The organism is Methylobacterium iners (assembly GCF_022179305.1).
Classification (GTDB): domain Bacteria; phylum Pseudomonadota; class Alphaproteobacteria; order Rhizobiales; family Beijerinckiaceae; genus Methylobacterium; species Methylobacterium iners.
On sequence record NZ_BPQP01000061.1, the window covers coordinates 1 to 57,671 of the forward strand.

The 57,671-nt window shown below is 69.8% G+C and carries 46 protein-coding genes; 18 read left to right on the forward strand and 28 right to left on the reverse strand.

Going from position 1 to position 57,671, the window contains the following annotated elements; translation table 11 throughout:
• The coding region (locus tag MFF55_RS18260) for a DUF2252 family protein (protein ID WP_238245536.1) at positions 1 to 515 on the forward strand (515 nt) is incomplete at its 5' end.
• A 162-nt stretch (positions 516 to 677) separates the two neighbouring features.
• Here MFF55_RS18260 and MFF55_RS18265 read toward each other — a convergent pair.
• The 6 genes from MFF55_RS18265 to MFF55_RS18290 form a co-directional block, all read right to left on the reverse strand.
• Positions 678 to 2,108: a pre-peptidase C-terminal domain-containing protein gene (locus tag MFF55_RS18265; RefSeq protein ID WP_306421460.1), complete on the reverse strand. Its 1,431-nt coding sequence runs from the start codon at positions 2,106 to 2,108 to the stop codon at positions 678 to 680.
• Positions 2,032 to 2,631, reverse strand: coding sequence for a PPC domain-containing protein (locus MFF55_RS18270; protein ID WP_238245538.1), 600 nt, complete (start codon positions 2,629 to 2,631; stop codon positions 2,032 to 2,034). Before MFF55_RS18270 ends, MFF55_RS18265 begins: the two co-directional genes overlap by 77 nt.
• 712 nt (positions 2,632 to 3,343) lie before the next feature.
• Positions 3,344 to 5,131: an MFS transporter gene (locus MFF55_RS18275; RefSeq protein ID WP_238245539.1), complete on the reverse strand. Its 1,788-nt coding sequence runs from the start codon at positions 5,129 to 5,131 to the stop codon at positions 3,344 to 3,346.
• A gap of 121 nt (positions 5,132 to 5,252) precedes the next feature.
• Positions 5,253 to 7,202, reverse strand: coding sequence for an acetate--CoA ligase (gene acs / locus MFF55_RS18280; protein WP_238245540.1), 1,950 nt, complete (start codon positions 7,200 to 7,202; stop codon positions 5,253 to 5,255).
• 181 nt (positions 7,203 to 7,383) lie between these two features.
• Positions 7,384 to 8,697: an ABC transporter substrate-binding protein gene (locus MFF55_RS18285; protein WP_238245541.1), complete on the reverse strand. Its 1,314-nt coding sequence runs from the start codon at positions 8,695 to 8,697 to the stop codon at positions 7,384 to 7,386.
• Between the two features lie 91 nt (positions 8,698 to 8,788).
• Complete coding sequence (locus MFF55_RS18290) at positions 8,789 to 11,500, reverse strand: ATP-binding protein (RefSeq protein WP_238245542.1); 2,712 nt, start codon at positions 11,498 to 11,500, stop codon at positions 8,789 to 8,791.
• A gap of 203 nt (positions 11,501 to 11,703) precedes the next feature.
• Here MFF55_RS18290 and MFF55_RS18295 point away from each other — a divergent pair, with 203 nt between their 5' ends.
• Positions 11,704 to 12,195 (forward strand): phasin, encoded by a 492-nt coding sequence (locus tag MFF55_RS18295; protein ID WP_238245543.1) that lies wholly within the window; start codon positions 11,704 to 11,706, stop codon positions 12,193 to 12,195.
• A 179-nt stretch (positions 12,196 to 12,374) separates the two neighbouring features.
• A complete protein-coding gene (locus MFF55_RS18300) occupies positions 12,375 to 12,689 on the forward strand; it encodes a hypothetical protein (protein ID WP_238245544.1) in 315 nt (104 codons plus the stop codon).
• 88 nt (positions 12,690 to 12,777) lie between these two features.
• Here the strand turns inward: MFF55_RS18300 and MFF55_RS18305 are convergent, their stop codons facing one another.
• The 4 genes from MFF55_RS18305 to MFF55_RS18320 all read right to left on the reverse strand — a co-directional run bounded on the left by MFF55_RS18305 (position 12,778) and on the right by MFF55_RS18320 (position 16,287).
• The gene (locus tag MFF55_RS18305; RefSeq protein WP_238245545.1) at positions 12,778 to 13,425 is read right to left on the reverse strand and encodes a L,D-transpeptidase; all 648 of its coding nucleotides are present in this window, start codon (positions 13,423 to 13,425) and stop codon (positions 12,778 to 12,780) included.
• A gap of 127 nt (positions 13,426 to 13,552) precedes the next feature.
• Positions 13,553 to 14,359, reverse strand: a complete 807-nt coding sequence (locus tag MFF55_RS18310; RefSeq protein ID WP_238245583.1) for a transglutaminase-like domain-containing protein — start codon at positions 14,357 to 14,359, stop codon at positions 13,553 to 13,555.
• A 68-nt stretch (positions 14,360 to 14,427) separates the two neighbouring features.
• The gene (locus MFF55_RS18315) at positions 14,428 to 14,982 is read right to left on the reverse strand and encodes a response regulator (protein WP_238245546.1); all 555 of its coding nucleotides are present in this window, start codon (positions 14,980 to 14,982) and stop codon (positions 14,428 to 14,430) included.
• 156 nt (positions 14,983 to 15,138) lie between these two features.
• Entirely contained in the window at positions 15,139 to 16,287 is a 1,149-nt protein-coding gene (locus tag MFF55_RS18320; protein WP_238245547.1) for a transglycosylase SLT domain-containing protein, read from the reverse strand.
• A gap of 272 nt (positions 16,288 to 16,559) precedes the next feature.
• Here MFF55_RS18320 and MFF55_RS18325 point away from each other — a divergent pair, with 272 nt between their 5' ends.
• Positions 16,560 to 17,468, forward strand: a complete 909-nt coding sequence (locus MFF55_RS18325; RefSeq protein WP_238245548.1) for an outer membrane protein — start codon at positions 16,560 to 16,562, stop codon at positions 17,466 to 17,468.
• 83 nt (positions 17,469 to 17,551) lie between these two features.
• A complete protein-coding gene (locus MFF55_RS18330) occupies positions 17,552 to 17,827 on the forward strand; it encodes a hypothetical protein (protein WP_238245549.1) in 276 nt (91 codons plus the stop codon).
• Between the two features lie 5 nt (positions 17,828 to 17,832).
• Here MFF55_RS18330 and MFF55_RS18335 read toward each other — a convergent pair whose 3' ends face one another.
• Entirely contained in the window at positions 17,833 to 18,381 is a 549-nt protein-coding gene (locus MFF55_RS18335) for an HNH endonuclease (protein ID WP_238245550.1), read from the reverse strand.
• A 410-nt stretch (positions 18,382 to 18,791) separates the two neighbouring features.
• Between MFF55_RS18335 and MFF55_RS18340 the strand changes: the two genes are divergently transcribed.
• A complete protein-coding gene (locus MFF55_RS18340) occupies positions 18,792 to 21,413 on the forward strand; it encodes a DUF3772 domain-containing protein (protein ID WP_238245551.1) in 2,622 nt (873 codons plus the stop codon).
• Between the two features lie 113 nt (positions 21,414 to 21,526).
• Positions 21,527 to 22,021 (forward strand): CAP domain-containing protein, encoded by a 495-nt coding sequence (locus MFF55_RS18345; RefSeq protein WP_373874832.1) that lies wholly within the window; start codon positions 21,527 to 21,529, stop codon positions 22,019 to 22,021.
• Between the two features lie 10 nt (positions 22,022 to 22,031).
• On the opposite strand, the gene MFF55_RS18350 is transcribed toward MFF55_RS18345, so the two are convergent.
• Positions 22,032 to 22,862, reverse strand: a complete 831-nt coding sequence (locus tag MFF55_RS18350; protein WP_238245552.1) for an OmpA/MotB family protein — start codon at positions 22,860 to 22,862, stop codon at positions 22,032 to 22,034.
• A 15-nt stretch (positions 22,863 to 22,877) separates the two neighbouring features.
• Positions 22,878 to 23,651 carry a motility protein A gene (locus tag MFF55_RS18355; protein WP_238245553.1) on the reverse strand — a complete coding sequence of 258 codons (774 nt, stop codon included), beginning with the start codon at positions 23,649 to 23,651 and terminating at the stop codon, positions 22,878 to 22,880.
• A gap of 279 nt (positions 23,652 to 23,930) precedes the next feature.
• Between MFF55_RS18355 and MFF55_RS18360 the strand changes: the two genes are divergently transcribed.
• Entirely contained in the window at positions 23,931 to 25,712 is a 1,782-nt protein-coding gene (locus MFF55_RS18360) for a glucan ABC transporter ATP-binding protein/ permease (protein WP_238245554.1), read from the forward strand.
• A gap of 362 nt (positions 25,713 to 26,074) precedes the next feature.
• On the opposite strand, the gene MFF55_RS18365 is transcribed toward MFF55_RS18360, so the two are convergent.
• A complete protein-coding gene (locus MFF55_RS18365) occupies positions 26,075 to 26,959 on the reverse strand; it encodes a YihY/virulence factor BrkB family protein (protein WP_238245555.1) in 885 nt (294 codons plus the stop codon).
• Positions 26,960 to 27,141: 182 nt separating this feature from the next.
• On the opposite strand from MFF55_RS18365, the gene MFF55_RS18370 reads away from it, so the two are divergent.
• The gene (locus MFF55_RS18370; RefSeq protein WP_238245556.1) at positions 27,142 to 28,020 is read left to right on the forward strand and encodes a DMT family transporter; all 879 of its coding nucleotides are present in this window, start codon (positions 27,142 to 27,144) and stop codon (positions 28,018 to 28,020) included.
• 112 nt (positions 28,021 to 28,132) lie between these two features.
• Positions 28,133 to 29,815 (forward strand): acyl-CoA dehydrogenase family protein, encoded by a 1,683-nt coding sequence (locus tag MFF55_RS18375; protein WP_238245557.1) that lies wholly within the window; start codon positions 28,133 to 28,135, stop codon positions 29,813 to 29,815.
• A 120-nt stretch (positions 29,816 to 29,935) separates the two neighbouring features.
• Here the strand turns inward: MFF55_RS18375 and glgA are convergent, their stop codons facing one another.
• Positions 29,936 to 31,477, reverse strand: coding sequence for a glycogen synthase GlgA (gene glgA / locus MFF55_RS18380; RefSeq protein WP_238245585.1), 1,542 nt, complete (start codon positions 31,475 to 31,477; stop codon positions 29,936 to 29,938).
• Between the two features lie 457 nt (positions 31,478 to 31,934).
• Entirely contained in the window at positions 31,935 to 33,527 is a 1,593-nt protein-coding gene (locus MFF55_RS18385; RefSeq protein WP_238245558.1) for an alpha-amylase family glycosyl hydrolase, read from the reverse strand.
• Positions 33,528 to 33,979: 452 nt separating this feature from the next.
• Between MFF55_RS18385 and MFF55_RS18390 the strand changes: the two genes are divergently transcribed.
• Positions 33,980 to 36,526, forward strand: a complete 2,547-nt coding sequence (locus MFF55_RS18390; protein ID WP_238245559.1) for a glycogen/starch/alpha-glucan phosphorylase — start codon at positions 33,980 to 33,982, stop codon at positions 36,524 to 36,526.
• Between the two features lie 83 nt (positions 36,527 to 36,609).
• Here the strand turns inward: MFF55_RS18390 and MFF55_RS18395 are convergent, their stop codons facing one another.
• From MFF55_RS18395 to MFF55_RS18410, 4 genes are all read right to left on the reverse strand, one after another.
• Positions 36,610 to 37,533, reverse strand: coding sequence for a ferredoxin reductase domain-containing protein (locus MFF55_RS18395; RefSeq protein ID WP_238245560.1), 924 nt, complete (start codon positions 37,531 to 37,533; stop codon positions 36,610 to 36,612).
• A 61-nt stretch (positions 37,534 to 37,594) separates the two neighbouring features.
• On the reverse strand, positions 37,595 to 37,975 hold the full coding sequence (locus tag MFF55_RS18400) for a hypothetical protein (RefSeq protein WP_238245561.1): 381 nt from the start codon (positions 37,973 to 37,975) through the stop codon (positions 37,595 to 37,597).
• Positions 37,976 to 38,342: 367 nt separating this feature from the next.
• Positions 38,343 to 40,937, reverse strand: coding sequence for a leucine--tRNA ligase (gene leuS, locus MFF55_RS18405; protein WP_238245562.1), 2,595 nt, complete (start codon positions 40,935 to 40,937; stop codon positions 38,343 to 38,345).
• A 347-nt stretch (positions 40,938 to 41,284) separates the two neighbouring features.
• Positions 41,285 to 42,340: a DUF1963 domain-containing protein gene (locus MFF55_RS18410; RefSeq protein WP_238245563.1), complete on the reverse strand. Its 1,056-nt coding sequence runs from the start codon at positions 42,338 to 42,340 to the stop codon at positions 41,285 to 41,287.
• A gap of 111 nt (positions 42,341 to 42,451) precedes the next feature.
• On the opposite strand from MFF55_RS18410, the gene MFF55_RS18415 reads away from it, so the two are divergent.
• On the forward strand, positions 42,452 to 43,171 hold the full coding sequence (locus MFF55_RS18415) for a YggS family pyridoxal phosphate-dependent enzyme (RefSeq protein WP_238245564.1): 720 nt from the start codon (positions 42,452 to 42,454) through the stop codon (positions 43,169 to 43,171).
• A 465-nt stretch (positions 43,172 to 43,636) separates the two neighbouring features.
• A complete protein-coding gene (locus tag MFF55_RS18420) occupies positions 43,637 to 43,858 on the forward strand; it encodes a hypothetical protein (RefSeq protein WP_238245565.1) in 222 nt (73 codons plus the stop codon).
• Positions 43,859 to 43,864: 6 nt separating this feature from the next.
• Here the strand turns inward: MFF55_RS18420 and MFF55_RS18425 are convergent, their stop codons facing one another.
• From MFF55_RS18425 to MFF55_RS18440, 4 genes are all read right to left on the reverse strand, one after another.
• Positions 43,865 to 44,755 (reverse strand): ABC transporter permease, encoded by an 891-nt coding sequence (locus tag MFF55_RS18425; RefSeq protein ID WP_238245566.1) that lies wholly within the window; start codon positions 44,753 to 44,755, stop codon positions 43,865 to 43,867.
• Between the two features lies 1 nt (position 44,756).
• A complete protein-coding gene (locus MFF55_RS18430; protein WP_238245567.1) occupies positions 44,757 to 45,701 on the reverse strand; it encodes an ABC transporter permease in 945 nt (314 codons plus the stop codon).
• A 139-nt stretch (positions 45,702 to 45,840) separates the two neighbouring features.
• Entirely contained in the window at positions 45,841 to 47,115 is a 1,275-nt protein-coding gene (locus MFF55_RS18435; protein ID WP_238245568.1) for an ABC transporter substrate-binding protein, read from the reverse strand.
• A gap of 34 nt (positions 47,116 to 47,149) precedes the next feature.
• Positions 47,150 to 48,145, reverse strand: a complete 996-nt coding sequence (locus tag MFF55_RS18440; RefSeq protein ID WP_238245569.1) for an ABC transporter ATP-binding protein — start codon at positions 48,143 to 48,145, stop codon at positions 47,150 to 47,152.
• A gap of 412 nt (positions 48,146 to 48,557) precedes the next feature.
• On the opposite strand from MFF55_RS18440, the gene MFF55_RS18445 reads away from it, so the two are divergent.
• The 5 genes from MFF55_RS18445 to MFF55_RS18465 all read left to right on the forward strand — a co-directional run bounded on the left by MFF55_RS18445 (position 48,558) and on the right by MFF55_RS18465 (position 53,942).
• Positions 48,558 to 49,250, forward strand: coding sequence for a Crp/Fnr family transcriptional regulator (locus tag MFF55_RS18445; protein ID WP_238245570.1), 693 nt, complete (start codon positions 48,558 to 48,560; stop codon positions 49,248 to 49,250).
• A gap of 303 nt (positions 49,251 to 49,553) precedes the next feature.
• Complete coding sequence (locus MFF55_RS18450; protein WP_238245571.1) at positions 49,554 to 50,684, forward strand: HD-GYP domain-containing protein; 1,131 nt, start codon at positions 49,554 to 49,556, stop codon at positions 50,682 to 50,684.
• A gap of 123 nt (positions 50,685 to 50,807) precedes the next feature.
• On the forward strand, positions 50,808 to 51,914 hold the full coding sequence (locus MFF55_RS18455; protein WP_373874833.1) for an ABC transporter ATP-binding protein: 1,107 nt from the start codon (positions 50,808 to 50,810) through the stop codon (positions 51,912 to 51,914).
• Positions 51,915 to 52,266: 352 nt separating this feature from the next.
• Positions 52,267 to 53,169: an ABC transporter permease gene (locus MFF55_RS18460; protein ID WP_238245572.1), complete on the forward strand. Its 903-nt coding sequence runs from the start codon at positions 52,267 to 52,269 to the stop codon at positions 53,167 to 53,169.
• On the forward strand, positions 53,166 to 53,942 hold the full coding sequence (locus MFF55_RS18465) for an ABC transporter permease (protein ID WP_238245573.1): 777 nt from the start codon (positions 53,166 to 53,168) through the stop codon (positions 53,940 to 53,942). Before MFF55_RS18460 ends, MFF55_RS18465 begins: the two co-directional genes overlap by 4 nt.
• A 33-nt stretch (positions 53,943 to 53,975) precedes the next feature.
• On the opposite strand, the gene MFF55_RS18470 is transcribed toward MFF55_RS18465, so the two are convergent.
• The 4 genes from MFF55_RS18470 to MFF55_RS18485 all read right to left on the reverse strand — a co-directional run bounded on the left by MFF55_RS18470 (position 53,976) and on the right by MFF55_RS18485 (position 57,608).
• A complete protein-coding gene (locus MFF55_RS18470) occupies positions 53,976 to 55,637 on the reverse strand; it encodes a saccharopine dehydrogenase family protein (RefSeq protein ID WP_238245574.1) in 1,662 nt (553 codons plus the stop codon).
• Positions 55,634 to 56,074: a thiol-disulfide oxidoreductase DCC family protein gene (locus MFF55_RS18475; protein ID WP_238245587.1), complete on the reverse strand. Its 441-nt coding sequence runs from the start codon at positions 56,072 to 56,074 to the stop codon at positions 55,634 to 55,636. The genes MFF55_RS18470 and MFF55_RS18475 overlap by 4 nt, the downstream gene beginning before the upstream one ends.
• A 173-nt stretch (positions 56,075 to 56,247) precedes the next feature.
• On the reverse strand, positions 56,248 to 56,967 hold the full coding sequence (locus MFF55_RS18480) for a DUF4166 domain-containing protein (protein ID WP_238245575.1): 720 nt from the start codon (positions 56,965 to 56,967) through the stop codon (positions 56,248 to 56,250).
• 80 nt (positions 56,968 to 57,047) lie between these two features.
• Positions 57,048 to 57,608, reverse strand: coding sequence for a GbsR/MarR family transcriptional regulator (locus MFF55_RS18485; RefSeq protein ID WP_238245576.1), 561 nt, complete (start codon positions 57,606 to 57,608; stop codon positions 57,048 to 57,050).
• Between the last annotated feature and the right edge of the window lie 63 nt (positions 57,609 to 57,671).

The following is a 57,671-nucleotide window of genomic DNA, read 5'->3' on the forward strand; positions in this document are numbered from 1 at the left end:
TGCGCGACGTCGCCTTCAAGGTGGTGGGCATCGGCTCGGTCGGCCGCGTCTGCGCCGTCGGCCTCTACGCGGATGCCGACGGGGCGCCGCTCTTCCTCCAGATCAAGGAGGCGCGCGAGTCCGTCATGGCTCCCCTCGTCCTGCCTGGACACAGGATCTCGGCCTCGGGCGGCGAGCGGGTGGTCGAGGGCCAGAGGATCATGCAGGCGGCGAGCGACCTCTTTCTTGGCACCGCTCGGTCGCCGGCGAGCGGCCGCGCCTACTACGTGCGGCAGCTGAAGAACCACAAGCTCTCCGACGTGGCCGAGATGATGTCGCGGGACGGGCCCAAGCGCTACGCCGCCCTGTGCGGGCGCACCCTCGCCCGCGCCCATGCGCGCTCCGGGGATGCGGCCATGATCGCAGGCTATCTCGGAACGGGGGACGGGTTCGACCGCGCGGTCGCGGAATTCGCGCTGGCCTATGCGGCGCAGACGCAAGCTGACCATGCGGCGCTCCTGGAGCGGGACGCCTGATGCCGCTTCCGGTCGATTGGACCGGTTGGCTCGCGCGGCTCTCCTCCCCCTTGTGGGGAGGAGTTGGAGGTGGGGGTGGTTCCGCCTGGTGAGCGGCAGGGTCACCCAGCCACCCCCACCCTCGATCCCTCCCCACAAGGGGGAGGGAAGCGCGTCGCGGCCTTACATCACGCCCCAGATCGGGTCGTCCTGTACGAGCGCGAGCGTATTGCTCCGGCCCGGCAGCGCGTAGGGATCGGCTTCCGCCAGGTTGACGCCGTAGCCGAGGTCCTGGAGCGAGGCGATCGTCATCCGGCTCATCTCGAGGCCGCCGCTGGCGAAGCCCGTCATCAGCTCGCTGCGGAAGATGTCCTCCTCCCAATGGCCGCCGGCGGTGCCGGGCCCGCCATCGTTCTCGAGCGGGATGAAGGTCTCGTTCCCTCCGGTCAGGACCCGGTACTCGGCGAGCGCAGCGGCCCCGTCGTACTGGTTGGTGCCCGCGGTGAGGCCGGCACGCTCCCAGAGCGTCCCGAGGCCGAGGACATGGCCCATCTCGTGAAGGATGACGCCGAGCAAGCTGCCGTTCCCGGCGAGCGCGGCGACGTCGGCCGAGTCGAACTGCATGATCCCATGCGTCGGCAAGCCGCCGGCCGAGGCCGGACGGAGCTCGTCGGGGCCGGCCTGACCCAGGGTGCCGCCGCTCCCGTCGATGCTCGTGACGCTCGCATCGATCAGCAGATCGTCGATCGTGCCGAACCGGGACGACGTGAAGTTCGGCAGGTCGGCGGTGATCACCTCTTCCCAGCGCGCCGCGGCCTGATCGAACAGGCTCTGGTAGGCGGCATCGCCCGTGTAGCGGATCTGGATGTCGAAGGCCCCGGCGGTGGGCGGCGGCGGGGCGGTGACGTTCGCCGCGCTGAGCGAATAGGTCCCCGTTCCCGTCGCGGAGGCGCCGTCGGCTTCCAGGTAGTAGGTCCCGCTGGTCGAGGCGGTGAAGCTGATCTGCGAATTCAGCGTGCCGCCGAAATCGTTGTTCGCCGCCAGCTGCGTGCCGGCGCCGTTCAGCAGCCGAAGCGCCGGATCGGCGAGGCGGCCGCCGGCGCCGGGCGTCAGGCCGAAGGTGTAGCTCTGGCCGGCGACCAGCGAGATCGCGAAGAGGTCGGTGTCGCCGCCGGTCTCGATCCGGCCGCTCGCCGCCGCGCCGACGTTGAGCGTCCCGAGCGGGGCGGTCGTGTCGGCCAGGCTGTCGCGGAAATCGTCGGTCGGGGCCGGCGGCGCGCTGCTCCGCGCCGACAGGGTGTAGTTGCCCGTTCCGCTCTGATAGCCCTTGGCTTCGAGATAGACGGTCCCGGTCGTGGTCGCCGTGTAGGTGATCTGGGAATTGCGCCCGCCGCCGAAATCGTCGTTGACAGCGATCTGGCCGCCGTTGCCGTTGAGCAGGCGCAGGACCGGATCGGCCAGCCCGCCGCTCGTCGCGGCGTTCAGGTTGATCGTGTAGGTCTGGCCGGCGGTCACGGCGAGGGCGAACAGGTCGGCATCACCCCCTGCCTCGATCCGACCGCCGGTCGACGCACCTGCCGTCAGGGTGCCGAACGGCGCGGTGGTGTCCGTCAGGCTGTCGCGGAAGTCGTCCGCCGGGGTGGTCGGCGCGGTCGGGTTCCGCGCCGTCGCCGACAGCGTGTAGGCGCCCGTGCCCGACTGGTAGCCCGCCGCCGTCAGGTAGAAAGGTGCCCGACGTCGCCGCCGTGTAGGTGATCTGGGAATTGCGCGAGCCGCCGAAATCGTCGTTGCTCGCGAGGGTCGTGCCGTTCGCGTTCTGCAGGCTCAGCACGGGATCGGCGAGCCCCGCGGTCGCGGCGCGGTTGAGCCCGAAGGTGTAGGTCTGGCCCGCGGCGAGCGTGATGGCGAACACGTCCCGGTCGCCGGCCGTCTCGATGCTGCCGGTGACCCGTCCGCCCGGAGCGAGCGTGCCGAAGGGCGCCGTCGTGTCCGGCAGGGCGTCGCGGTAATCGTCCGCGACCGCGCGGGCGGTGCCGGGACGCGAGACGTTGAAGGAGTGGGTGAGGAAAGAAACTTCCTCGCCACGCCCGTAATAACCCGGACGAAATGCCAGAGTATCGTCGAAAATGCGACCCATATTTTCCCCCTGACAGCAATGTATCGACTGATGTTGGGTGATCACGAAAGTGCGATCGCCCAACATCGCTGCGCTGGTTTGCGGGAGAACCTGTAACGCGCGTGTCTATGCAAGACAATACATTCGTCGTTTTAGAAATTTCTAATGAAAACGCCGGTCATAGCCTCCAATTCTCTGAAATAGTTCGCAAGTCAGAGAATTGTATTTGGATGCTGCGTGGAGCGCCGGCGCGTCTAGCCTCCGTGGCGAGGATGTATTCGAAAGACGAAGGCTCGACCGCGAGCGTTCGGGTCGAATGCCGTCGACTTACGGCGTTCAGCAACACGCGATCCGCAACCTGGTCGCGCAGGATGTGCCGACGGGGACGCGACGAGGACGCGATCGCGTTTCCGCTTCTCGGGGACGACGAAGACTCGAGTTCGCGGCGTCCGGTCTGATCTCGCGCACGAGCCACAGGCCCCCATCCTTGCGGAATCCTCGCCTCGTCTGACGTCCGGCCCTCCCGTTCATGGGAGCGGGCGATGTCTGGCAAGGGAATCTGCGGGACGACTCTCGCGGGCGATCCCGGAATCCTGCGCGGCTCCGGGCCATGCCGCCCCCCGTCATCCACGCCGTTTGCGCGATGCGGAAAGCCGCCGATCCTCCCGCTCTGAACGCTAAGGGCCCCGCCTTTCGGCGGGGCCCTCCTCGTCGTCCGTCTCGAACCTTCGGCTCAGCGCGCGGGCGCGTCGTCGTAGGTGAAGATGTCGCGATCCTTCGTCTCGGGGACGAAGATCGCCCCGATCACCGCCGTCGCGAGCGCGATGACGATCGGGTACCAGAGGCCGAAATAGATGTCGCCGGTCTGGGCCACCATCGCGAAGGCGGTGGCGGGCAGGAGGCCGCCGAACCAGCCATTGCCGATGTGGTAGGGCAGCGACATCGAGGTGTAGCGGATACGGGTGGGGAAGAGCTCCACCAGCGCCGCCGCGATCGGCCCGTAGACCATCGTCACGTAGAGGACGAGGATCGTCAGGATGCCGATGATCGTCAGCTTCTGCGCGGAGAAGATGTCGATCACCTTGGCGAAGTTCGACAGGCCGTCCTTGGGATCGATCGCGATCTTCACGATCCCCGGGTCGGTCGCCGCCGGGTAGCCCGACGCGGTGAGCGCCGCGCTGACATCCTTGGCGAAGGTCGGCTCGCCGGCGGCGAAGTCCTTGCCGGCGATGTTGACGATCGCCTTGCTGCCCGCCGGCGCGTCCTCCGTGCGGTAGTTCACGGCGCTCCGTGCGAGCAGCGCCTTGGCGATGTCGCAGGTGTTGGTGAACTTGGCGGTTCCGACCGGATTGAACTGGAAGGAGCAATCCGCCGGGTCGGCCTTGACCACCACCTGCGTGTTCTGCTGGGCCGCGTAGAGGGCGGGGTTGGCCGCCGCGGTCAGCGCCTTGAACAGCGGGAAGAAGGTGAGCGCCGCGATGACGCATCCGCCGAGGATGATCGGCTTGCGGCCGATCCGGTCGGAGAGCGAGCCGAAGAACAGGAACCCGCCGGTGCCGAGGATGAGCGACCAGGCGATGAGCACGTTCGCCGTGAACTGGTCGACCTTCAGGATCGTCTGGAGGAAGAACAGCGCGTAGAACTGGCCCGTGTACCAGACGACGGCCTGGCCGGCGACGAGGCCGAGCAGGGCGAAGAGCGCCCACTTGGCGTTGCGCCACTGGCCGAAGGCCTCCGAGAGCGGCGCCTTCGAGCCGGTGCCCTCTTCCTTCATCTTCTTGAAGGCCGGGCTCTCCTGCATCTGCAGCCGGATCCAGACCGAGATGCCGAGCAGCACGATCGAGACCAGGAACGGAATGCGCCAGCCCCAGGAGGCGAAGGGCGTCAGGGTCGAGGTCGTGCCGTCGGCGGCGGTGACGACGACGGGCGCGTAGTTCGCGTTCACGTAGATCTGCGTGAACAGGATCACCATGAGCGAGAGCAGCAGGCCCAGCGTCGCGGTGGTCTGGATGAAGGCGGTGTAGAAGCCGCGCCGTCCCCGGGGGGCGTGCTCGGCCACGTAGACCGCGGCGCCGCCGTACTCGCCGCCGAGCGCGAGGCCCTGCAGCATGCGTAGCGCGAGGAGGGCGACCGGTGCGACCCAGCCGACGCCGTACTCGTTCATCGTCGCGTAGGAGGGCAGCAGGCCGACGACGAAGGTCGACACGCCCATGATCAAGATCGTCACGAGGAAGGTGTATTTCCGGCCGACCATGTCGCCGAGCCGGCCGAACACCAGGGCGCCGAAGGGGCGCACCAGGAAGCCGGCGGCGAAGGCGAGGAGCGCGAAGACGTTGCGCGTGGCTTCCGGATAGGCCGAGAAGAACTGCGCGCCGATGATCGCGGCGAGCGAGCCGTAGAGATAGAAGTCGTACCATTCGAAGACGGTGCCGAGGGAGGAGGCCAGGATGACCTTCTTCTCTCCGGCGCTCATCGGCCGCGCCGCCTCGTCGGCGATCGGCACTGTGGTTCCTACGGCCATCTGGGCGTTCCTCCGTTCGTGGGCGATCCTCTCTGGACGGATCGCTGAAGCTTCGTGTGGGGTGAAGTCGGGTCCGCGCCGCGCTTTCGGCGGCTTCGGAGCGTGAAGCGGTGGGCCCGGATCAATGCGTCCGGTTCTGCCGATTCTCGATCAGGTCATCGACGACCGCGGGCTCCGCGAGCGTTGAGGTGTCGCCCAGCGACGAGAACTCGTCCTCGGCGATCTTGCGCAGGATGCGGCGCATGATCTTGCCCGAGCGGGTCTTGGGCAGGCCCGGCGCGAACTGGATCAGGTCGGGCGAGGCGATCGGCCCGATATCCTTGCGGACCCAGGTCACGAGCTCCTTGCGCAGCTCGTCCGAGCCCTGCTCGCCCTCCATCAGGGTGACGTAGGCGTAGATGCCCTGGCCCTTGAGGTTGTGGGGGTAGCCGACGACCGCCGCTTCCGAGACCTTCGGATGCGCGACGAGCGAGGATTCGACCTCGGCCGTGCCCATGCGGTGGCCCGAGACGTTGATGACGTCGTCGACCCGGCCCGTGATCCAGTAATAGCCGTCGGCATCGCGCCGGCAGCCGTCGCCGGTGAAGTAGAGGTTCGGATAGGTCGAGAAGTAGGTCTGCTCGAAGCGCTCGTGGTCGCCGTAGACCGTGCGCATCTGGCCGGGCCAGGAATCCTTGATGCAGAGGTTGCCCTCGCAGGGACCCTCGAGCGTCTTGCCCTCGGCATCGACGATGAGGGGCTGCACGCCGAAGAACGGCCGGGTCGCCGAGCCGGGCTTGAGCCTGGTCGCGCCGGGCAGCGGGGTGATCAGGATGCCGCCGGTCTCGGTCTGCCACCAGGTGTCGACGATGGGGCAGCGCGAGTCGCCCACGACCCGGTAGTACCAGTCCCAGGCCTCCGGGTTGATCGGCTCGCCGACGGAGCCGAGCACGCGGAGCGATGCGCGCGAGGTCTTCTTCACCGGCCCCTCGCCGCCGCCCATCAGCGAGCGGATGGCGGTGGGCGCGGTGTAGAAGATGTTGACCTTGTGCTTGTCGACGACGTCCCAGAACCGCGAGTTCGTGGGATAGGTCGGGATGCCCTCGAACATCAGGGTCGTGGCGCCGTTGGCGAGCGGACCGTAGACGATGTAGCTGTGGCCCGTGACCCAGCCTACATCGGCCGTGCACCAATAGACCTCGCCCTCGCGGTAATCGAAGACGTATTGGTGGGTCATCGAGGCGTAGACGAGGTAGCCGCCGGTGGTGTGGACGACGCCCTTCGGCTGGCCGGTCGAGCCCGAGGTGTAGAGGATGAAGAGCGGGTGCTCCGCCTCGACGGGCTCGGCCGGGCACTCGTCGGTGACCTGGGCCGCGGCCTCGTCGTAATAGACGTCGCGGCCGGGCTCCATCGCCACGGCCGAGCCGGTGCGGCGCACGACGACGACATGGTCGACGGCCTGACTGCCGAGCCGGCCGATGGCCGCGTCCACATTGGCCTTGAGCGGGACCTTGCGGCCGCCGCGCAGACCCTCGTCGGCGGTGATCACGAGCCGCGAGCCGCAGCCCTCGATGCGACCGGCGAGTGAGTCCGGCGAGAAGCCGCCGAACACGATCGAATGGATCGCGCCGAGCCGGGCGCAGGCCAGCATCGCGTAGGCAGCTTCCGGAATCATCGGCAGGTAGAGCGTGACCCGGTCGCCCTTGGCGACGCCGCGGTTGCGCAGGACGTTGGCCCAGCGGCAGACCTCCGAGTGGAGCTGCCTGTAGGTGATGTGCTTGGATTCGTTGGGGTCGTCGCCTTCCCAGATGATCGCGACCTGATCGCCGCGCGTCGCGAGGTGGCGGTCGATGCAATTGTGGGCGACGTTGGTGCGCCCGTCCTCGAACCATTTGATCGAGACCTGGCCCGGCGCGAAGCTGGTGTTCTTCACCGTCGTGTATGGTGTCGACCAGTCGATCCGCCTGCCCTGCTCGCCCCAGAAAGCCGCCGGATCAGCAACGGAAGCGTCATACATCGCGCGGTACTTGGCGTCGTCGACATGAGCGCCCTCGCTCCACGCGGCAGGCACTTCGACCACCTTCTCGTCCATGGCGTTTTCCCTGTTGGTGTCCGATCGTATCGCGGCGTTGCGCGCAGCCGGGACTTCCCAGAAACGTTCTTAGTCGCAGGCAGATACGCTGGGCAAGCGGGATTTGAACCAGATTTTCGACGGTCAATAGATTTATTTGAAACCAGGCGTCGCCGGCTACGGAAGACCTTGCCCGCCCTCCTCAGGTCGGCGGCTGGTCGCAGGGTTCGGCCCGCGCCGGCCATCCCGGATTGGCGCCAAGGAACTCGGCCACGACCTGGTCCAGGCGGGCGTCGACCGCCTCGCTCATCTGCGGGATGGGGCCCGCGGCGGGGAGCCATTTCGCCCCGTCCCAGACCTGCACGAAGCCCGGCGGGTGCCCGCCATGATCCATGCAGGTGAAGGCCACGGCGCGGGCGAAGCCCGAGAGGCCGAGCTCCTTCCAGCGCACGTCGTCGATGGAAAGGGTCTCGAGGCCGCGCCGCAGATCCTCACCCTTCAGCGCGCCCGGCGCCCCGCGCCGCTGCGCGTTCCGGATCGCCTCAGCCAGGAGAACGGCGTTGTAGATGCCGCGATTGTAGTGGGTCTCGCCGGATCCGGTCTTGGGAGTTCTCGAGAGACCGCGGTCGACGACGTGGAGGTCGATCTCGTCGAAGGCCGGGAAGGCGTCGCCGAAGGCGTGGCGGCTGATCTCCTTGAAGCCCCGTCCCGCCGACCCCGCCTTGCGCAGCACCGCCTCGTCGGGCCAGCGCAGGGCGATCAGCCGGTCGGCGGGAAAGCCGACCTTGAGCGCCCGCTCGACGGAGATCCCGGCCTGGACGCCCTGGCCGAGCAGGATGAGGTGGTTCGGGGGCTGGCGCCCGATGCGCTCCCAGACCTCGTCGTCGCGCTCGGTCTCCTCCAGGGCGAAGAGGGGCGTGGCGAAGCCGTAGCGCGCTGCCAGATCGCGCAGGGTGGCCAGCGCCGCGGGATCGGCACCCGTGCTGTAGGCGAGCCCGATCGAGAGGTCCTTGAGCTCCCCGAGCCCGCCCGCCTTCTCGGCGAGGTAGCTCACCGTGATGGTGAGGCCGCCCAGCACCCAGGCGGAGGGGTTGAACACCCAGGGCATCACGTCGCCGCGCGTGCCGATGGGGAAGCCGTCGGCGAGCGAGAGCAGGGGAATGCGGTCCCGCGCCGAGGGCTCGACCAGGGCCCGGGTCAGGGCCCGGTCGGGCGGGCTGACGAGCACCGCCCCGGCCTTGCGCGCCGCCTCGTAGCAGGCGAGCCCGCGCTCTAGGTCCGAGGCCACCTCGCATTCCTCGACCTGCACCCGCGTGCCGCCGATGCCGCCGTCGCGCTGGTTCAGCATCTCGAGGTAATCGCGCATGCCGTTGGCGACGCGGGCGCCGACGGCGGAGGACGGCCCCGTGCGGTTGGTCAGGAGCGAGAGCACGATCGGCTCGGCCGCCACCGCGCTTCCGGCGTGCAGGAGCGCGACGCAGAGCGCCGCGAGGCGCAGCGCGCGGATCGACATCATGCCTCCCTCCTCCCGGCTGCCCCGATCATGCCAGATCGTCGGAGCCGGGACGAGGGGAGGCTCGACCGAAGGGCTGCGGCCCTGGGGACAGTCAGGCGCGCAGGGCCTGGGGTGCCGGGAACAGCATCTCGACGAGGGTGCCCTCGGCCTTGCGGCTGCTGATCCGGAAGCGGCCCTGATTGGCCTCGACCAGGGCCTTGGTCAGCGGCAGGCCCAAGCCCGTGCCGCTCTCCGGAGAGGAGACCTGGGCATCGATCCGACGGAAGGGTTCGAGGGCGGTCTCGACCTCCTCCGGGGTCATGCCGGCACCGGTGTCGCGCACCCGCAGGGCGATCTCGCCGCGATCGGCGAGCGTCGTCGCCACGATGACCTGGCCGCCGGGCTCCGTGAGCCGCAGCGCGTTCGCGATCACGTTGAGCACGGCCTGGTGCACGGAGCGCTCGTCGGCGACGAAGTGCCCGACGTCGTTGGAGAAGCTCGTGCGGATGAGGATGCGCTGGCGCGCCGCCTGCGGCTGCATCAGCGCGACGCAGCGCGACACGATCTCGTTCAGGGAGATCTCCGTGCGGGCGAGGTCGAGATGGCCGGCCTCGATCCGGGCGAGGTCGAGAAGGTCGTTGACGAGGTTGAGCACGTGCTCGCCGGAGCTGCGGATGTCGCGCAGGTAGCTCCGGTAGCGCTCGTTGCCGAGCTCCCCGAACTGGCCCATCAGCATCACGTCGGCGAAGCCCAGGATGCTGCTGACGGGCGTGCGGACCTCGTGGCTGACCCAGGCCAGGAACTCGGATTTCCGGGCGCTCGCCGTCATCGCGGCCCGTCGCGCCTCCGCGACCTCCTCGCCGGCGCGCTCGGGCGATTCGGCGGGGGTGAGCCGGGCGAGCAGCGTCGGGTCGCCGTCCCGGAGAGGCGACACTTGGAGACGCAGGGCCACGGGGCCGTTGCGGCCGCGGCCGATTACCGGATCGGACGGCGCGGCGCCGGGCACCGCGTGAAGGATCGCGAGGACCGCGACCGCGCTCTCGGGCGCGAACAGGTCCATGACGCTGCCGCCCACGACCTCGCGGGGATCGAGGCCGAAGGTCGAGGCCGCGCTGCGGTTGACGCCGAGGATGCGGCCGTTCCCGTCGAGGGTGACGATGCCCTCGTCCAGCGCGTCGAGCACCGCGAGCGCGTCGGCCGCACGCCGGTCGGCGAATTCCTGCGCTACCCGGGCGGCGGCCAGCTGCTCGGCCGGCTCGGTCCAGGTCGCCTCCCGCACGAGCAGCAGCCGCGCCGGCGCGCCCTGCCAGTCGAGCCCGGCACATTGCAAATCGACGTTGAGGCTCGCGCCCTCGCGGGTCGTCATCACGGCGAGCGCGTCGTCCGAGGGCCGCTCGTGAGGCACGAGCCCGTTGAAGAGCCGCGCGAGCCCGCCCGCATCCTCGAGGGCCGGGAGGTCCGCGAACCGCGCGAGATCGAGCAGGCTGCGATTGGCGAACAGCGCCGTCCCGTCCCGATAGATCAGCAATCCCGTGGGCAGCCGGTCGAGGGTGGCGGCGAGCGCGGCATCCGGGTCAGCGGCCGCATCGACCGGCCGCGTCGCGGCGGGGAAGGGCATCACCGCCCCCGCTTGCGGCTCGCGCGTCGCCCGCTCCTCCGGGACCTCGTCGCCGGCGAAGCGCACGCCGAGCGCCCGCGCGATCTCCCGGAAGGCCGCGTGCTCGTTGCCGGAGAGGCGGGTCTCCTCCGGCGGGCCCATGGCCGCGGGCGCGCGCTCGGGCGCATCCTCCGGCATGAAGTCCGCCCTCGGAGCGTCCTGGCTCGGCCTGTCCGCGCTCGACTCCCCCTCGTCCGGGACGTCCTCCGCCGCCTCGGCGACGACCGGGACCGCGTCTCGCTCCCCGTCGCCGGGAGAAGCGGGATCCTCACCCTCTGGCGGGATCGCCTCGGCCTCGACGGGATCGGCCCGCTCGTCCCGCGGGGCGACCGCCGGCAGGACCGACTCTTCGGCGAAGGTCGAGGGGCGCACGAGCCCGAAACCCCCGTAGCCGGTGAAATCGCGCTCGGCCCGGGACAGGGGCGCCCCGGACAGTTCGAGATCGAAGAACCCGGCGTTCCCCGGGCGACGAAGGGTGAGGGGAATGGCGCGGAAGGTCCGCCGCTCGGCGAGCGCCGCGAGCAGCCCACCCGCATCGATCAGCGTGCCGCCCGCCGAGAGCGCCGCCCAGGATTGGCCGGCGAGAATTGCCTGCATGGCGGGCCCGGCCGGTCCGGAGACCTGATCGAGGCGCCCGTCTCCATCGGTCCGCCAGACGAAGCGCGGCACCGGCCCTGCCGGCAGCTCCGGCGCCTCGACGGCTTCCTCCCGTGCCGGCGGCGCCTCGACGGCCGCAGGCTCGGCAAGGGGCGGAAGCCGCCGCAGCCTGGGTGCGGCGCCCGTCAGGGCCAGCACGATCGCGACGCTGCCATCCTCCAGGCGCGTCCTCGCGAGGAGGCAAGTCGTCGGCGGGCCGAGGCGGCGGGGATCGAACTGAAGGCGAACGAGGGTCGAAGGCGCGTCGGTCCCTCCCGACCGCCCGAGCTGCGCCTCGAGCCGAAGCGCGGGCTGCAGACGCCCATCGGGCCCGGCCACGATGCGCAGGAGGTCGCGCGCGGCCCCAGACCCGCCGAGCACGCGGCGGGCCTCCGCGTCGAGCACCAACACGACCGGCGCCGGTCCCCGCAGGATCGGGCCGAACCGCGCATCCCCGTCGAGGCGCCGGCAAACCGCGTCGAGCGTCGCCTCACCCCCGACGAACCCGTTTTCAGCCCCGCTTTCCGACATTCCAATCCATTTCACCCGATGAATCGGCGGGATCACGGCCTCGTATAGGCCAAAAGCGCTGCCCGATGTGGACACTTGACATCGCTGCCACACGTTTACCGCTTGTTAAGCCTAATGCCGCGGCAGACAGTGGCATAGAGCGGATGGCGTGTTATTGTGCACCGCACAACGCGGCATCAACAAGCAAGTCAGAGGAGACGGCGATGAGCAGCACCCCGACCTACGAAGTCCCTGCAGAGATGCGTGATTTTGCCGAGAAGAGCGTCGACCAGGCGCGCAAGGCCTTCGATTCGTTCCTCGGCGCGGCCCGCCGGACCGCCGACACCGTCCAGGGATCGGCCGAGGCGGCCCGCACCAACGCCCAGGACGTTTCCACCCGCGGCTTCGAGTTCGCCGAGCAGAACGTGAACGCGGCCTTCGATCTCGCCCAGAAGCTCGTCCGCTCGCGCGACGTGCAGGAGGCGATGCAGCACCAGGCCGAGTTCGTGCGCAATCAGTTCGCCGCGATCCAGGCCCAGGCCAAGGAGTTCGGCGGCCTCGCGCAGAACGCGATCCAGCAGGGCGCCGAGAAGGCCAAGACTGCCATGCAGGAGAACGCCGAGCACGCCCGCAAGGCGATGGAGCAGGGCAACGAAGCCATCCGCCAGAGCCAGGCCGACGCCGAGCAGGCAGCCCGGAACGCCACCAATTCCTGAGCTGCGCGCCTCACGCGCAGGCCAGATCCGTGACGATCGAAGGCCCGTCCCGCCTGACGCGGGGCGGGCCTTCGCGCATGCCGCCCGCCTTGTTTCGGGCTTGCCCGTCTCCTAACGGTGGCGCCCCGCTCCGGGCTTGGTGCCGGGCAGCGGAGGATGTCCGAGGAAGACGAACCGCCATGCGACCTGCCTATCGAGCCGGCCTCGCGGCCCTGATCCTGTTCGGCGCCATCGGGGCGCAGGGCGCCGCAGCGCAATATGACGACGAGGACTACGATCGCCCGCCGCCCCGCGGCTACGACGAGCGCCGCGGGCCGCCGCGTGGCCGGTCGGTCGGGCTCAACTGCGACGCCGTGCAATCCGGGCTCGCGGGCCTGCAGCCTTTCTCCTGCCCGCTTCCCGGGCCGAGGCCGCTCGGCACCCGATGCTACTGCGACATGCCGATCGCACCGTTCAACGGGCCGCAGACGGCGGTGGGCCGGGTCGTTCCCTAGGCCCGACGGCAGGTACCGCGCGTCGAGAAACACGAAGGGCCGCGCCATCCGGGATGGCGCGGCCCTCGGCCGTCGCGGGGGAAGGCGTTTAGTTGAGGACCACGACCTTGGCCCCGACCTTCACGCGGTCGTAGAGGTCGGTCACGTCCTCGTTGGTCATGCGGATGCAGCCGGAGGACACCGCCTGGCCGATCGTGTCCGGCTCGTTCGAGCCGTGGATGCGGTACTCGGTGTTGCCGATGTAGAGGGCGCGGGCGCCCAGCGGGTTCTCGACGCCGCCGGCCATGTAGCGCGGCAGGTCGGGCCGGCGGGCGAGCATGGCGGCGGGCGGCGTCCAGGACGGCCATTCGCGCTTGGCGGTGATGGGCTTGGTGCCCGACCAGGTGAAGCCGGGACGGCCGACGCCGACGCCGTAGCGGATCGCCTCGCCGCCCGGCAGCACGTAGTAGAGGCGCCGCTCTTCCGTCGAGACCACGATGGTGCCGGGCTTGTAGCCGGCGTTGAAGGAGACGATCTCGCGCGGGATCGGCGCGACCTGCGGCGCGGCCTGGCTGCCGTAGGCTTGGCTGCCGCCATAGGTCTGGCCGCCATAGGGCTGGTAGATCGGGCGGTCGTCGCCCTGATCGGCGTAGTAGTCCTCGGCGTCGGTCGCGCCCCAAGGATTGGCCTTCACGGGGGTGTTGAGGAGGACGCAAGCACCGAGAATGCCCGCGAGGGCGGTCGCCAAGGTCTTCATGGTGGAACCTTCAATCTCTGCCGTAACCTTTGCTATACAAGCGTAGGCATAGGCGGCTGGTTCCACGCTCGATCGCAGATTTCGCGCTCCCTCGCACATGCGGAAGCGCACGCGATCCCACCCCCGGTCAGGCGACCTCGTCGGTGTGCACCTCGAAGCGGGCGAGGTGGGCGTAGCCGAAATTCGTGGTGATCGCGACGTCGGTGGCATCGCGGCCCCGCGCCATCAGGATGCGCCCGATGCGCGGCGTGTTGTGGCGGGCATCGAAGGTGTACCAGCCGCCCTCCAGGTAGACCTCGAACCAGGCGGAGAAATCCATCGGATCGGGGGAGCGCGGCACGCCGATATCGCCGAGATAGCCCGTGCAGTAGCGCGCCGGGATGTTCATGCAGCGGCAGAACGCGACCGCGAGATGCGCGAAGTCGCGGCAGACGCCGTGGCGCTGCGTGAAGCCGTCCCAGGCCGTGCGGGTCGCATCGGCGCTCATGTAATCGAAGCGGATGCGCTCGTGGACGTAGTCGACGATTGCCTGGACGCGGCCCCAGCCCATCTCCGTCCCGCCGAACAGCGACCACGCGGTCTCGGAGAGCTTGTCGGTGTCGCAGTAGCGGCTGCCCAGCAGGTAGAGGAGGGTCTCGTCGGGCAGATCCTGCACCGGGATCTGCCGGGCCTCGGGAGCATAGGGGTCGGGCGCGCCGGAGTCCTGGATCGTGAAGTCGGCCGAGATCGTGAGCAGGCCGGGCGGCGTCACGATGCGCGTGCAGATGTTGTCGTAGCCGTCCCGGTAATCGACCGCCGGGATCCAGGGATCGAACCGGATCGTCTGCGGCGTGAGCAGGTCCGGCATCCGCGCAGGATGCAGGCTGAGCGCCAGGATCATGGGCGTCGGCGCAACCGATTCGAAGGCGATCTCGAAGCCCGTCCTGATCTTCATCGCGCTCACCTGATCCTCGATGGGAATGAGGCGATGCAAGACGCAAGCCCGCGAACGGAACACCGCTGTCAGGGACTGACGGGTTGGCCTTCGCCGGCCGCCAGCGCGGCCTCGGTCAGGACGTCGAGCGGCCGCCAGGGCTTCGGGATGAAGACGGCCTGGGCCGGCAGGGCGTCGGGACGCACGGGACGGTGGCCGGAGGTGACGACGAGCCGGGCCTGCGGCCAGAGCAGGGCGACCGCCTTCGCGAGTTGCAGCCCATCCATCTCGCCCGCGAGCCGGATGTCGGCGAAGACGAGGGCCACGTCGCCGCCCCTCTCGCGGAGCACCTCCAGGGCGGCCTCGGCGCTGTCGCAGCCGATCGGGGAGAGATCGGTCTCCTCCAGCAGCGCCTCGGCGACCGCCCGGGTCGCGGCCTCGTCCTCGACGACGAGGGCGAGCTTGCCCGATTTGCGCGGAGTCGCGTCTTCCGATTGCTTCACCTGGCGCACGAGGGCGGCGAGGTGCTCCGGCACGCCCTCCGCGATCAGGTCGTCGTAGAACGAGGCGAGCGCCTGGCCGATCTGGCCGAGGGAGAGCTCCGGCGCCAGCGAATCATCCGCCGTCTGCGCGCCCCGCCTCATCGGCTGACGAGAGGATGACGTACCCTTCGGATCCCGCAAATCCAGCCTCCGACCTGCCTGTCCGGTCCGGCGCCCCCGCGGCGCCGCCGTCAGTTAAAGTCGTCACCGGCTCAGCGGTTGCCGAATTCATCTATCAGACGTTGCGACCGCCCCGGCTCACTCGGCCGCGTCGGCATAGGCGAGGACGCCGGCGACGGAACGGACGTCGCGGTAGCGCGCACCGCGCGTGCTCATCATCGCCTCGAACTTCTCGTGGACCTGGGCCACCGAGAGGCTGACGGCCTTCTTGCGGCCCCGCTGCGCCGCGAAGAAGATGGTGCGGTTGGCGCGCGCCGGCCCCGGCAGCATCTGCGCGGCGGCGGTCTTGGGCTTGTCGGCGACCTTGGCCAGGAAGTCCTCGGCATCCTCGACGCCGAGGAAGTGGGCGAGATAGACCTCGCCGAGCGATAGCTCGCGGCCGATCCTGAGGGCGATCCGGGCGGCGTCCCGCTTCAGCATCTCGCCGGCCATGAGGGCGGAGAGGTAAGGGTCGCGGCGCAACTCGAGGATGCGCGTGCGCTCGGCCGGATCCGCGACGGTGGGCTTGCCGTTCTCGCCGGCGACGACGAGGGCCGCGTCCGCGGCGAGGCCGAATTTCGGGCCGAAATCGCGCATCACGCCGAGCCAGGTCCGCTCGATGAACTGGTACAGGCCCGTGGCCGAGGAGGTCTGCGCCTGGACCTCCGTCTTGAAGCTCGATTCCTTGTCGGCCACCGCCATCAGCAGGACGGGATCGGTCTGCACGGCCTGGGCGGCGCGCACGATCTTTTGGACGAGGTGTCGGCGGATCTTCATCGGCCCGAATTCGAGGATGTCGTTCGGGTCGCCGACCGCGCTCTCGGTGAGAAGGAAATCGTAGGAGACCCGGTCGACGGCGTTCGAGCCGAGCTCGGTGTCGAGGTCGTGGATCGGCGCGAAGGCGGCGGAGGCCGTCAGCACCGTCGGCGCCGAATCGAGGAGGGCGGGCGGCATCGTCTGGACCCGCGGCCGCGGCATCGCCAGCTCGGCCCCGCGGGAGGACGTCATGGCCTGGGCCGACGAGACCGGCGACCCGAGCCCGACCTTGCCGAGGTCGCCGCCGGTCTGGACGAGGACCGCGCTCAAGCCGGCAGTCAGGAGGGACATGGCGAGGATCGAGCGGGTCAGCGCCGTGCGGCTGCCGTGATCGCGGCCGACGCGACCGCCGAGGGTCAGGGCATCGGCGGCCCGCCCGGTGACGGGAGCCTGATGGGCGTTGCGCGGCGATCCGACCATTCGACCCTGCATCTGTCCGACTCGAAGCTCCGCGACCGCGCCGTGGCCGGCGCCTTGGGACCGAGGATTCCTTGACAGATGTGGCGACAACACGGCTGCGGATGTGGCGGTCCTGGGGCAGCGAGCCCCGACGGGCGGATGGGGACGTGGTGCGGACCCAAATTGGCACGCCTGCGCTCAGAGCCGCGCGGCCCACACGCAACGGTCCATTAAGGTTACTCAAGTACACCGGTCCCATAGTCTCGGCAGACCTCGGTTGAGGCGGGCCTAGAGGACGGACATCCATGCGTACCCTGACCCTCACCCTCGTTGCGGGCCTTGCTCTCCCTGGCATCTCGGCCGTCCAGGCCGCCGACCTCGATTATGGCGTTCTCCGGGGTCCGGATTATGAGACCGAGGCTGCCGTGGTCGACTGGAGTGGCGTGTATGTCGGTGGGTTCGCGGGCTACACTTCGGCATCCCTCGGCTTCAAGAACGCCTTCGAGCCGCTTGTTGCCAAGGCGTTGAAGGATACGACTGCGGAGACGGAGTTCAACGCATCAACCCTCCTCGCCCCGATCTCGGCAAGGGTCGGTGGTGCAAGCTACGGCGCCTTCGCAGGTTACAATTATCAGTTCGACGACACTGTCATCGGTGTTGAAGTCGACTACACGCGGTTCGATCTGAGCGGCAGCACTTCGGACTCGATCTCCCGGTTCAAGACGACTTCGGGCGGTTACCTCGAGACCGTAGCTCTGAGCGGGATTGCAGCGACAAAAATTGAAGATTACGGCACGATCCGTGCCCGCGCCGGCTACGCCTTCGGAAGCCTGCTGCCCTACATTACGGGTGGTCTCGCCATTGGCCGTGCGCAGGTCAGTGATCAGGTCAACATCCAGTACTACGGCTACGACCAAGCGACCTATCAGGCAAATCTTGCCAATACGACTGGCGCGCCGGCCTATGTGAACCGCTTTGGCTATGCCTCATTCAATTCCACCAGTCCCGGTGCATCCACACCGGCCGCACCCTATGTCGTTCGGCGCGCCAGCACGAAGACCGTCGGCGGCATCGCGCTGGGCGCCGGTGTCGAATGGGCGCTCACCCAGAACATCGTCCTGCGGGGCGAATACCAGTACGTCCTCTTCAATGACTTCGACAGTCACAAGGTGAACATCAACACCGTGCGCGCCGGTGCGGCGATCAAGTTCTGAGGCGTTAAGCGAACGCTCGCAAACGTCGGGTAATGTCGGTGAATGGCGATGGTCCTTACCGCCACGATCCGGGAACCCAGCCCATGTTTCGTACCGTTCTCGTCGCGGGCGCTCTGACGCTCTTCGCCCTTCCGGTCACCGCCGTTCGGGCGGACGGGGTGCCGGACGGCTACGAGCCCTCGCGCGCATTCGAGCGGCCAATCCATAGACTCCGCCCGCGCCCCTACGCCGGGCGCGGCATCCACCGCTACCGGGTCCGTTCGTACCGCCGCGAGCACGCGCTCCTTCCCGCCACGCTGCCGACCCACCCGGCGCTTCCGCTCTACAACGTGCCGCCCGATCGCTTCCCGGCCCACTGATCCGGTCAGCTCTCCAGCTCGCTGTCCCAGTAGAGGTAGTCGAGCCAGGTGTGGTGGTACTCGCGGTGGTCGAATTCCGGCTGACGGCGGTGCAGCTCGTAGCGGGTCGGGCGGTGAGGCTCGTTCAGGAGCGGCATGTCGGCCTCGGCCGGCGTGCGATTGGCCTTGCGCAGGTTGCAGGGCGAGCAGGCCGCGACGACGTTCTCCCAGCTCGACAGGCCGCCTCGCGAGCGCGGCACGACGTGGTCGAAGGTGAGGCCGCCCGACGGCAGGCGCAGGCCGCAATACTGGCAGGAGAAGGTGTCCCGCAGGTAGATGTTGTAGCGGGTGAAGGCGGGGCTGCGGGCCAGCGTCACGTAGTTCTTGAGGGCGACGACGCTGGGGACCTTCAGGGACCGGCTCGGCGAGCGCGCCTCGACGTCGTAGCTCGCGACCAGGGTGACCCGGTCGAGGAACAGGGCGGTGAAGGCGTCCTTCCAGGACCAGAGCGAGAGCGGGTTGTAGGAGAGCGGCCGGTAATCGGCGTTGAGAACGAGCGTCTGGAGATCCATCATCGGCGGCTACTCTCTCGACCGATCGACGTGCGGACAACGCGCGGAGACGCCTGAGCGATGCGTCTTCCCAGGGCCGGCACGATCATATCGGGAGGCCGACCGCCGATTGCGGTCGCTTCGGGCGAAAACGCCCGGCTCGCGGCGGAGATCGTCGATTCGGACGATCGCGGTTACCGCCTCGTACGGATACGACATGGCCGGTTCCATTGCGCCCTAGTGTAATATCACCGTGACAGGGTTGTGAAGGTTGACCCCGTTGGCCGCGACGTCACGGCCCACAGCCTTCCGCCGCCGCATCCCCGCGGCGCGCCCTCCGCATCGACACTGGCACCCTTTCGCCCCATTGCTCCGCGATGGACGCGGCCCCGGGCGGGCGCGGCGGCCGACGCGGAGACGACGGAAGGAGCGACATGAGGCAGACCTTACCCCGGAGCCAGGCCTGGCTCGTCGCGCTCGGGATCGCGCTCTCGACCTTTGTCGCCAACCCCGCTTCGGCGCAGAACCCCGCGCCCAAGCCCGCGGCGGATACGGCCAAGCCCGCGGCCGAGGCGGCCAAGCCCGCGGCGACGCCGGACAAGCCCGCCGAGGCCGAGAAGCCGGCCGTCTCCGCGCCGATCCAGGCCATCCGGGACCGCCTCGAAGACATCAAGGAGGATCTCGACGGGCGCGAGAAGGTGCTCGCCAACCGGGAGGCCGGCACCGGCGACCTCGCCCGGGTCCGCGACGGCCTCGATGGGGTCGCCGACGAGATCCGGCGGATCATCGCCGAGACCCAGCCCGGCCTCGACGCCGCCCGGCAGCGCCTCGACCAGCTCGGGCCCAAGCCCAAGGAGGGCGCGGAGGGCGAGGACGTGGCGGCCGAACGGGTCGAGCGCGAGCATGCCGCTGCCGAGATCGACGAGACCCAGCGCCTCGCGAAATCGCTCCTCGTCCAGAGCGACCAGATCCTCGATCAGGTCTCCAACCGCCGCCGCACCGCCTTCACGCGCGGCCTGTTCGAGCGCTCCTCGGCGCTGGTCAGCCCGGATCTTTGGCGGCGGATCGCCGCCGACATCCCGCGCGACCTGCGCTCGGTCCAGAGCGCGCTCTCGGACATCACGGGCCTCTTCGCGCGCAACGGCACCGTCGGCAACCTGGCGCTGCTCGGCGCCGCCTTCGGCGTCTCGATCGCGCTCTATTTCGGGCGACGCAACATCGCCCCGCGGCTCGGCCGGCGCGACCCGAAGGCCGTCGATCCCCCGCGGCGCAAGCGGCTGCTGGCCGCCTGGCGCGTCTTCCTGGTCGGCACCGTTCCGGCAGTGCTGGGCAGCTACGCCGTCTATTACGCCCTCGACGCCACGGGGCTCCTGCCCGAGCGCCTGATGCCGCTCGCCGGCGCGATCCTGATCGGGCTCGCCTTCATCGCCTTCGTCGAGGCGCTGTCCGACGCGCTGATGGCGCCCGACGCGCCCGCCTGGCGCCCGACACAGGTCAGCGATGCGGCCGCCTCCCGGGTGACCCGGCTCGCCGTCGGCATCGCCACCGTCATCACCGTGGTCAAGTCCATCGAGGCCCTCAATTCCGGCATCTCCGCCGCGCTCCCCGTCTCGATCGCGACCCGGGGCATCGGCGCGCTCGCCACCATCCTGATCCTGGCGATCGGCCTGCACCGCTTCGCCGACACCCACGAGAAGGAGGAGGAGTGCCTCGGCCCCTACGTCGCGCCCGAGGCGACCATGGGGATCGGCGGCCCGGCCCGGCTGCTGGGCTGGGCCGCGGTCGTGGTCATCGGCACGGCGGCGACCGTCGGCTACGTCGCCTTCTCCGCCTTCCTCATCGACCAGCTCGTCTGGATCGCGAGCCTCGTCGCGCTGCTCTACCTGCTGATGACCAGCGCCGACGCCTTCATCGGCGGTTCGCTCGCCGAGGAGACCCGGATCGCCACCGCGCTCCAGGCCAATACCGGCCTGCGCAAGCGCTCCCTAAACCAGATCGCGGTGCTCGCCACGGGTGCCGCCCGCGTCGTCCTGATCCTGGTGGCGGCGCTGCTGGCACTGGCGCCCTGGGGGCTCGATTCAACCGACGTGCTCACGTCGGTGCGCACCGCCTTCTTCGGCTTCAAGGTCGGCGACGTCACGATCTCGCTCTCCACCATCGCCTTCGCGATCGGCATCTTCGCCCTCGGCTTCCTGATCACCCGCGCGATCCAGAACTGGCTCGCCAACACCTACCTGCCGGCGACCGATCTCGACGCGGGCCTGCGCAACTCCATCGCGACGGTCACGGGCTATTTCGGCTTCCTGCTCGCGCTGGCGCTCGCCTTCTCCTACCTGGGCCTGAGCCTGGAAAAGCTCACGATCGTGGCCGGCGCGCTCTCCGTCGGCATCGGCTTCGGCCTGCAGTCGATCGTCAACAACTTCGTCTCGGGCCTGCTCCTCCTCTGGGAGCGGCCGATCCGGGTCGGCGACCAGGTCGTGATCGGCGACAGCGAGGGCATCGTGAAGCGGATCTCGGTGCGCTCCACCGAGATCCAGACCTTCGACCGCTCGGCCGTCATCGTGCCGAATTCCAACCTGATCTCCGGCGTCGTGAAGAACCGCGTGCGCGGCGATCGCACCGGCCGGGTGATCATCGCGGTCAGCGTCTTGCGCAACCAGGACCCGGTGCGCGCGGCCGAGCTCATCACGGCCTGCGCCAGCGCCCACCCCGACGTGCTGAAGATGCCGGCGCCCCGCGTGGTTTTCCGCAAGATCGGCGACCCGATGCTCGATTTCGAGCTGATGGCCTGGGTCACGGACGTCGATTTCAACCTCAAGGTCCAGAGCGATTTGAACTTCGCGGTGTTCAAGGCTTTGTCGGGGGCCGGGATGATCCCGGAGATGGGGCCGGGAGCCAGCATCGTGACCGTCAAGGGTTTGGAGCCGATGGGAAGCGCGTTGGGCCAGATCGCGCAGGTTTTCGCGGGACAGGCGTCGGAGGTCGTGCCCTCCGATACCGCTCCCGCGCAGCCGCGCGCCACGGCGCGCCGGCGAACCGTGAGCACGCCGTCGTGAGGATCTGGCGCGGGTTCCCTCTCCAAGGGAGAGAGGGACAGGGTGAGGGGCGTGCCCTGTCCGGAGAGTCTACTCCCCTCACCCCACCCCTCTCCCCTCGGGAGAGGGAGCCCGTGCGCATCCTCAAGATCGTGGCGTCGGGACTTCTGCCGGCGGCGCTTCTCACGGCCTGCGCCAATTCCTCCTCGGCGCCGCTGACCCTGCCGCCGCTCTACCTGCCGCTCACGACGAACACGGCGCAGCTCGACGCGGGCACGGCGCGCGACATGATTTCGTCCTACCGGAGCAACAAGGGCGTCGCCCCACTCGCGCTCGACCCGGATCTCCAGCGCCTCGCGGAAGCGGAGGCCGCCGCGATGGCGGCCGCCGACCGGCCGAGCAAGGCGCAGACCGTGAAGAGCGCGGTGGAGCGGCTCGGCTATTCCGCGGCCGAGGCCAATCTCTCGGCGGGCTACCACACGCTCGCCGAGGCCTTCTCCGGCTGGCGCGACAGCCCGGCCCACAATGCGGTGATGCTGAGCCCCGGAGCCACGCGCATGGGCATCGCCACGGCCTACGCGCCGAACTCGAAGTACAAGGTCTACTGGGCGCTGCTGGTCGCGAAGTGAGCGGCGCGCGCTACGGCACACCCTTGCGCGGCGTCGCCGCGGCTTCGCTGATGAGGGTGACGGTGACGCGCCGGTTCGACGAGAGATAGGGGTTGTCGGGGAACATCGGCTCGGTGTCGGCCTTGCCGGTGACCGAGGCGAAGCGGTCGTCGGGGACGCCGCTGCCCGCCAGGATCTCGCGCACGCTGATCGCCCGGTTGGCCGAGAGCTCCCAGGGCGGGGCCGGCGGGCGCGTGCCGGGCCGCGGCGTGGCGGTGTAGCCCGTGACCGCGATGCGGTTCGGCATCTTGCGGATCACGGGCGCCAGGCGCTCCAGCAGGCGGCGGGTGCGGTCGTTCGGCCGGCTCGAGCCTTCGGGGAACATCGAGCTGCCGTCCTGGTCGACGAGGGAGACGTCGAGGCCCCGCTTCGTCGGGGTGACGATGATGTTCTTCGAGAGCTCCGCGATCTCCGGCATGTCCTGCATCGCCTGGCGCAGGCTGGCCGCGGCGAGCCCGAAGGCCTCGGCATAGCCGCTGTCGGGGATGCCCTCGTCCATCAGCGCGTCGTTGCCCGGGGGCGTGGTCCGGTCGGAGACCTTGTCCATCGGCACGTCGCGCAGGTGCTGGAGCTTGTCGGCGCTCGGCATCCCGTCCTTCTCGATGATGCCGGAGAAGCGGGATTCCTTGTTGACGCCGAAGGCGTCGCGCATCGAGCCCGCCACCGCCTGGAGCTTCTTCTGGTCCTGCGTCGAGTAGGCGGCGATCATGACGAAGAAGCTCATGAGCAGCGCCATCAGGTCGGCGAAGGTCACGAACCAGCCGTGCCCGCCATGCGCCCCGCCGCGCTTCTTCTTGGCCACGGCGCGCGCCCCTCCTCAGGCCGCTTCGGCCGCGAGGTCTTCGCGGTGGTTGTGCGGCAGGTAGGCGATCAGCATCTCGCGCACGAGCGACGAGCTCTTCGAATCGCGGATGAGCAGGATGCCGTCGATGATGATCGAGCGGGAGACGTCCTCCTCCTCGAGCTTGACGTGCAGCTTGTCGGCGATCGGCAGGGTGATCATGTTCGCGAGCAGCGCCCCGTAGAGGGTGGCGAGCAGCGCGGTCGCCATGGCCGGCCCGAGCTTCGAGGGGTCGGACATGTTGGCGAACATGGTCACCATTCCGAGGATGGTGCCGATCATGCCCCAGGCCGGGGCGCAGTCCCCGAAGGCACGATAGATCTTCGAGCCCTCGTCGAGATGCATCAGGAAGTTGTCGCGGTCCCGCTCCATCGTGTCGCGGATGAACTCGCGGTCGTAGCCGTCGGCGATGTAGCGCGCGCCTTGCGCCAGGAACGGGTCCGAGATCTCCATGTTCTCGAGCGCCATCGGGCCGGACTTGCGCACCACGTCGGCGATCTTGGTGATCTCCTCGATCAGCTCCGGCGGCTTGATCGAGCGCATGGTGAAGGCGAAGCGCAGGCCCATCGGCAGGCCGTGGGCGATGGTCGAGAAGGGGAAGCGCATCATCGTCGCGGCCGTGGCGCCGCCGAAGATCACGATCACCGCGTGCTTGTCGAAATAGGCGGCGAAGTTGCCGCCATCGATCATGATCAGCGTGAAGACGGTGGCGAGGCCGCCGAGCAGGCCGACACCTGTTGCGAGATCCATGACGGGGTGCCTGAACGGCGGCGTTGAGGCCGCGTGAGTGGGCGCACCCGGAGGCGCTGCCTACAAGGGTTAGGGAATCGGGCTGAACGAACCGTAAAAAAGATCGCGCAGGGTCCTGCTTTCGTGTCATTCGCCGTTCAGGGAGCGCCTGCCATAAGCCGATCACGCCCAAGGGGTTGATGGCCGTCCGGCCAGCGAGAAGCCCTTGAGCGAAAGATTGAGCGTCAAGCCCGGGTCACACGGGCCGCGCGCAGGGTTGGCATCGGAGCGCTTTCCACCATGTCGCTGATTCGTCTGTACGCACGGGTCATGGGGCTTCTGGGTCCCGACCGGCGGCTCGCCGCCATGCTCGCCCTCGCCAACGTGGCGCTGGCGGTGGCGGCCTTCGCCGAGCCCCTGCTCATGGGGCGCATCATCGACAAGCTGACGCATCTCAACAGCGGCTCGAACACCTTCGCGACCCTGCTGCCGCTGATCGCGGCCTGGGTCGGGTTCGGCCTGTTCACGATCGCGGCCGGCGTCACCATCGCGCTCCACGCCGACCGGCTCGCCCACCGCCAGCGCCTCGCGGCGATGGCGAACTACTTCGAGCACGTCCTCGAACTGCCGCTCGCCTTCCACTCGGCGAACCATTCCGGCCGCGTCCTCAAGGCGATGCTGGAGGGCACGAACGGCATGTTCTGGCTCTGGCTCGGCTTCTTCCGCGACCACTTCGTCGCCGTGGTCTCGCTCGGCGTGCTCCTGCCGCTGACGCTGTTCGTCAACTGGCAGCTCGGCCTCATCCTCGTCGTGCTGGTCCTCGTCTTCACGGCGCTGACCACCTTCGTGATGCGCCGCACCGAGACCCTGCAGGGCCGGGTCGAGGCCTACCAGTCGGGCCTCGCCGAGCACGCCTCGGACGCGCTCGGCAACGTCGCGGTCATCCAGTCCTTCACTCGCGCCAAGGCCGAGAAGGACGCGATGCACGGCATCATCCGCAACCTGCTCGCGGCCCAGATCCCGGTCCTGTCCTGGTGGGCGCTCGCCAACGTGGCGACCCGCGCCTCGGCGACGCTGACCATGACCGCGATCTTCATCACCGGCATCGTGCTCCATCAGCACGGGATGGCCACGGTCGGCGAGGTCGTCGCCTTCATGAGCCTGGCCACCATGCTGGTCTCGCGCCTCGACCAGGTCGCCACCTGCATCAACGGCCTGTTCCAGCAGACCCCGAAGATCGCCGAGTATTTCGAGATCCTCGACACGATGCCGGCCGTCCACGACCGCCCGAACGCCCGCCAGGTCGCGCGGTTCGAGGGCGAGGTCTCCTTCGAGAACGTCGGCTTCTCCTACACGCCGCGCCGCAAGGCCGTGGACGACGTCTCCTTCACGGCGCAGGCCGGCGAGACGGTGGCGCTCGTGGGCACCACGGGCTCGGGCAAGTCGACGACGCTCGGCCTCCTGCACCGCGCCTTCGACCCGGAGAGCGGCGCGATCCGCATCGACGGCACCGACATCCGCGACATCGGCCTCTCGTCGCTGCGCCACAACATCGGGGTCGTCTTCCAAGAGCCGATGCTGTTCGCCCGCTCGATCCGCGAGAACCTTCAGGTCGGCCGCCCCGACGCGACCGATGCCGAGATGCTCGACGCGCTCGATCGTGCCCAGGCCACCGAGTTCATGGCCCGGCAGTCGGACGGCCTCGACACGATCATCGGCGAGCGCGGCCGCTCGCTGTCCGGCGGCGAGCGCCAGCGCCTCTCGATCGCCCGCGCGCTCCTCAAGAACCCGCCGGTGCTGATCCTCGATGAGGCGACGAGCGCGCTCGACGCCACCACCGAGCGCAAGCTCCAGGGCGCGCTGGAGGCCGTGATGGAGGGCCGCACCACCTTCGTCATCGCCCACCGCCTCGCGACGATCCGCAACGCCGACCGCATCCTCGTCTTCCACGAGGGCCGGATCGTCGAGTCGGGCAGCTTCGAGGAGCTGGTGGCCCAGAACGGCCGCTTCGCCGATCTCGCCCGGGCCCAGTTCATGGCCGGCGCGGCGGAAACGGACGAGGCGCTGCCGCTGGCCGCGTGAGGAAAGCGCTGACGTACTCTCCTCCCCCTTGTGGGGAGGAGTTGGAGGTGGGGGCGGCTGGGTGACCCGCCCGCTCACCAAGCGGAACCACCCCCACCCTCAACCCGTCCCCACAAGGTCGGACGATTGTAGATGGAGGTCTTCAACCCTCTTTGTCATTCCGGGGCGTTGTCAGGCGAGCCCGGAACCCAGAACCGCCGACATGGCAAGCTTGAGAACCGTCAGCGGTTCTGGGTTCCGGGCTCTGCTGCGCAGCCCCAGAATGACAAAGGGGGTGCCATAGAGGCCGCCGGCCAACGAGCCACCTCATCTGCAATCACCCTTCCCACAAGGGGGAGGGGAAAGCGCTCGACCCATCCTCGTCACAGCGGCCGCGCCTCCGCCTGCCGCGCCTGCATCTTGGCCTGGAGCCGCCGGCGCCGCGCGGCGATGACGGTGCCGTTGATCTCGCCGCCGAACAGGAACATCGCCGCCAGCCAGTAGAGGAAGACGAGGAACACCATCGCGGTGGCGAGCCCGCCATAGGTCGAGGCGTAGGCGCTGGAGAAGCGGTCGAGGTAGTAGCCGAAGCCGAGGCCGGCGAGGAACCACAGCATCAGCGTCACCGCGATGCCCGGCAGCACCGCCGCGAAGGAGCGCCGCCCGGCCGCGACGAACTTGTGCGCGATGACGAGGACGACGGCGATCAGCGTCGCGGTGATGGCGATGCGCGCGATCGCGACGGTGAGGCTCAGCGGTTCGAGGCCCGGCGCCACGTCGAGCACCTTGCGCCAGATCAGCGGCCCCAGCACGACGAGGAGCGCGAAGGCGAGCATCGCGAGCGCCCCGCAGACGACGTAGGCGATCGATTCCAGCCGCGTCAGCCACCAGGGTCGGCCCTCGCGCAACCCGTAGGCCCGGTTCAGCCCGACCCGCAGGCTCTCGACGCCCGAGGACGAGAAGTACAGGGCGAGCAGGGCGCCGAGCGTCAGCACCCCGCCGCGCTGCTCGGTGAGCACCCGGTGCATCTCGCCGACGATGGGGCTCGCGACCTCGCGGGGCCAGGCATCGAAGATGAGCACGCCGGCCTCGTCGGCGAGCGACTTCGAGCCGAACAGGCCGGCGAGCGCCGCGAGCAGGATCAGGAACGGAAACAGCGAGGTCAGGATCGAGAGCGCGATATGGCTCGCGATGGCCCAGCCGTCATGGGCGACGAAGCGTTGCGCGGCGATCGCCGCGACGTCGAGGCTGGCGCGGAGACGGGACACGGGCGACGGGGTTCTCCTCTCTGGCCGAAGGCGCGGAACCGGGCGGCGGCTCCGGCCCCTCGCGGGTCTCTACACGGCTTGGATGGAGTTGGCGTAACGCAATGCCCCGCGCAGGGCTCCCGCAGGATCGTCGCCGCCGCGGGTTGTCTTCGCCCCGCGGCTGTGGTGCCTGCGCCGCAACCATGTCCCACGGCCAGCGCACCCCCGCCCTCATTCCCGGCCTCTTCGTCCTGATCTGGGCGACGGGCTTCGTCGCCGCGCGCTTCGTGGTGCCCTACGCCGATCCCCTCAGCTTCGTCGGCATTCGCGTGACCGGGGTCGCCCTCGTCCTGGCTGGCCTCGCCTTCGCCACCGGCGCGCGCTGGCCCCGGGACCGCGCGGGCTGGCGCGATGCCCTGGTCGCGGGCGTGTTCATGCAGGGGCTCTACGTGATGGGCGTCTTCTGGGCGGTCGATCGCGGGCTGCCGGCCGGGATCGCGGCCCTCGTCGGCAGCCTGCAGCCGCTGCTGACCGCCATGCTCGCCGGGCCGCTGCTGGGCGAGCGCGTCAGCGGCCGGCGCTGGTTCGGCATCGTGACGGGCTTTGCCGGCGCCCTCCTCGTGCTCGCGCCCAAGCTCGGCGCGGTCGGCCCTTCCGGCATCCCGCTGCCCGCGCTCGGCATCTGCCTCGGCGCGATGGCGGCGATGACGCTCGGCACCCTCTGGCAGAAGCGCCAGGCCGGCGAGGCGGATCTGCTCGCCAACGCCACGATCCAGTTCCTCGCCGCGGCCGTTCTGTCGGCGCCGGTGGCGCTCGTCCTGGAGCCCGGGCATTTCGACCTCTCGGCCCCGTTCTGGTTCGGGCTCGCCTGGTCGATCCTCGTCAACTCGGTCGCCGGCATCCTGCTCCTGATGGTGCTGATCCGGCGCGGCGCTGTGGCGGGCGTCGCCTCGCTCTTCTTCCTCGTGCCGCCCGTCTCGGCCCTGATGGCCTACGGCCTGTTCGGCGAGGTGCTGGTGCCCCTGCAAATCGTAGGGATGGTCATCGCGGCGCTCGGCGTCGCCATCGCCAGTCGCGGCTGAATACAAAGTTCAATGCGGAGAGGCGCAAAGCTGCGGCGAAGCGCCTCTACAGTACCGGCAAACCTGCCTATAATGACTTGAAGCAGAGCCTTCTCTTTCAGCGAGCGAACTCATGTCCGCATCCCCCGCGATCTCCACGCAGCCGCAGGATCTCGTCAGCCTCGCCCGGGAGGCCGGCGAGGCCGCGATGGGCCTCGTCGCCGAGGCGACGCGCCGGGTGCGGACCAAGGTCCTGTCGGCCGAGGGCAAGGTCTCGGCCGAGAAGCTGGAGACCGAGCAGCACGCCGCCCACGGGCTGGCCTGGCTCGCGACCTACGGCGAGGGCGTGCGCGAGCTCGCCGCCTACGCGGCCCGGCTGCAGGAATCCGGGCAGCTCGGCGAGACCGAGACCCTGCTCGTGAGGATCGGGCTCGGCGAGTACCTCGACCAGATGTTCTCGGGCATCCCGATGAGCCAGGGCGAGATGGTGCGCCCGACGGGCTCCCTCGGGCTCGGCGCCCGCGAGGTCGCGAAGTTCCGCAACGCGGCGGTGGAGACGCTGATCGCCGAGGGCAACACGACGGAGAACCGCGCGGCGCTGGTCGCCCGCATCCGCGACAACGGCGGATCGGCCACGATCGGCCATTCCGGCCTCGACGAGGACATGGAGGCGATCCGCTCCGAGATGCGCCGCTTCGGCCTCGCCGAGGTCGCGCCGCACGCCCACGAATGGCACCTGAAGAACGACTACATCCCGATGGAGATCGTCACCAAGATGGCCGAGCTCGGCGTCTTCGGCCTGACCATCCCCGAGGAATACGGCGGCATGGGCCTGCCCAAGATCTCGATGTGCGTCGTCTCCGAGGAGCTCTCGCGCGCCTATATCGGCGTCGGCTCGCTCGGCACCCGCTCCGAGATCGCGGCCGAGCTCATCCTGTGCGGCGGCACCGAGGAGCAGAAGCAGCGCTTCCTGCCCGGCATCGCCTCGGGCGACATCCTGCCCACGGCCGTCTTCACCGAGCCGAACACCGGCTCCGACCTCGCAAGCTTGCGCACCAAAGCGGTCAAGGACGGCGACCACTGGACGATATCGGGCAACAAGACCTGGATCACGCACCCCGTGCGCGCGGACATCATGACCGTGCTGGTCCGCACCAAGCCCGAGGAGAAGGGCCATCGCGGCCTCTCGATGCTCATCGCCGAGAAGCCACGCGGCTCCGACGAGACCCCCTTTCCGGTCGAGGGCCTGTCGGGCGGCGAGATCGAGGTGCTCGGCTACCGCGGCATGAAGGAGTACGAGCTCGCCTTCGACGGGTTCAAGGTGCCGGCGGGCAACCTCCTCGGCGAGGTCGAGGGCAAGGGTTTCGCCCAGCTCATGCAGACCTTCGAATCCGCCCGCATCCAGACCGCGGCCCGCGCCGTCGGCGTCGCGCAATCGGCCCTCGATCTCGGCCTGCGCTACGCCGAGGAGCGGGTCCAGTTCGGCAAGGCGCTCGTGAACTTCCCCCGCGTCGCCGACAAGCTCGCGATGATGGCGGTGGAGATCAACATCGCCCGCCAGCTCACCTACTTCTCGGCCCGCGAGAAAGACGAGGGCAAGCGCTGCGACCTTGAGGCGGGCATGGCCAAGCTGCTCGGCGCCCGCGTTGCCTGGGCGGCGGCCGACAACGCCCTCCAGATCCACGGCGGCAACGGCTTCGCGCTGGAATATGCGGTGAGCCGCGTGCTCTGCGACGCCCGCATCCTCTCGATCTTCGAGGGCGCGGCCGAGATCCAGGCCCAGGTCATCGCGCGGCGATTGCTCGAAGCGGCGTGAGTTGGGCTTCTCCCGCCCCCTTGTGGGGAGGGATCGAGGGTGGGGGTGGCTGGGTGACCCTGTGTCGAGGCCAGCGGAGCCACCCCACCTCCAACTCCTCCCCACAAAGGAGGAGAGGCGCTAAGCCACCTGCCGTCGCAGGATCGGACCGTTGCCGAACGCCCGCGCATAGAGCGCCGAGTAGTTCATCGCCGCGCCATCCCAGCCGAACGAGCGCGACATCGCCCGGCGGCGCATGGCGTTGAGCCGCTTCTTCTGGGTGAAGGTTTCGAGCGCCCGGCGAATCGCTCCGGCGAAACCCTTCGGCGAGGCCTCGCCGAAGGTGAAGCCCGTCACGCCGTCCTCGACGGTGTCGGCGAGGCCCCCGGTGCGGCGCACGATCGGCAGGGAGCCAAAGCGCTGGGCGTACATCTGCGCGAGCCCGCAGGGCTCGAAGCGGGAGGGCATCAGCAGGAAGTCGCTGCCCGCGAACATCCGGCGGGCGTCCTTCTCCTGGAACCCGACATGGACCCCGACGGCATCGGGGCGACGCCGGGCGAGGTCGCGCAGCGCCCCCTCGAAGCGGCTCTCGCCCTGGCCGATCACCACGAGCTGGCCGCCCTCGGCCAGGATGGTCTCGGCGGCGGCGAGGCTGAGGTCGATCCCCTTCTGGTGGACGAGGCGCGAGACGATGGCGAAGAGTGGCCCGCGCGAGACCGCGAGGCCGAACTGGCGGCGCACGGTCTCGGCGTTGGCGCGCTTGCCCTTCCAGTCGTCGGCCTCGAACCGGGTGGCGAGGTGCGGGTCGGTGCGCGGGTCCCAGCTCTCGTCGATGCCGTTGAGGATTCCGGCCACCCGGCCCTGGCCGGCGCGGGTGCGCAGGAGCCCGTCGAGGCCGCAGCCCGCCTCCGGGGTCAGGATCTCGCGGGCATAGGTCTCGCTGACCGTGGTGACGTGCGAGGCGTAGAAGATGCCGGCCTTGAGGAAGGAGAGCTGCCCGTAGAACTCGACGCCGTCGATCTGGAAGGCGTCGTCGGGCACGCCGAGGCGGCCGAGCGCGTCGGTCGGGAAGAGGCCCTGGTAGGCGAGGTTGTGGATCGTCAGGACGCTCGGCACCCGCTCGCCGCCCCAGGCGAGGTAGGCCGGGGCGAGTGCCGCCTGCCAGTCGTTCAGGTGCAGGAGATCGGCCGCCCAGGCGGGATCGATGCCGCGCGCGATCTCGGCCGCCGCGAGGCTGAGGCGGGCGAAGCGCAAGTCGTTGTCGCGAAAATCGCCCGCGGCGTCGCCGTAGGGCGTCCCGTCCCGCTGGTAGAGGTCGAGGCTGAGGAGGACGTAGACCTTCAGACCGTCGCCCATCTCGACGAGGCCGAGATCGCAGGGCGGCACTCCGGCGCGGCCGGGAAGGTGGGCCACGACCGGGATCTGCTCGAAGCGGTCGACGACCTGCCGGTAGCCCGGGATCAGGACGCGCACGTCGTAGTGGCGGCGCAGCGCCCGCGGCAGCGAGCCGGCGACCTCCCCGAGGCCGCCCGTCTTCACGAAGTCGGCCATCTCCGGGGTGGCGTAGAGGATGCGGGAGCGCAGGCCCGCGGCGAGTGCCTGGCCAATCGGCCTGAGGGGATCGGCGTTCGTGGGCGGTGCTTCGTCCAACGCGTCGCGATCACCAGCCACCGCAGATGACATGCCGGGATACTCGCCTGTGAAGGTCCGCCTGGGCCGGGCGAGAGAGGCCATGATCGCCGCCGACATGGGAACGCTCCGAAGATCGCCTTGTTCCGCCGCAGTGCACAATCCAGGCCATGGTCACGGTTAAGTTTCCGTTGTTCCTTGCTGCAGTGCGGTTGTGTGTTTGGGCTGCTGGGTGGTCGCCGCCGACTTCCCCAGCGGTTGTCATTCCGGGGCGCCCCCCGGATTTGGCCTTCGGCCAGTCCAAGGACAGGCTCCGGCGAGCCCGGAACCCAGACACTCAGGTTGTGCTCCAGCTTGACGCGTTGGCGGCTCTGGGTTCCGGGTTCTGCTGCGCAGCCCCGGAATGACAAAGCGGGGCGGGCGAAGATGCTACGGCTGCGGGAACGCCGTCACCTGCGCTCTCTTTGCCGAACGAGCAGATGACTGGCCGAACCGGCCTATCTGGAGAGCGTCACGAACCTTCGGCGAGAAGCACCAGCCCCTCGTTCGCCGCGAGTTCGGCTTGCCGCGACAGCTTGGTGCGGGCCCGCCCCGCATGGGTCGAGAGGAGGATCGTCCAGCGCCTCCCCTCCGGCAGGGGCACGGCCCGTTCCTCGGCGCCGAAATTGAGCACCACGCGGATGGTGACCTCGCCGGCCGCCCGCTCGTAGGCGAAGACGTCCTCAATCCGGTCCTCGACCAGCCGGAAGCTGCCCACCGACAGGGCATCCTGCTCGCGGCGCAGGTGGAGCAGGTGGCGGTAGAGGGTCAGGATCGAGCCGGGATCGTCGCAGAGGGCCTCGACGTTGCGCGAGACGGCGTCCGGGCTCAGCGGCAGCCAGGGTTCGGCCTCGCTGAAGCCGGCATTCGGGCTCCCGTCCCACTGCATCGGCGTGCGTTCCGGGTCGCGGCCGTGGCCCGGCTCGTTGTGCTCCCACGGGTCCTGCACCCGGTCGGCCGGGATCGCGACATGCCCGAAGCCCAGCTCGTCGCCGTAATAGAGGGTCGGCGTGCCCCTCAGCGTCAGGAGCAGGATCGCGGCGATCCGCGCCTGGGCTTCGCCGACGCGCGCCGCGATGCGCGGGCGGTCGTGGTTGCCCAGCACCCAGTTCGGCCAGCCGCCCGGCGGCAGCGCCGCCTCGTAGGCCTCGACGACGGCCGCGATGGCGTCGGCCTGCCAGGGCGTCTGCAGGAGCTGGAAGTTGAAGGGCAGGTCGGCGGCCGAGAGGTCCGGCCCGTAATAGGTCACCAGCCGGTCGATCGGCAGGTAGATCTCGCCGATGAGCACGCGCTCGCCGTAAGGGGCCAGCACGCGGCGCATCCCGGCGATGACGTCCAGCACCTCGGGCTGGTCGGCGGAATGGACCTGCACGAAGCGGTTGATCTCCGGCTCGCCCGGCAGGCAGGCGGGGTTCTCCGGATTGTCGCGAAAGCCCTCGTCCTTGATCAGGTGCCAGATCACGTCAACCCGGAACCCGTCGACGCCGCGCTCCAGCCAGAAGCGCAGCGCCTCGTGCATGGCCTCGCGCACCGCCGGGTTGCGCCAGTTGAGGTCGGGCTGCTCGCGCAGGAAGGCGTGGTAATAGTACTGGCCCGTGGCCTCGTCGCGGGTCCAGGCCAGCCCCCCGAAATTGCTGATCCAGTTGTTGGGCGGGCCGCCATCGGGCGCCGGATCGCGCCAGATGTACCAGTCGCGCTTGGGGTTCTCGCGGGAGGCGCGGCTCTCCTCGAACCAGGGGTGCGCGATCGAGGAATGGTTGGGCACGAAGTCGAGGATGACCTTGAGCCGCCGCCGATGGGCCTCCGCCACGAGCTCGTCGAAATCGGCCAGCGTCCCGAACAGCGGGTCGACCCCGCAATAATCGGCCACGTCGTAGCCGAAATCCGCCATGGGCGAGGGATAGAAGGGCGAGATCCAGAGGGCGTCGACGCCGAGCCAGGCGAGGTAGTCGAGCCGCTGCGTGATGCCCTTGAGGTCGCCGACCCCGTCGCCGTTCGTGTCCTGGAACGAGCGCGGATAGACCTGATAGACGGTCCCGCGCTTCCACCAGACCGTCTCCGCCATGCGTCGCTCCCCGAGCCATCCTCGCGCCGGGGCTTTCCTAACGATTGTCGATCGGCGAGGCGACCCGTCCGTCGCCCCTGGCCTTGTCCTGTCTTCCCGGGCCGGGGTCGTCCGTCCCGTGCCGGTGTGGCTTTTTTCGACAGCCCGGCAGCCTTCTCTCGGCCGATGTACGGGCCGTTCATCCGATGGTGCGATTCAAGGAGATATCAAGGCGAGGTCGGACAAAATTGCGCCGCGCCCGCATGCGACATTCTTAACCTGTGTCGATCGTGACACAGCGTCCGGGCACAACGTTTGCAGACCGGGCTCCAGACCCGCGCCGCCTCGACATGGCGGCGCCCTGGACCCACGATGCCGGCGGGATGCAGCGAGATCCGACCACCGCCGCCAGAAGCGGGGTGGGTTTCGCAGCGTTGTTTCGCGCTTCGGCCGCGATACTGGGGGAACTGCACGTGCTGAACGATGTCCTGATCGCGCCCAAGAGCGGCGCTGCGACCGCCAAGGCCGCGCCTTCCGCCAGCCGGCGCCCCATCGAAGCACCCCCCAACGCGACCTGGGCGGCGCCCGCCAAGGCAACGTCGGGCGATCCCGTCGCCGACCTGCGCGAGGCGATCCTGGGCAAGCTCGCCTACGTCATCGGCAAGACTCCGGCGACCGCCCGCGAGCGCGACTGGTTCGCCGCCACCGCCCTGGCGCTGCGCGACCGCATCGTCGACGCCTGCATGGATTCGAGCGCCAAGGCGATCCCGCACAAGCGCGTCTATTACCTCTCCCTGGAATTCCTGATCGGGCGGCTCCTGTCCGACGCCATGAACAATCTCGGTCTCGTGGAGACGACGCGGGCCGCGCTGAAGGACCTCGGCGTCGATCTCGGCGACGTGGAGGCGGCCGAGCCCGACGCGGCGCTCGGCAATGGCGGCCTCGGCCGCCTCGCTGCCTGCTTCATGGAGAGCATGGCGAGCCTCTCGATTCCGGCGATCGGCTACGGCATCCGCTACGACCACGGCCTGTTCAAGCAGTCGCTCGAGGACGGCTGGCAGAAGGAGGCCCCCGAGACCTGGCTCGCCGAGGGCAATCCTTGGGAGTTCGCCCGGCCGGAATCGACCTACACGATCGGCTTCGGCGGCCACGTCACCATGTCGGCGATCTCGGAGGGCGTGATCCGCCGCCACTGGCAGCCGGCCGAGACGGTGCTCGCCGTCGCCCACGACGTGCCCGTCGTCGGCTGGCGGGGCAAGCACGTCAACACGCTGCGCCTCTGGAAGGCCGAGGCCGAGGCGCCCGTCGAGCTCGCCCGCTTCAACGGCGGCGATCATGTCGGCGCGGTGTCCGCCCGCGCCCGGGCCGAGGCGATCTCGCGGGTGCTCTACCCCAGCGATTCCTCGGATGCCGGCCAGGAGCTGCGCCTGCGCCAGGAATACTTCTTCACCTCGGCCTCGCTGCAGGATCTCGTCCGCCGCCACGTCACCGAGCGCGGCGACCTGCGCACGCTGCCCGACCACGCCGCGATCCAGCTCAACGACACCCATCCGGCGATCGCCGTGCCCGAGCTGATGCGGCTCCTCCTCGAGGATCACGGCCTCGTCTGGGAGGATGCCTGGCACATCACGACGAACACCCTGGGCTACACCAACCACACCCTCCTGCCGGAGGCGCTTGAGACCTGGTCGGTCGAGCTGATGGAGCGGCTGCTGCCGCGCCACATGCAGATCATCTATCTCATCAACTGGATGCACCTGGAGGAGCAGGGCCGCCACGGCCGGGCCGATGCCGCCCATCTCGCCTCCGTCTCGTTGATCGACGAATCCCACGGCAAGCGCGTGCGCATGGGCCACCTCGCCTTCCACGGCGCGCGGCGGGTCAACGGCGTTTCGGCGCTCCACACCGACCTGATGCGCTCGACGGTGTTCAAGGACCTGCACGCGCTGGACACCGACAAGATCGTCAACAAGACCAACGGCATCACCTTCCGCCGCTGGCTGCACAACGCCAACCCGGACCTGACCAGGCTCGCCGTCGAGGCGGTGGGCGCCCGCGTCCTCGACGATCCGGAGGCCCTGCAGGGCCTCGCCGACTACGCGGGCGATGCCGGCTTCCAGGCCCGCTACGCGGCCGTGCGGCGCTCCCGCAAGGAGGCGCTCGCCCGGATCGTGACGGACCGCACCGGCATCAGCATCGATCCCTCCGCCCTGTTCGACGTCCAGATCAAGCGCATCCACGAGTATAAGCGCCAGCTCCTGAACGTCGTCGAGACCGTGGCGCTCTACCAGGCGATCAAGGCCGATCCGAACCGGGACTGGACGCCGCGGGTGAAAATCTTCGGCGGCAAGGCGGCGCCGAGCTACGTCCAGGCCAAGCTCATCATCAAGCTCGCCTGCGACGTCGCGAAGGTCGTCAACGACGATCCGGACGTGGCCGGCCGCCTCAAGGTCGTGTTCCTGCCGAACTACTCGGTGAGCCTCGCCGAGGCGATCATCCCGGCCGCCGACCTCTCCGAGCAGATCTCGACGGCCGGCATGGAGGCCTCGGGAACCGGCAACATGAAGCTGGCCCTCAACGGCGCGCTCACCATCGGCACGCTGGACGGCGCCAATATCGAGATCCGCGACCATGTGGGTGCGGAGAACATCTTCATCTTCGGCCTCGACGCGGCGGGCGTCCAGGCGCGCGCGGCCGAGCCCGGCTACCCGGCCAAGGCGATCGCGGCCTCGCCGCGCCTCGCCGCGGCCCTGGACCTGATCGGCTCCGGCGGCTTCTCGCCCGACGATCGCAGCCGCTTCCGGCCGCTCGTCGACGACCTGCGCCACAACGATCGCTACCTGCTCACCGTCGATTTCGACGATTACTGGCGGGTGCAGCGCGAGGTCGACGACGCCTGGAACAAGCCGAAGGCCTGGTGGCGCTCGGCCATCCTCAACACGGCCCGGATGGCCTGGTTCTCCTCGGACCGCTCGATGCGGGAATATGCCGAGGAGATCTGGCGGGTTCGGGTAGGGTGAGGCGCGCGGCGCTCTCCTCCCCCCTGTGGGGAGGGGACGCGCTCATTGTGGCCAAGCTGTTTGACGGGATAGGTTTTCGGCCGTCAGGCCCCGAGTGAGGCCGGATAGCACCGCGCCCCGACCGAGGCGGCCAGCACCTCGACGGCTCCGACCGTCGCCGCATCCCCGGCCACGTGAACCACGTCCGTCGCGCGCAGCGAGGGGAGGTGGGCGGTCAACGGTCCCGGCCGCACGTCCGGCGGGCGCTGGCGGTGCCGGTCCGCCACGAGGACGAGGCGGGCGAGGCCCGTCGCCCGAAGCCAGTCGAGGGACGGGCGCATGTAGAGGTCGAGAGGGTCGCGGGCACCCGCGATGAGGACGACCTCGCGGGCCGGCTCGATGTAGCGGGCGGCGTGCGCGATGACCCAGATCGCGGCAAAGCCGGTGCCGCTCGCCACGAGGACGAGGCGGCCGCCGCCGGGCCGGTAATGACCCCGCCCGACCGGACCCTTCACCTTGACCGGATGCCCTAGCGCCATTCCGTCCGCGAGGGCCGCGGCGACGGGGCCCTGGTCGCGGGCGAGGTGGAAGACGAGCTCGTTCAGCTCCGCCGCGCCGTCGACCCGCAGGGTCGGGCTCAAGGTGAGCGGCTCGAAACCCTCGAACGTGACGACGACCTGGTGGCCCGGCTCGTAGGCCAGGCGTCGGGTCAGGGTCACCACCACCTCGAACACGCGCGGGCCGAGCGCCCGGACCTGCGTGAGCGTTCCGGCGCGCCGGACCTGCGGCACGGGCGCGGTTTCGCGGCGGGGGAGGAGGCTCGCGTCGGCGGAGCTCGGGCGGGGCAGGTCGAGCCGGTCCGCCTCGCCGCGATGGCCGCGCGCCCCGAGGCGGCGAGCCGCCGGCGCCGCGCCCTGGCCGGACATCGGTGCGATCATGCCCTCGGCCAGCGCCGCCTCGACCGGCATGTCGCCCGTGGCGATGCGGACGGACTTGCCGTTGACGACGAGCGAGCAGCGGGCGCTCATGGCCGTCTCCCGGTTGTGTGACGTGGGACCTGACGGGCGGATCTTGCCTGCGGGACCGCGCTCAACGCGGCGCGTGGAGCAGCCGGTCGACCAGGGTCGCCCAGCGGTCGCGGGTAGCGCGGGCGTCGTCCAGCACGGGACCCGGCGTCGCGACGTCCTCGATGCAGGCGCGCAGGCGCGCGGTCTCGCGGCGCTCGGCCTCAAGCACCGCCTTCATCAGCGTCATCTCGGTGCGCAGGCGGGCGAGCTCGCCGGAGACGGCGGGTTCGACCTCCTCGCGCGGCGCCTCGACCGCGGCCGCGGCCGGCTCGGGCTGCGTCACGACGGTCTCGGCCGGGATCACCGCGCTTCCGCGCGCGTCGATGCGGATGGGGCGCGCCACCAGACGCCGCACGATCTCGGAGCTCAGCTCCCTGTGCACCTGCAGCGCCGCCTCGGCCATCGTACCCGTCTCCGCCTGATCGATCCGGCCGCCCGGAGGGAGCCGAACCCGAGTCGACGATGCGCGATCATGGTTAAGGGAGGCTTAAGCGTATCGGAGAGAAGCGGTTTTCGGGGGCTTGGCGTCAGGCGGGACTTTGCGGGCGGAGGGGCGGAGAGCGCCCTCAAATGGATCGGCGAGGCGGGCAACAAACCAAGCTTGTCATCCCGGGGCGCCGCAGGCGAGCCCGGGACCCAGAGCCGCTGACAATGCTTCAGCTTGCCGCGTCAGCGGTTCTGGGTTCCGGGCTCCGCTACGCGGCCCCGGAATGACAAATCGGGGTGGCCTGCAGTTCGCACGGACGCTGAACCGGATCCGCCCCAATCCCTCACACCACCAGGTTCACGATCCGTCCCGGCACCACGATGACCTTGCGCGGGACCCGGCCCTCGAGCGCCCGCCGCACCTCCTCGGAGGTCAGCACCAGGGCCTCGACCGTCGCATTGTCGGCGTCGCGAGGCACGGTGACGTCCGCGCGCTTCTTGCCGTTGAGCTGAACGGGGAGGGTGACGCTGTCCTCCACGAGCAGGTCCCGCTCCACCGCCGGCCAGGGGGCCTGCGCCACGAGGCCCTCGCGGCCGAGCGCCCGCCAGCATTCCTCGGCGAGGTGGGGCATCATCGGAGCGATGAGCTGGACGAGGATGCCGGCGGCCTCGTCCGCCGCTCCCACCGAGACCGGGCCCTTCAGCGCCTCTTCCAGCGCGTTGGCCAGGGTGTAGATGTGCGCCACGCAGCGGTTGAAGCGCAGGCGCTCGACATCCTCCTCCACCGCGGCGAGCGCCTTGTGGGCGGCCTTGCGCAGGCCTGAATCCGCGCCGCCGGCACCTGAGGCGGAGGCGGCCGCCGAGACGAGCCGCCAGACCCGCTGCACGAAGCGGGCGGCGCCCTGCACGCCCTCCTCGCTCCAGATCACGTCGCGCTCCGGCGGCGAGTCCGAGAGCATGAACCAGCGGGCGGTGTCGGCGCCGTAGCTCGCGATGATGTCGTCGGGATCGACCACGTTCCGCTTCGACTTCGACATCTTCTCGATGGCGCCGATGGCGAGCGGCTCGTTCGTCCGCACGTGGATGGCCCGGCGCTCGCCCGCCTCGCTGGCGATGCGGATCTCCGCCGGCGCCACCCAGGCGCCGGCCGCGTCCTTGTAGGTCTCGTGGACGACCATGCCCTGGGTGAAGAGCCCGCCGAAGGGCTCGGAGACCCCGGACCAGCCCGTCGCCTGCATCGCCCGCATGAAGAAGCGGGCGTAGAGCAGGTGCAGGATCGCGTGCTCGATGCCGCCGATATACTGGTCGACGGCGAGCCAGCGGTCGACGGCCACCCGGTCGGTGGGTGCATCCGAGAGCCAGGGCGCCGTGAAGCGGGCGTAGTACCAGGACGAGTCGACGAAGGTGTCCATCGTGTCGGTCTCGCGGCGCGCCGGCGCGCCGCAGGCCGGGCAGGGGACCGCGCGCCAGGCTTCGTCGCGCTCCAGCGGATTGCCGGGCACGTCGAAGGAGACGTGCTCGGGCAGCGCGACCGGCAGGTCGGCGACGGGCACCGGCACGGGGCCGCAATCGGCGCAATGGATGATCGGGATCGGGCAGCCCCAGTAGCGCTGGCGCGAGACGCCCCAGTCGCGGAGCCGAAACTGCACCTTGCGCTCGCCCACGGGCGCACTGGCCAGCACTTCGTTCTCCAGCCGGTTCGCCACGGCCTTGAAGGCCTCGTCGGTGGTCATGCCGTCGAGGAAGCGGGAATTGATCATCCGCCCCTCGCCGTCGAAAGCCGTGTCGGTGATGACGAAGCTCTGCGCGTCCTGCCCCTCGGGGCAGACCACCGGCGTGTTGCCGAGGCCGTACTTGTTGGAAAAGTCGAGGTCGCGCTGGTCGTGGGCCGGGCAGCCGAAGACGGCGCCGGTGCCGTATTCCATCAGCACGAAATTCGCGACGTAGACCGGCAGCAGCCAGGCCGGGTCGAGGGGGTGGCGGACCTTGAGCCCCGTGTCGAACCCGAGCTTTTCGGCCGTGTCGATGGCGGCCTGGGCGGTGCCGATGCGGCGGCATTCCTCGATGAAGGCCTGGAGATCGGGGGAGGAGGCCGCGACCTGCGCCGCGATCGGGTGGTCGGCCGCCACCGCCAGGAACCGCGCGCCGAACAGGGTGTCGGGGCGCGTCGTGTAGACCTTGATCTCGCCGTCCCGGCCGTCGAGCGCGAAGCGGACCTCCAGCCCCTCCGAGCGGCCGATCCAGTTCCGCTGCATCACGCGGACCTTCTCGGGCCAGCGCTCCAGCCCGTCGAGCGCGTCGTAGAGGTCCTGCGCGAAATCGGTGATCTTGAAGAACCACTGGGTCAGCTCGCGGCTCTCGACGAGCGCGCCCGAGCGCCAGCCGCGCCCGTCGATGACCTGCTCGTTGGCGAGCACGGTGTGGTCGACCGGGTCCCAATTCACCTTCGCCGTGCGGCGGGTGACGAGGCCCTTGCCCAGGAAATCCAGGAACATGCGCTGCTGGTGCTTGTAGTAGGCGGGGTCGCAGGTCGCGATCTCGCGGCTCCAGTCGAGCGACAGGCCCATGGCCTGGAGCTGGGCGCGCATGGTGGCGATGTTGGCGTAGGTCCAGTCGCGCGGGTTGACGCCCCGCTCCATCGCGGCGTTCTCGGCGGGCAGGCCGAAGGCGTCCCAGCCCATCGGGTGGAGCACGTTGAAGCCCCGCGCCCGCTTGTAGCGCGCCACCACGTCGCCCATCGCGTAGTTGCGCACGTGGCCCATATGGATGCGCCCCGACGGGTAGGGGAACATCTCGAGCACGTAGTATTTCGGGCGCGGGTCGTCGTTCTTCGTCTCGTAGATCCGGGCCTGCGCCCAGGCCGCCTGCCAGCGCGGCTCGGCATCCTTGGCGTTGTAGCGCTCGGGCGCCGTCGGGGAGGGATGTGCGGAATCGGTCATCGAGGGGCGCCGGGATCAGCGAGGGGAGGAGCGGGCCCGCGCGGGGCGTCGCGGGCACCTAGCATATCCGCGCGGCGAAGGGTCAACGCTGAGGCGGTTCAGCGGGGCTCCGAGTTCGGGTGAGCGGCAAGCTCTTCGCGCAAGGCATATCCTATCGGATCACCAACCGACGTCATTCCGGGGCGCTGCAAGCGAACCCGGAATCCAGAACCGCCGATGCAGCCATACCTGGCGCAGGTCGCGGCTATGGATTCCGGGTTCCGCGTTGCGGCCCCGGAATGACGTTGGTTGCGGTTCAACCCGTGGCGAACCGCGCCGTTACCCCCAAGTTCGGAGCGGTGAGCGGTTCAGGTCTGCTGGTAGACCGCGATCACCCGGTCGAAGCGCCGCTCGGCGAGATCGGAGGCGCGGATCAGGAAGTAGACCGTGCCCTCCGCGCGCTCCTGCTGGAAGTCGGCGACGTCGATCTGCAGGAGCAGGCGCCACGTCCGCGCGCCCGCCGCGATCTCGGCGCTGTGCGCCTGGCGCCTCTCCCGGTCGAGGTGCTGCACGCCGAAGCGCGTGACGACCTCCGCCGCGAAGCGCGGGTCGTCCTGCTCGGGCAGGGGCGCGCCGAGGAGCTGGTTGCGCCGCCCCTCATCGGCGGCACCGCCATGCGTATCGAACGCCTTCGCGAAGACGTCCTGGTAGGCATCGCGAAAACGGTTCTCGCCGTTGCTGCTGCGGGCGAGCGCCGCCTGCAGGGTGGGCGCTGCCTCCATCTCCAGGCTCCAGAGCGCTGGCGGACGCAGGGTCGCGTGCAGCCGCATCGGCCGAGCCGGGCCGCTATAGGCTGTGCCGGCATCCGGTTTCGGGGCAGGCAGCTTGAACTGCCGATTGCTCTTGGCGATCTCCCCCCGCTCGGCTTCCGCCGCCGCCGCGAGGGCCGGCGGCATGGCTTGCGGTGCGAGGCTGTCGACCGGGCTCTCGTCCCAGATCACCCGGGCGGATTCGGTGCCGGTGTCCCAGGGACCGGCGGCGAGGTCGTAGAAGAACAGGAGCCGCCCGTGGCCCGGCAGGTCCGGGGCGGGTCCGCCCCGCGCTCGCGCCTCGGCGAGGTCGACCTGCGCGAAGAAGGCGTAGGGCAGCTCCTTGCGGAAGTGCCGCCGCATCTCCTCGCCGGCCTCCGCGTTCCCGCGACGGGCGATGGCCTCCATGTCCGCAGGCACGGCCCGGCGCGGCCAGGCAAGGCCGGGCGGAAGGTCTGGCGTCCCGCCGATCCGCGTGCCGCCGGGCCGCTCCCCGCCCTTCGGCAGGGGCCGGAACACGAGCGTCGGCACCAGCGCCGCGACCACCATCTCGACCTGCGGGCGTGAGAGGTGGCGCGCGAGCTGGGCCTGGGCGTCGGCGGGCGTATCGAACATCGGGCCGGGCTCCCTTCATGGACGAGGAGCATCAGCATATGGCGGGCGGCACGGATGGCGAGGGCGGGGGCGGGCCTTGATGTCCGGGCGCCGCCGCCGCAAGGAGGGCTCATGACCGATCAGAGCCAGATCCTCGATGCGAAGCCGCCGGTCGGCCAGGCCGACGTCGCCGCCGGTCTTGCCGAGGTGCGCGCGAGCATCCGCCGGGCGGCCGAGGACAACGAGCGCGATCCCGCCTCCGTCGCGCTGATCGCCGTCTCCAAGACCGTCCCGGCCGAGGGCATCCTGCCGGCGCTGAAGGCGGGGCAGCGGCTGTTCGGCGAGAACTACGTCCAGGAATCCAAGGGCAAGTGGCCGGGGCTGCGCGAGCGCTTCCCCGACGCGGAGGTCCACCTGATCGGCCCGCTGCAATCGAACAAGGCCCGCGACGCGGTGGAGCTGTTCGACGCCATCCATTCCCTCGACCGGCCCTCGCTCGCGGCGGCGCTCGCCAAGGAGATCGCGCGGGCCGGGCGCGCGCCGAAGCTCATCGTCCAGGTCAATACCGGCGACGAGCCGCAGAAGGGCGGCGTCTCGCCGGCCGAGGCCGACGCCTTCCTCGCCGCCTGCCGCGACGCGTATGGGCTCGCGATCGAGGGCCTGATGTGCATCCCGCCGGCCGACGACCCGCCCTCGGCGCATTTCGCCCTGCTGGCGGCCATCGCCGCGCGCTGCGGGCTGCCGATCCTCTCGATGGGGATGAGCGCCGATTACCCGGCCGCGATCCAGATGGGCGCGACCCATGTCCGGGTCGGCACCGCGATCTTCGGGGCGCGCGCGCCGAAGGGCTGAGCGGCGCGGGCGAGTCGGCCTTTACCGGTTTCTGTCTGCTCGGTTCGGCTTCGCGGATGACCCGCGGGTCCCCTCTCCAAGGGGGAGAGGGACAGGGTGAGGGGAGTGAACTCTCCGGATGGGGCACGCCCCTCACCCCAACCCTCTCCCCCTGGGAGAGGGTGCCCGTCGTGGCTCCCGCGCATGACGACGATCCTTGCGACGGCTGACGACCCTTCTTCGAGGACCAGCGGTGCGCCCAACCGAAGCGATCCGGCCAGTCCTTACCGTCCGGTAAACCCGTACGACGACCCTCATGAGCCAACAACATGGCTGGGTCCCAGCACCCGCGAGTCAAGCCCAGAATTGCATGCCGATGTGCCCAGGCGCACCTCGCGGTGGGGTCAGCGGGGCCATATCCCGGTCTCCCACCCTTGCGCGCCGACACGGATTGCCCCTGCGCGCCGACGTATGAACGGAATGATCATGTCCCCCCGGTTTGTTTCCACTGCCTTCGCCCTCGTTCTGGCCTCGGCCGCGACGACGGCCCTGGCCCACCGCTACGATGCGCCGGTCGCCCCGGTCGTGACGGCCAAGGCCGACGGCCGGCTCGCCGTCCGCTTCCCGGCCCCGCCGGCCTACGGCCCCGATGTGCTCGCCGCCTTGCGCGACATCCGCACCACCGGCTCGCTGAACGCCGCCCGCTGAGCGGCCTCAGCCGATGAGGCTCCGCCGCGCCCGGCGGCGCTGCATCCAGACGGCAGCGCCGAGCGCGGCGCCGATCACCGCCAGCGAGACGCCGGTCGTCAGCGTGCCGAGCGCGTAGATCTCCGGCGTCGTCACGGTGGTGGTGAGGCCCTGCAGTTCCAGCGGCAGCGTGTTGCGGCCGCCGATCGCCTGGCTGGTGCGGGCGAGCTCGTCGAAGGATAGGGTGAACCCGAACAGCGCGACGCCGACCAGCGCCGGCGCGAGGATCGGCACCACGACGTGGCGCAGGATCTGCGGGCCGGTGGCGCCGAGGTCGCGCGCCGCCTCCTCGTAGGCCGGGTTGAAGCGGTTGAAGACCGCGAACATGATCAGGAGCCCGAAGGGCAGCGTCCAGGTGAGATGCGCGCCGAGCGCCGAGGTGTAGAGCCCCATCGCGGTGCCGTGGTCCTGCAGGAAGCCCCAGCCGGTGGCCGCGGCCAGCGCCTTGATCCCGTCGTCGATGAGCCGGAACTCGAGACCGATCCCGAGCGAGACCACGATCGAGGGCACGATCAGGCTCGCGATCGCGACGGTGAAGAGCAGGCTTTCCCCGCGGAAGTGCTTGCGGAAGGCGAGCCCCGCGAAGAAGGCCACCACGACTGTCAACAGCATCACAACGATACCGAGCTTCAGGGAGCGCCACAGCGCCGCCCAGATGTCGACGACGCCCACCCCTGCCCAGAGCCTGGAGAACCAGTGTGTCGAGACCCCGTTCATCGGGAAGGTCAGGCCGCCCTGCGGCCCCTGGAAGCTGAGCACCAGGATCGTCAGCGTCGGCCCGTAGAGGAAGGCGACGAAGCCGGCGAAGAACAGGGCGAGGACGTAGAAGGCGGGGCCGCGCGGCCGGTCGCTGGTCACCTCACAATTCCTTCCGCAGGTCGATGAGCCGCGACATCGTCAGGATCATCACCATGACGGCGCAGAGCAGCACCACGGCGTTGGCCGCCGCCGCCGGGAACTGCAGCACCGACATCTGCACCTGGATGATCTTGCCGACCGAGGCGATCTGCTGGCCGCCCATGACGCCGACGGTGACGAAGTCGCCCATCACCAGCGTGATCACGAAGATCGAGCCGATGGCGATGCCGGGCTTGGCGAGCGGCACGATCACGTTCCACAGGGTCTGCCAGCCCGTGGCGCCGGCATCGTAGGCCGCCTCGATCAGCGAGCGGTCGATCCGGGCCATCGAGTTGAAGATCGGCACGATCATGAAGACCGTGTTGAGGTGCACGAAGGCGAGCACCACCGCGAAGTCGGAATAGAGCAGCCCGTCGATCGGCTTGTCGATGAGGCCGATGCCGCGGAGCGTGTCGTTGATCAGCCCGTTGCGGCCGAGGAGCGGGATCCAGGAGATCATCCGGATCACGTTCGAGGTCCAGAACGGGATCGTGCAGACGAGGAACAGCACCATCTGCGTGGTCGGGCTGCGCACGTGGAAGGTGAGAAAATAGGCAACCGTGAAGCCGATGAGCAGCGTGAAAGCCCAGGTGAGGAAGCAGAACTTGAGGGTCGAGAGGTAGGTGCGGGCCGTGGTGCAGAGGTCCGAGCCCGAGAGGCAGCCCTCGAAGATGTCGGCGTAGTTCTGCAGCGTGAAGGCGGGGATGATCTCGTACTCGTTGTACTCCCAGAAGCTCACCATCAGGGTGAGGGCGAGCGGCACCACGAAGAACACAAGGAAGACGAGCGCCATCGGCGCCGCCTGGAGGTAGGCGAGCGCCCGGGCGCGCCGGGTCCGGGCCGTGAGGCCGGCGGCCGCGGGCTTCGCCGGAGCGTCCGCGAGGGCGGGGAGGGCGAGGTCGGTCATCGCGTTTCGCCTCCCCCTTGTGAGGAGGGGTAGGGGTGGGGGTGGTTCCGCCTGGCGAGCGGGCGGGTCGCCCAGCCACCCCCACCTCCGGCTCCTCCCCACAAGGGGGAGGAGAGTGCGTTCTGGCGCATCACCCTGCTCACGCCGCGATGAACTCGTTCCACTTGCGGATCATATAGGTGTTCTCGTCCATGACCGCGTTCCAGCAGGCCACGCCGCCCATGCGACTCTCGAAGGAGCCGCCGTCACGCACCGCGCCGGCCTTCTCCAGCACGGAGCCGTCCGGGCCCTTGATGTCCCGCTCGGCCGGCTTGCCCTCCATCCAGAAGGCCCATTCGTAGGGCTCCATCTGCCCCTTCGCCGTCTCCAGAACCGCCGAGTAGTAGCCCTGGCGGTTGAGGTAGGCGCCGGCCCAGCCGGAGAGGAACCAGTTGATGAAATCGTAGGCAGCGTCGAGCTTCCTGCCGCTCAGCGTCTTGGGCAGGCCGAAGCCCGAGGCCCAGGCGCGGTAGCCCTCCTTGAGGGGCTGGTAGGTGCAGGCCACGCCCTGCGAGCGCACCTTGGTGACGGCGGGCGACCACATCGACTGGATCACCGTCTCGCCGGACGCCATCAGGTTCACGGATTCGTTGAAATCCTGCCAGAAGGCCCGGAACTGGCCGGCGCGCTTGGCCTCGATCAGCACCTTGATGGTGCGGTCGATCTCGGCCTTCGTCATGTTGCCCTTGTCGGGATAGGTGTAGTCGCCGGTGGCCTCGATCACCATCGCCGCGTCCATGATGCCGATGGAGGGGATGTTGAGGATCGAGGCGCGGCCCTTGAACTCCGGGTTCAGGAGCTCCTTCCAGCTCGTGATCGGGCGCTTGATCAGGTCGGGGCGGATGCCCAGCGTGTCGGCGTTGTAGGTGGTCGGGATCAGGGTGATCCACTGGGTCGGCTCGCCCGCGAACTTCGTCGAGGTCTGGCCCTCGAGGTAGAACACCTTCTTGGGCGCCGTGCCCTGGTCGCCGATCTTCTTGCCCGCCACCTCGCCGCGGGTGAAGACCGGGGTGATCTTGTCCGCGTTCTTGATGCGCCTGGCATCCATGCCCATCAGGTTGCCCGTCGGGATCAGCTTGCGCAGGCTGAAATACTCGCTGTCGACGATGTCGAAGGAGTTCGGCTGCGTGACGACGCGCTTCGTGACCTCGTCGGTGACGACGGGCACGTACTCGATCGTGATGCCGAGATCCTCCTTCACCTTGCGGGCGATGTCGCTCGACTGGTTCACGGCGGTGCCGAGGTAGCGCAGGGTCACGGGCTCGGCGGAGATCACGGCCGGAAAGCCGGTGATCGCGCCCGAGCCCGCCGCGAGGCCGGTGGCGCCGGCGCCCTGGAGCAGCGTGCGCCGCGTGAACCGGATCGTGTCGCTCATGAACAGTTCCTCTGGTCGTTGAAGAAGGGGTCGGTCAGGCCTGGAGCCGGTGGGCGGCGCTCGCGTCCCAGCCGAGGGGGATCACGTCGCCGAGCGCCACGGGACGGGCCGAATAGGCGCCGTCGCTCAGGATCGCGGTGACGGGGCTCGCGCCGCCGCCCGAGGGGCTGAGGCCCTCCGCTTCGAGGCCGACATGCACGCTGGTGCCCTGGTACTCGACGGCGACGACGCGGGCCGGCACGGCGCCGTCGCCGGCCTCCGCACCGAGGCGCATCCGGTCGGCCCGCACCGCGATCGTCGCGTCGGGCAGGGTGATGACGTTGTGGCCGCCGATGAAGCGGGCGACGAAGGCCGTGGCCGGGCGCTCGAACACGGTGCGCGGGTCCGCCGCCTGCTCGATGCGGCCGGCATTCATCACCACGACGAGGTCGGAGAGCGCCATCGCCTCCTCCTGGCTGTGGGTGACGTGGATGAAGGTGAGGCCGAGCTCGGCCTGGATGCGCTTCAGCTCGACCCGCATCCGCACCCGCAGGAACGGGTCCAGCGCCGAGAGCGGCTCGTCGAGGAGCAGCACCTTCGGGCCGGTGACGAGCGCCCGGGCCAGGGCCACCCGCTGCTGCTGCCCGCCCGAGAGCTGGGCCGGAAGCCGATCGGCGAGGTGGGCCATCTGGACGAGGTCGAGCATCGCCATCGCCTTGGCGCGCCGCTCGGCCTTGCCCATCCCGCGCATGCGCAGGCTGAAGGCGACGTTGTCCCGGCAGGTCAGGTGCGGGAACAGGGCGTAGCTCTGGAACATCATCGCGGTGCCGCGCTGGGCCGGCGTCGCGTCGCCCACCGCCTTCGGCCCGATCACCACGTCGCCGCCCGAGACGGTCTCGTGCCCGCCGATCATGCGCAGCGTCGTCGTCTTCCCGCAGCCCGAGGGCCCGAGCAGGCAGCAATAGGCGCCGGACGGGACCTTCAGATCGATCGCGTCGACGGCCAGCGTGCCGCCGTAGCGCTTCGTCAGCCGGATCAGCTCGACGTCCATGCCTCTTCCCTCGCAGGAGAGCTGTCGTGCTCACGGACCACGCGTGGCGTACTCTCCCTGCTGACCACCCTTGTCATCCCGGGGCCGCGGAGCGGAGCCCGGGACCCAGAGCCGCCGACACAGCCATGCTGGCACCCGGCGCGGTTCTGGGTTCCGGGCTCGCCTGCGGCGCCCCGGAATGACAAAGGGTTGGTGAAAGGCGAGCCCCCACGCTCCGTGACTACGATCGCTCCTCGGCGGATGAGAGAGCAAGGCTCGGGCCAATGCGCCGGTCCTCGGCCTCCCGGGCCGTTAACCCCTGCCTGTGAAGAAGTTGCGCGAAACGGCGCCGGAAGCCGCGGGCGGGGCGGCCGCGACTTGACCCTGCCAAGCTGGGGCGTAACGATCCCGCGCGGCTGGGGGAGTATCGAACGTGGCGACAGGGCGGCTGGCGAGTATTCCGCTGTTCAAGGATCCCGGCATCGAGCTGTCGACCTACGAGACGCGCTGCCATTGGCGCCGGTTCGACGAGAACGAGGTCATCGTCGACTACGACGACATCTCGACGGACGTGTACTTTCTCGCCTCGGGCGAGGTGCGCATCCTGAACCGCTCGCAATCGGGCAAGGAGGTCATCCTCGGCGAGATGCGCGGCGGCGCCTTCTTCGGCGAGCTCGCCGCGCTCGACGGGATCGGCCGATCGGCCAACGTCACCGCGCTCACCCGCGGCGAGGTCTGCGTGGTGCCGGCCGCCGTCTTCCGCCAGATGCTCTTCGCCTCGGAGGCCATCGCCGACCGGCTGTTCCGCCTGCTGGCCAAGCGGGTGCGCGAGCTCAACACCCGGTTGATGGAGCACGCGCTCCTCGACCTGCGCCACCGGCTCTACTCGGAGCTCCTGCGCCTCTCCGTGCCCCGCGCCGGGACCGACGGCGAGCGGGTCGTCACCCCGCCGCCCTATCACCACGTGCTCGCCGCCCGCATCGGCTGCCGCCGCGAGCAGGTGACCCGCGAATTCACGGTGATGGCGAGCGAGGGCCTGATCGACCGCACCCGCGGCGCCCTGGTCCTGCGCCGCCCGGACCTTCTCGAGGCCCGCGTCGCCGAGGCGTTGCGCGAGGACGGCTGAGGCGCGTTCCGGCCCGCAACATGGGGTCGGCAGGACGCCGCGCCACGTGAAGGCCCCAACCATCCCGGACGAGGCCGAAATCGGGCCGAGGCCCGGGCCTGATCGTCGTGCGACCATCGCCCAGCCTGCCTCGGCCATCGATTTGCCCCTTCAGCCCGGTAGGTCGTCGCAATATTTGTAGTGGCGTCCCGCTGGGAAATGTCCGCGGGGATCAGACCTGATCAAAGCGAGCCCAACACCGAATTTGTTAACCCGCTTCCGACATGCAGGGTCCGAGAGGTTTGCCGGATAAGGCCTTGCCACGTGCCGCATGTATCGCCGGACGAAGCTGCGCCGTTCCCAGCGAGGCCGCAGGCCGATTCCATCCTGATCCTGACGGACACACCGGCGCGCGGCGAGCGCCTGGCCCGTGAATTTAGCGTTCTCGCTCCCTGCCTCGTGCTCGATCTGCTCGATCCTGATCAGCGTTCGCTCGCGCCGCCCGCCGACGTAGTCCGCGCAGTCGTCAGTGATGCCTCCCTCGTGCAATCGGCGGTCATTGCCGGGCTGCGGCGGCAGCTCGACCGCCTGAAGGTAGCCCAGCCATCCTTCCTCTGCCTCCTGAACGAGGAGACCTCGCGCTCGCGGCTCCAGGCTGACGTGCTGGGGGCCACGCGGATTCTGCGTTCGGACGCGCCCGGCGGCGAGAAGCTGAGGGTCCTGGCCTCGCTCGTCGGCGCGACTCCGCCGAGCGAGGTCGAGCAGAGCATCGCTGCGGCCGAGGCCGCGATCTCCCGCATCTTCGACGTGGCCCGCGGCGGCCTCGCGATCAAGCCGGAGCTTATTGCGACGGGCACGAGGCTCGTCGAGCAGGCAATCCGCGTGGCCGGCATCCGCGATTGGCTCGACATCGTCTGGCGGTTCGACGACGCGACCCACCAGCACTGCCTGCTCGTGGCCGGGCTGGCGGCCGGCTTCGGCCGATCCCTCGGCCTCGCCGAGGCGGATTGCGAACGCCTGACCCAGGCCGCGCTCCTGCACGATATCGGCAAGGCGAAGGTCCCCGAGCACATCCTGAACAAGCCCGCCGCCCTCGCCGCCGAGGACCGGGAGATCATGCAGAGGCACCCCGGCGACGGGCATGCGATGCTTCTCGGAGGCGGTTTCTCCGACGAGATTCTCTCCGTCGTCCGCTCGCATCACGAGTGTCTCGACGGGTCGGGCTATCCGGATGGGCTGCAGGGCGCGGACATTCCCGATCTCGTCCGGCTCGTCAGTATCTGCGATGTCTACGGCGCGTTGATCGAACGACGCGCCTACAGGGCGCCGATGGCCGCCGAGCGGGCCTACGGAATCCTCGAAAGTATGAGCCGGCAGCTGGATCGGCATCTCGTGCGCGCCTTCCGGTCCTTCGCCGTCCAGGCGGATGCGCGTTCTCTCCACGCCCCGGCCTGATCCCGGACAGGTGCCCAATGGCCGCCGCTTCTCGCAGCAGCGGCGCAGCCCCGGCCGGGATTGCCCATCGCCGCCGGATCATCCAGCATTCGCCGTGACATAACGGGCCGACCTTGGCCGACCGTGAACCCGCCGACCGCCTTGCTCGCACAGAACCCCGCCGAGACCGCCAAGCTCCTCCGCCTCGCGAACCTGACCCGGCGCTTCGGCGGTCACAGGGCCGTCGACGACGTGAGCGTCGATCTCGCCCGGGGCGAGTTCTTCTGCCTGCTCGGGCCCTCGGGCTGCGGGAAGAGCACGCTGCTGCGCCTGATCGCCGGCTTCGAGTCGCCCGAGTCCGGCACGATCCATCTCGGCGACCTCGACCTCGCGCCGCTTCCGCCGCACCGGCGCCCCGTGAACATGATGTTCCAGTCCTACGCCCTGTTTCCGCACATGAGCGTGGCGCGCAACATCGCCTACGGCCTGAAGGGCATGGGCCTGAGCCGGGCCGCGATGGCCGAGCGCGTCGCCGCGCTGCTCCGCTTGGTCCGCCTCGAAGGGTTCGAGGCGCGCTCCCCCGAAAAGCTCTCGGGCGGCCAGCGCCAGCGGGTGGCGCTCGCCCGGGCGCTGGCCCGCGAGCCGGCGGTGCTCCTCCTCGACGAGCCGCTCGGCGCTCTCGACCGGGCGCTTCGCGAGGAGACGCAGGGCGAGTTGCGTGCCCTGCAGCGACGGCTCGGCACCACCTTCGTCGTCGTCACCCACGATGCCGGCGAGGCCATGAGCATGGCCGACCGGATCGGCGTGATGGAGGGCGGCCGGCTCGTCCAGGTGGGCGACGCGCGCAGCCTCTACCGCCGCCCGGCCACGCGCTTCGTCGCCGGGCTCCTGGGCGACGTGAACCTGATCGAGGGCCGGCTCGGCGCTCTCGGCGCCGACGGGTTGCGGATCGTCGAGACGGGGCTCGGCCCGCTGGCCGTCGCCAGCCGCGAGGACGATCCGGGCGAGGGTGCCGTGGTGATCGCGCTTCGCCCCGACAGCCTGGCGATCCTGCCGCCCGGGCGGACGGAGGGCATCCCCGGCACGATCGAGGAGACGACCTATCTCGGCGACCGCCTGCGCTACCGCCTGCGCATGGCCGACGGCAGCGTCCTGCGCGTCACTGTCGCGGTGCCGACCGACGAGCAGGGCGCGGGGACGGAAGTCCGCCTCGGCTTCGCGCCGAAGGCCGCGAGCGTGCTGCCGGCATGAAGGGATATCCGCCAGCAAGACCGAACTCCCTCTCTTGGAAGGAGAGGGCTGGGGTGAGGTGCGAGGCCTCTCCGAACTGGTCGCCCCGCCTCCGCCGCCCTTTCCCGGACGCCTGCAGCGTCAGCGGAAGGCGATCCGGGACCCAGCGCGCAGACGGCCGCGCCAGCGGCTCACGATGGATGGCGCCGACGCTTGGACGCTTCGCGGCTTCGCGCGCTAGGCCCCGGATCGTGTTCCGCTGCGCTCCACCCGTGCGGGGAAGGGCGACTTCTTCGGAAAGGTCCCACACCTCACCCTGTCCCTCTCCTTCCAGGAGAGGGGACCCGCGCCTCGATTCCGCAGGGGCGCTGCCGTGACGACGACCCGCGCCCTCGCCCGCCTGCTGCTCCCCACGATCCCGTTCCTCTGGCTCGGCGCCTTCGTGCTGCTGCCGTTCCTGATCGTCCTGAAGATCAGCCTCTCGATCCCCGCGACCGCCCAGCCGCCCTATCTGCCCGTGCTGGACTGGAGCGGCGGCATCGACGGCTGGGGCGCCTTCCTCGAAGCGCTCGACTTTGCCAATTACGAGACGCTTGCCACCGATGCGCTCTACCGCGACGCGGCCCTGTCCTCGCTTGGGCTGGCTGCGACGGCCACAGCGATCCTCCTCGCCATCGGCACGCCCATCGCCCACGCGCTGGCCCGGGCGCCGGCGCGCTGGCAGCCGCTCCTCGTCGCCCTGGTCATCGTGCCGTTCTGGACGAGCTTCCTCATCCGGATCTACGCCTGGATCGCGATCCTCAAGACCGAGGGCCTGCTCAATGCCGTCCTGCTCCGCATCGGCCTGATCGCCCAGCCCCTCGAGATCCTGAACACGCAAGCGGCGGTGCTGATCGGCCTCGCCTACGCCTACCTGCCCTTCATGGTGCTGCCGCTCTACGCCGTGCTCTCCCGCCTCGACCGGCGCCTGGAGGAGGCCGCGGCCGATCTCGGCGCCTCCCCGACGCGGGTGTTCTGGACGGTGACGCTGCCGCTGGCGCGTCCGGGCCTGGCGGCCGGCGCGCTCCTCTGCTTCGTCCCGATGGTCGGCGAGTTCATCATCCCGGACCTGCTCGGCGGCTCCGACACCCTGATGCTCGGGCGCGTGCTCTGGAGCGAGTTCTTCTCCAACCGCGACTGGCCGCTGGCCTCCGCGGTGGCGATCCTGCTCCTCGGCATCGTCCTCACGCCGGTCCTCTTCCGGGAGTCGCGCCGGCATCGGGAGGCGGCGCCGTGAGCCCCGTCGGCCGCCTCGCGCTGATCCTCGGCCTCGGCTTCCTCTACGCGCCGATCCTCGTGCTCGTCGCCTATTCCTTCAACGCCTCGGCGCTGGTCACCGTCTGGGGCGGGTTCTCGACGCGCTGGTACGGCGTGCTCCTCGCCGACGGGCCGCTCATGGCCGCGGCCCTCGTCTCGCTGCGCGTGGCGCTCGCCGCCGCGCTCCTCGCGACGATCCTGGGCACGCTCGCCGCGCTCGCCCTCGACCACGGCCGGCGCTTCCCGGGGCGGGGCCTGTTCGCGGGGCTCGTCTACGCGCCGCTCGCCATGCCCGAGGTGATCACGGGCCTCTCGCTGCTGCTCCTTTTCGTCGGGATCGGGCTCGACCGGGGCCTCGTCACCCTGGTGATCGCGCACGCGACGCTGGGCCTCGGCTTCGTGGCGATCGTGGTCGGCGCCCGCCTGCGCGGCCTCGACCCGGCGCTCACCGCGGCCGCCGCCGATCTCGGCGCCGGGCCGCTGCGGGTCTTCGCCACGATCACCCTGCCGCTGATCGCGCCGGCGCTCGTCGCCGGGTTCCTGCTCGCCTTCACCCTGTCGCTCGACGACCTCGTGATCGCGAGCTTCGTCTCGGGCCCCGGCGCCACGACCCTGCCGATGCGCATCTACAGCCAGGTCCGGCTCGGGGTGAACCCGGCGATCAACGCCGCCTCGACCCTCATCGTCGGCCTCGTGACCCTGCTGGCGCTGACCGCGACCTGGCTGACGGGGCGCAAGGCCCGGACGGCGTAGGGCCGGAGCCCGATCGGAGCAGCCACACCAGAATTAGTTCATGGCGGGCGCCGGGCTCATCCTCGGCTCCGTCGAATCCAGGGCGAGGCGGCCCTTGTAGTGCACGATCAGCCCAATCAGCGGAAGGGTGATCGAGACATCGAAGTGGAACGCGCCTTCGACGCCTGTCTCGCTCGCCAGACTCCGCGGCGCCAGCGACAGCGGCAACGGAATGCCGAGGAGACTCCACTTCGCCATCACCATCTTCAGGCCGCTGGAATCCGGCAGCAAGCTGAAGAAGAACCGCAGGGGGCCGAAGCGCTCGACCAGGAACTTGCCCTGTTGGCTCATCGCACTGGAGAAGCTGCGATCCGAGAACCTGCGGGTCCAACGCTCGGCGCCGTTTTCCTCCTCGAAGGTCACGTGAACGCGGTGGGTACCCTCGGGCGGAAAGCGCATGACGGCGCCGATGAGACGGGCGGGTCCCGACTTGCCCCTGACGACCGTCGCCGTTCCGGCTGCTCCCCCGTCCCCGATAGCGTCGTGCATCGCGCGGACAGGTCCAGGCAGCCTGTCGAGCCCCTGGCCGAGGATGCGGCGATAGAGCGGTTCATACCGGGTGGTCGTGATCTCGTCCTTGATGGAGAGGGCAGCAAACAGCTCTCGGAACGAGGCTACCCGCAAGAGGTCGCCGGCTGGTCGCGCGCCGACCGGGAGCAGGCCCTGCCGGATGTCTCGTGCGAGAAGCTGCGCCGCCAAGGTCGGAACCTCTGGACCGCAACCATCCTCCGCGACCAGCGTCCAGCGCCTGATCGTGGGAACACCGCGACAGATCCCCTTCACCTCGACAGCCATCGCCGAACGGCCGCTGACCCGGCCCGTCGTCAGGCGCTGGAGGGGCAGCAGCCACCGGCTCAGGCCGGTCAGGCTATCCACCCAGCCCCAGCTCACGAGCCACGACAGCAGCCAGAGCCCGAAAACCTGGAAAGCCGCCTCAGGGCCGGCGCGGAAGATGACCGAGGGCCGTCCCGGCAGGCTCTCGGGCACGAGCTCGTAGTCAGGCACATCGGCCAGGGCGACCCAGCGGCGCAGGGGTCGCCGTCCCTCGACCGCGTAGACGTCCCGCCGAAGTCTCCGCCACCCGATCCCCTCCTGCCACATGCCGCCCTTCCACACGCGAAAAGGCTTTCCGACATAGCTGAGGATCGCGGTCGCCACCGACGCGCCGGCCGTCACCTGATTCGAGGCGCAGATCGACATCGCGACCGATCGCACCTTGTCCATGCCTCGCGCCAACTCGGCGAGAACCGCGCCGGACAAGGCCGGGACGCTGGAGGCCCCGGAGATGACGGCGACGCCGGCGGCGCGGGCGCGCTCGTCCAAGTCGCCGATCGCGCAGACGAAGGCGCGCGCGTCGGCAAGGTCGATGTAGTGGACGCGCTCGGCGATGCAGGCCTCGGCCACCCGGTAGCCGCTTCCCTGGAACGGGCCGGCCGCATCGATCAGAAGAAGCGGCCGATGCTGCCTCAGCAAGGGGGTCAGGTCGGCATTGCGGTCGGCGACGAGCGGCTCCGCTCCAGGCAGCTCTGCGGCCAGCCGCTTCGCCTTCGCGAAGCTGCGCCCGGCGACGAGCACCCGCCATCCATCCTCGCTGAGGCGGCGCGAGAGGCGGGCACCGAAACCGCCGTATCCGCCCAGAACGAGGACCGTATTCACAAGATGCGGCCCGCATGTTCCGGCCCCGGCACCCAGCAGCTCTCGCGTCTTCCAAAGAGGCGGTAGCGATGACGAGCGACCCATCGGTACAGTGGGTCGCGCAGGCGACGCGGCACGAGCTTCAAGACCAGCGCCGCCCTCCAGGGCCAGCCCAATCCGCCGTAGATCGCCAGAACGGCGTCGCTGCCTCGCAGGACCACGTCGCCATCGACGACGATCAGCGTATCGGGATCGCGCGGGTCGATGCCGGAGGATCGGTAGAGCGCGGTTCCTATCTCACCCTGCATGGAGGCAAGTCGAAAGACCCCGGCCCGATCGTGCCGCAGCACGAACTGCGCGTTCGCACAGCACAGGACGCAGACCGCGTCGAAGACGATGATCGGCCCCTCGGCAAGCTCCGAGCGGTTGCTGTCTCGCCGAAGCTGATGCCGGACCACGCGCACCGAGGCGCGCTGCCCGCGGAACAGTCGGATCAGCTTACCGACTTGGCTGAAAAAGGCAGCAGCCACGGATATCCCGGCCGTCGCACGGTTCGAGGCCCTCTTCGCGACCTCGGCCGCGGTCAGGCGCGCGCCGAAGCGACCGTCCGCGCCGAACGTCGGCATCGTGCTCATGCGACCCCCTCCTGATCGGCGGGCTCAGCGTCCCGGAAGACGGCCTCCTGCCGGATCAGCCGCCCGAACCACCGGTGGCGGATGTCGAGGGTGAAGCGGAAGGCGCCGATGGGCTCGTCCGACCCGGCCTCGGCGTGAGTGACGGTGAGCGCGCCGGGCGTTAGCCAGTCCGGCAGGTACACCCGCCGCCCGAGACAGGCGGCGAAGTAGCGCCCGCTACGGAAGCCGAGCACCCCGTCCATCACAGCGACGGTGAGGGTCATTCCGACGCCTGCACCGACATGCTCCTCCAGCCCCGTCGGACCGGCGAAGCGCTTGGCCGAGTGGATCACCTGCGGGAAGCCGCAGGCGCGGGCGTAGAGCCGGGTCCAGACCTGACCGCCGCCTTCCGGGTCCTCGGTCACGGTGACGACGCTGGCACGCCCGGGCTCACGCTCCAGCGGCAGCGGGCCGCCGATCAGCCGCGCGCCCTGCGCCGCGAGCCAGCCGAGGCAGCTGAAACGCACCGCGACGACCCGCCCGACATAGACCGCGCTCGTCCCTTGCGCGAGGCGCTTGCCGAAACGGCGCCGCACGGCCGGTGACAGCCCTGCCCAGTCCCGTTCCGGGATCAGCGCCCGGAAGCGAAGGTCCAGGAGATCGCCCCCGGTGTCGGGCGCGCGCGCCGGGCGTGGTTCGGGGGTTGATCTTGCGCTGACTGAGACCGTGCTACCCATCGGGACCTCCCTGGGCTTAGAGCTCGGATGTCGTTGTCCGCGGGTCACGAGCGTATGGCCCGCAGCCCGTCTGATGCGGCTTACGGCTCACCCTTGGAGGGCAGGAACTTCACGATCCGGCCGCCGAGGCGGATCAGCTTGGACAGCGTCCCGCGCGGCACGTTGAGCATCTGGCCGTACCAGCCCTCCATCGTCTCGGTGAACTCGAGCATGGCGCGCAAGCGCCGCTGCGCGACGGCCCCGACCGCGGGGTCGCCGTCGGCCTCGGCGACGCAGACGCGCAGGGCCGCGATGGCGGGGTCGATCTCGCGCTCCTTGCGGCCGGCGGCGATGCGCGTGACCATCTCCCAGAGGTCGGTCTCGGCGGCGAAGTGGTCTCGGCGCTCGCCCATCACCGGCACCCGGCGGATCAGGTTCCAGCCGAGCAGCTCGCGGAGCGAGGTCGAGACGTTCGATCGGGCGATGCCGAGCGTGCCTGCGATCTCGTCGGCGGTGAGTGGACGCTCCGAGAGGTAGAGGAGCGCGTGGATCTGCGCGACCGAGCGGTTGACGCCCCACTGACCACCGAGGTCGCCCCAGTGCAGCACGAAGCGCTCGACGGCGGCGGGAAGGCTTCCAGTAACGACTGTTTCTTCTGTCATGACAGAAATAACAGGACAGACTAACCGGTTTGTCAAGGGGGCGGGATCGTCACGACGTTGGTC

Coding starts and splice junctions, on each gene's coding strand:
- MFF55_RS18480 (WP_238245575.1), bottom strand. CDS start 56,967: ATGGGTAGCACGGTCTCAGTCAGCGCAAGATCAACCCCCGAACCACGC.
- MFF55_RS18330 (WP_238245549.1), top strand. CDS start 17,552: ATGTTTCGTACCGTTCTCGTCGCGGGCGCTCTGACGCTCTTCGCCCTT.
- MFF55_RS18320 (WP_238245547.1), bottom strand. CDS start 16,287: ATGCAGGGTCGAATGGTCGGATCGCCGCGCAACGCCCATCAGGCTCCC.
- MFF55_RS18400 (WP_238245561.1), bottom strand. CDS start 37,975: ATGGCCGAGGCGGCGCTGCAGGTGCACAGGGAGCTGAGCTCCGAGATC.
- MFF55_RS18340 (WP_238245551.1), top strand. CDS start 18,792: ATGAGGCAGACCTTACCCCGGAGCCAGGCCTGGCTCGTCGCGCTCGGG.
- MFF55_RS18395 (WP_238245560.1), bottom strand. CDS start 37,533: ATGAGCGCCCGCTGCTCGCTCGTCGTCAACGGCAAGTCCGTCCGCATC.
- MFF55_RS18355 (WP_238245553.1), bottom strand. CDS start 23,651: ATGGATCTCGCAACAGGTGTCGGCCTGCTCGGCGGCCTCGCCACCGTC.
- MFF55_RS18275 (WP_238245539.1), bottom strand. CDS start 5,131: ATGGCCGTAGGAACCACAGTGCCGATCGCCGACGAGGCGGCGCGGCCG.
- MFF55_RS18370 (WP_238245556.1), top strand. CDS start 27,142: ATGTCCCACGGCCAGCGCACCCCCGCCCTCATTCCCGGCCTCTTCGTC.
- glgA (WP_238245585.1), bottom strand. CDS start 31,477: ATGTCATCTGCGGTGGCTGGTGATCGCGACGCGTTGGACGAAGCACCG.
- MFF55_RS18420 (WP_238245565.1), top strand. CDS start 43,637: ATGTCCCCCCGGTTTGTTTCCACTGCCTTCGCCCTCGTTCTGGCCTCG.
- MFF55_RS18360 (WP_238245554.1), top strand. CDS start 23,931: ATGTCGCTGATTCGTCTGTACGCACGGGTCATGGGGCTTCTGGGTCCC.
- MFF55_RS18300 (WP_238245544.1), top strand. CDS start 12,375: ATGCGACCTGCCTATCGAGCCGGCCTCGCGGCCCTGATCCTGTTCGGC.
- MFF55_RS18435 (WP_238245568.1), bottom strand. CDS start 47,115: ATGAGCGACACGATCCGGTTCACGCGGCGCACGCTGCTCCAGGGCGCC.
- MFF55_RS18440 (WP_238245569.1), bottom strand. CDS start 48,145: ATGGACGTCGAGCTGATCCGGCTGACGAAGCGCTACGGCGGCACGCTG.
- MFF55_RS18285 (WP_238245541.1), bottom strand. CDS start 8,697: ATGATGTCGATCCGCGCGCTGCGCCTCGCGGCGCTCTGCGTCGCGCTC.
- MFF55_RS18430 (WP_238245567.1), bottom strand. CDS start 45,701: ATGACCGACCTCGCCCTCCCCGCCCTCGCGGACGCTCCGGCGAAGCCC.
- MFF55_RS18290 (WP_238245542.1), bottom strand. CDS start 11,500: ATGTCGGAAAGCGGGGCTGAAAACGGGTTCGTCGGGGGTGAGGCGACG.
- MFF55_RS18375 (WP_238245557.1), top strand. CDS start 28,133: ATGTCCGCATCCCCCGCGATCTCCACGCAGCCGCAGGATCTCGTCAGC.
- MFF55_RS18410 (WP_238245563.1), bottom strand. CDS start 42,340: ATGTTCGATACGCCCGCCGACGCCCAGGCCCAGCTCGCGCGCCACCTC.
- MFF55_RS18305 (WP_238245545.1), bottom strand. CDS start 13,425: ATGAAGACCTTGGCGACCGCCCTCGCGGGCATTCTCGGTGCTTGCGTC.
- MFF55_RS18310 (WP_238245583.1), bottom strand. CDS start 14,359: ATGAAGATCAGGACGGGCTTCGAGATCGCCTTCGAATCGGTTGCGCCG.
- MFF55_RS18270 (WP_238245538.1), bottom strand. CDS start 2,631: ATGGGTCGCATTTTCGACGATACTCTGGCATTTCGTCCGGGTTATTAC.
- leuS (WP_238245562.1), bottom strand. CDS start 40,937: ATGACCGATTCCGCACATCCCTCCCCGACGGCGCCCGAGCGCTACAAC.
- MFF55_RS18415 (WP_238245564.1), top strand. CDS start 42,452: ATGACCGATCAGAGCCAGATCCTCGATGCGAAGCCGCCGGTCGGCCAG.
- MFF55_RS18335 (WP_238245550.1), bottom strand. CDS start 18,381: ATGATGGATCTCCAGACGCTCGTTCTCAACGCCGATTACCGGCCGCTC.
- MFF55_RS18385 (WP_238245558.1), bottom strand. CDS start 33,527: ATGGCGGAGACGGTCTGGTGGAAGCGCGGGACCGTCTATCAGGTCTAT.
- MFF55_RS18295 (WP_238245543.1), top strand. CDS start 11,704: ATGAGCAGCACCCCGACCTACGAAGTCCCTGCAGAGATGCGTGATTTT.
- MFF55_RS18315 (WP_238245546.1), bottom strand. CDS start 14,982: ATGAGGCGGGGCGCGCAGACGGCGGATGATTCGCTGGCGCCGGAGCTC.
- MFF55_RS18325 (WP_238245548.1), top strand. CDS start 16,560: ATGCGTACCCTGACCCTCACCCTCGTTGCGGGCCTTGCTCTCCCTGGC.
- acs (WP_238245540.1), bottom strand. CDS start 7,202: ATGGACGAGAAGGTGGTCGAAGTGCCTGCCGCGTGGAGCGAGGGCGCT.
- MFF55_RS18485 (WP_238245576.1), bottom strand. CDS start 57,608: ATGACAGAAGAAACAGTCGTTACTGGAAGCCTTCCCGCCGCCGTCGAG.